Origin of the sequence: Acinetobacter sp. YH01019, assembly GCF_013420285.1 — a bacterium.
In the GTDB taxonomy this organism is placed as follows: domain Bacteria; phylum Pseudomonadota; class Gammaproteobacteria; order Pseudomonadales; family Moraxellaceae; genus Acinetobacter; species Acinetobacter gandensis.
In genome coordinates, this window is the sequence record NZ_VOYM01000015.1 from 1 (window position 1) to 57,186 (window position 57,186).

Below are 57,186 nucleotides of genomic sequence, written 5' to 3' on the forward strand. Positions count from 1 at the left end.
AATGTCAACGATGTATAACCGGGTGCCGAATGGCGCCTTAGCAGAGGCTTGAGCCGTGTGCTGGGAAACTCGCATGCACGGTTCTTAGGGGGTTGGACGTAGGTAACTGCGTCTGACTACCCGACAAAATAAGGACGACTTTAAATATTCAGCCGTCCTTGCGTAATTTTTTTATTTTTGCAGTTTACGATATTCTTTTGGACGCATAGGGCGGCTAGCCTTCCATAAACCCTTTTTTTGCTTACGCGCTTTGTCTTGTAAAGCCATCATGTGTTTTAAATGATTTTTATCGCGAATATATTCCTCATAAACCCATGCGGCGCCACGTTTTACCATTTCTTCATTCATACTTCTACGATAACGGTAAATCACACCAACACAGCGACCATAACGGTCTACATCCGTAATTTGTACACGTACAAATTTTTTATAAACCATAGATTTGATTAGCCGTGCTGATTCTTTACCATAAGCTTGAGAGGACTCAGGTGCATCAACATAAGCAAACCGTAGTTTAGTTTCAGAACGACGCAAATTCATTCGATAGCAGGTGAGTGTATCGCCATCACTAATACTAGATACGCGGCAAAGATAAGATTTGCCTTTTTTAAATGGTCTAAAAAAATCATTCAAAAAAACTGAGACTTTATAGACAATATAGAGGGTAATAAGGCAGAGAATTGCACCGAGTGCGAGTAACAAACTAGCAGGGAGATTAGACAACATAAAGCAGCAATATGTACAAATACATATTTTAAAAAATAAGTAAGTTATTTTAAAAGAAATTCAGTTTTTAAACTGTTGAATAAAACTACAAACAGTATTTCAAACCCTTATATAACAAGAGGTTGATCTTAAATTAGACAAATATTCATTGCATAAATCGAGTTTTAAAATTGTATAAATTTTTAATCAATAGCTCGCAAATAGCCTAAGCGAATAAAGTTCCTTTATCAAAATAGCCTAAGCAAAAATTTTAGAAAGTTCGCTTCGCAAAAAGGCATGTCTAGAATTATCTTCCAAGTCTATGTGCCAATACATCCCCATATTAATTTTAGGCAGATTTACAGGTACATCAAAAATTTTCAAACTATCTGCCACTTGTAAATGTGTCAGGATATTCTTTGGAATCGTTAAAATAGCGTTAGGTTGTTGAGTCAAAATTTGTAGCGCAGTTGAATAATGTTGGCAGCGTAAGAAGATTTGCCGTGAAAGTTTTTTACGCTTTAAATAAATATCTTCCACCAACACACCTGTACGACGTGAGGAAACACCAATGTGAGGGCATGAAAAGTAACACTGCTCATCCATTTGTGTATGTTGACTACATACCACAAACTCGTCTGTAACCAATTTTTGAAAAGCGACTTTGTCGCCAAAATTTTGTTCTAGATCAATAACAAAATCTATTTGCTGCGCAGCTAGGTCCGCGACTATCGTTTTACGGTCAAGTTTAAGACTTAAAAACTGAATGTCTAATTGGCTTTTTTGAAAATGGTGTACGAGTCTTGGAAAAATAATAGGTTCAATTTCATCATGCACTGCAATTTTTAATGTTTGTACCATGGTTGGGTCAAACTGTTGTTTTTGCATAGATATGCTTTGAATCGCAATCAAAGCATTTTTAATCACAGGATAAATTTGTTCGGCAAATGGCGTAGGTAACATTTTTGCACCTGCACGCACAAATAAATCATCCTGTAAATGTTGTCTTAAGCGTTGTAGTGCGTGACTTGCTGCTGATTGGGTAATACATAGAATTTGTGCAGCTTTAGAAATACTTCGTTGCTCATAAATAGCCACAAAAAGTGGATACAAATTGATATCGATTCGGTGAAATAGACTCATATCGATGATAGATTTTTTATGAATTGTATTCATATTTAAATATGGGATTAAATCATTTTGTTCATATTAGATTTCAGGTTATGGTGTTGTAAAGATCAAAGAACAGAATATTTTGAGGGATGATGCCATGTTTGAACTTTCAGCACGTGCACAAGACTATATTGAAAGAACTAAGAAATTCATTAAGGACGAAATTGAACCGATTGAAACGGAATTTTGGGCTGAAGTACATGAGCTGAATCAAGGTGGTGATTGGACGAAATGGCAGTGGCCAGCGCAACTAGAAGTACTTAAACAAAAAGCCAAAGAGTCAAATCTTTGGAATATGTTTTTACCTTGTGAAAAATTAGGACAAGGCTTATCTGTTCAGGAATATGCCCATATTGCCGAATTGTCTGGACGCAGTTTGTTAGCACCTACAGTATTTAACTGTAATGCACCTGATAGCGGCAATATGGAAGTTATTTGGCGCTATGGTACAGAAGAGCAAAAACAGCAATGGTTAGCGCCTCTGCTTGAAGGAAAAATTCGTTCTGTTTTTTGTATGACAGAGCCTGCTGTAGCTTCAAGTGATGCAACCAATATGGAAGCAACAGCAGTTGTAGAAGGCGATGAAATTGTTCTAAATGGCCGTAAATGGTGGTCATCAGGTTTAGGCGATCCAAACGCAAAAATTATTATTTTTATGGCACATACGCCAGACGAAAACAAAGACCGTCATCACCAGCATTCTATGGTTTTGGTACCAGTTGAAACGGCTGGAGTTAAAATCGAACGAATGTTGCCGGTATTTGGTGATTACGATGCGCCACATGGCCATGGTGAAATTAGCTTTAATAATGTCCGTGTACCCGTATCCAATTTTATTGGCGGTGCAGGTCAAGGTTTTGAAATTGCGCAAGGTCGCTTAGGGCCAGGCCGAATCCATCATTGTATGCGTTGCATTGGTGCTGCTGAAAAATCATTAGAAATCATGATTGATCGTGGTATGACCCGCACTGCATTTGGTAAAGAAATTTTAAAATTGGGTGGAAATTTGGAACGTGTTGCAGAAGCGCGTGTTGCGATTGACCAGGCCCGTTTATTGACCTTATATGCTGCTTATAAAATGGATACCATGGGCAATATGGCAGCTTTGACAGAAATTTCGGCCATTAAAGTCGTTGCACCAAGTGTATTAGAAAAAGTAGTCGATATGGCAATACAAATTCATGGTGGTGCAGGTGTATCCCGTGACACGCCATTGACAGGATTCTTTGCTCAAGCACGTTCACTACGCTTGGCAGATGGGCCAGATGAAGTGCACAAAGGTATGATAGCGAAGCTAGAGCTAGCAAAACGTGGTTACAGTTCACGCCGCAAAAAATAAAGTAAATGTGAGACATAGCATGGTTTGAATATACAAGCCATGTTATAAAAATAAAGCAATAACATAGCTGTAGGGCACCAAAAGCAACGCTTTATAGTAAAAGATATATACTAAGATTAGGGTTTAGGAAGAGCAGCATGTCAGTAATTGATGTAGGTGGTTCAGTTCGTGATGGTGAAGAACTTGATGTACGTGCCGTAGGAAATTGGCTGATAGAACACGGTGAAGAAATTTCTGGGCCTGTAGAAGTAACACAATATTCAGGCGGTGCTTCAAACTGGACGTATCGTTTAAAATATGAAAATGCTGATTTAATCTTGCGTCGCCCGCCAAAAGGAACTAAAGCCAAATCTGCACATGACATGGCACGTGAATATAACGTGCAAAAGGCATTGTCGGAGTTTTATCCCGTATTACCAGAAATGGTTGCACTCTGTCAGGATGAATCAATCATTGGTTGCGACTTCTATGTCATGAAACGAGTAGAAGGGATTATTCCACGTGCAAATTTACCGAAAGAGCTAAATTTCAATGAAACGCAAGTACGTGAATTGTGCATCAACGTCATTGATAAATTAATTGAGCTACATCAAGTCCCGTATGAAGGCACAAGTCTGGAAAAACTTGGCAAGGGTGAGGGTTATTGCCGTCGCCAAGTAGAGGGCTGGGATGTACGTTATGAAAAAGCGAAGACCATTAACGTGCCTTCATTTAAATATGTACGTAAATGGCTGAAAGATAATATTCCTGAAGACAGTAAAACTTGTGTGATTCATAACGATTGGCGTTTTGATAATGTCATCTTAAACCCTGAAAAACCAACTGAAGTTATTGGTGTATTGGATTGGGAAATGGCGACGTTGGGTGATCCACTCATGGATTTAGGTTCTGCATTGGCTTATTGGGTTGAAGATTTGGATAATGCGATATTTAAAGCGACACGCCGCCAACCAACAAATTTAAAAGGTATGTTCACGCGAAAAGAAGTGGTGGACTATTATTTAGAAAAAACAGGCATTCAAACGGATAACTGGGCATTTTATGAAGTGTTTGGCATCTTCCGTTTAGCTGTTATTGCACAACAAATTTATTACCGCTTCTATCATAAACAAACCAATAATCCAGCATTTAAAGACTTTTGGATTGTTATTCATGCCTTACATATTCGTGCACTCAAACTAATTGGCTTACAAAAAATCGAAGCCAATGAAGTGGCGCAAAAGTACATTGATAAAATGAAGGAAATTTTAGGGAAATGACCACCATTTATCTAATCCGACATGGGCAGGCTTCATTTGGTGCAGAAAGCTATGACAAGCTTTCTCCCAATGGTGAATTACAGGCGCAAGTTTTAGGACGTTATTTTGATGACATCCTAAAAGAAGCGCCTTATGTCGTAGCGGGATCTATGCAGCGCCATCAACAAACAGCGACTTTGGCCTTGACAGAATGTTTTCCTGAAGCTGATGTGGTGACGGACAATGCGTGGAATGAATTTAATCATCAGCAAGTCTTTGCTCAATATGAACCAAGGTTTAATGAGCCGCATTTACTCAAGCAAGATGTCGCAAAAGAAGCCAATCCACGTGCGTACTTAGCGAAAATCTTTGAAGGTGCAATTGAGCGTTGGACAGGTGGTGAATATCACCATGAATATGAAGAATCATGGCCAACTTTTAAAAACCGTGTTGAAACGGCTTTGCAAAACCTGTGTGATGAATTGGCAAAAACGAAACCGCGTTATGCAGTCGTATTTACCTCTGGTGGTGTGATTTCTGTCGCAGCAGGCAAAATTTTAGGTTTAAGCCCAGAAAAAACTTTTGCCTTAAATTGGGCGATTGCAAATACCAGCATGACTACGTTGCGTTTAGTTGGAAATGAACCACAACTACTCAGCTTAAATGAACATCACTTTATTAAAGCTGAAAATCCAAATTTACTTACATGGATATGAAGTAAATCCTTTGTCGTAAAAGAACAGAAAAGTTATAGGAATTTAAACATGGCAAAAACAGTATTAATTACCGGTGCAAGTTCAGGTATTGGCGCAGGCATGGCGCGTGAATTTGCACAAAAAGGCTATAACTTAGCAATTTGTGCACGTCGTTTAGAGCGTTTGGAAACTTTAAAGCAAGAACTTGAAAGCCAATATGGTGTTAAGGTCATTGCAAAGACTTTAGACGTGACCAATTACGAGCAAGTTTTTGAAGTGTTCCGTGCATTTAAAAATGATTTTGGCACTTTAGATCGCGTTATTGTGAATGCAGGTGTAGGGGAAGGTCGTCGTATTGGTAAAGGTAACTTTGAAATAAACCGTTCAACTGTAGAAACCAACTTTATTTCTGCATTGGCACAATGTGAAGCTGCTGTTGAAATATTTCGTGCACAAAATTCAGGCCATTTAGTGGTTATTTCATCTATGAGTGCTATGCGTGGCATGCCAAAACATTTAACTGCCTATGGAGCAAGTAAGGCAGGCGTTGCTGCATTGGCTGAAGGTATTCGTGCTGAATTAATTGATACACCTATTAAAGTGACCACAATTTTCCCTGGTTATATCCGTACTGAAATTAATGAAGGTGCTAAGAAACTTCCTTTCGAAGTCGATGAAAAGACAGGATCACGTTTACTTGCGGCTGAAATTGATAAAGAACCAGTAAAAGCCTATGTACCTAAATGGCCATGGTTGCCTCTTGGTCTTGCAATGAAAGTGCTGCCATTACGAATTGTCAATAAATTGGGTTAATAGATCAAGAAAGCTCTATCTTCGTGATTCAAATAAAAAGCTCCATTTGGGGCTTTTTAAAATTCATTTTCTACCATTCAACACAAATAGATTTATACATTGTAAATCGTGTATTCACACTACGAATTTTCTTTGCAGACACTAAATAATTTTAAACGCATAAAGGTTTTTATAAATTGAGTATTTACTCCATTCACCATGTATTAAATCTATGAAAATAAATGATTTGTAGATTAAATAAGCAGATGAGTCAGGAAATCTTAAATAGCGATTTCCTTTTTTTTAATTTGCTTTAATGTACAACTGTTCATGAATTATAGGTTTGTTCTATGTCTTTTTCTTCAGAAATGACTGATCAGCAGCGTATTGCAAAAGTAAGAACTGTTGTGACGCAAGCAGGAGAAGATTTACGTAAGCAGTATCCGATTTTAAAACATCAAAATTTTATCGGTGCAGCAATTTTAGTTTTTGCATTAGTGGGAATGGCTGCATGTTCTTGGGCTTATGCTATTGGTTTCTTACCAGCATGGGCATGCGTTATTTTGGTTGCTATTTTTGCCTCGCTGACTCATGAGCTTGAACACGACCTAATTCACTATATGTATTTTAAAAAAACACCTTGGGCGCATCATTTAATGTTGGCTTTGGTATGGTTAGCACGTCCAAATACAATTAGCCCATGGGCACGTCGCCGTTTACATTTAAATCATCACAAATTTTCCGGTTCAGAATACGATTTAGAAGAACGCGGAATTAGTAATGGTATGCCATGGGGCTTACGCCGCCTTTTGGTGATTAGTGACCAATTAATGTCTGTATATATTCGTCCTTTTCAAATGTTAAAAATGATGGCGCAATTTAAAGAAAAACAACCTGAAAATGAACGTAAAAAAGCAGTTATTGAACAACTGACAGGGTTTATTCCATTAAGTTTTATCTATTATGGTTTATGGTATGTGTTTGTCATTTATCATTTGGTCAATGGCGTTGCACCTTTACTTGGGCAGAGTATTAATTGGTCAGTAGCTTTAGTTAAGGCAATGCCAACGATAAACTTTTTGGCAGTAATATGGATTATTCCTAACTTTATTCGCTCATTCTGCTTACAGTTTATCAGTTCAAATATGCATTACTATGGTGACATTGATCCACGAGATGTCATTAAACAAACACAAGTCTTAAATCCTTGGTGGTTATTTCCATTTCAATTGTTTTGTTTTAACTTTGGTTCAACTCATGCAATTCATCATTTTGTTGTGAAAGAACCATTTTATGTCCGTCACTTAACATCTAGAACGGCGCATAAAGTAATGCGGGAAGTGGGTGTTCGTTTTAATGATATTGGTACGTTTAAACGTACCAATCGATGGAATTAAGCCAAGACGCATAGCCTATTTATAAAATGCTCTCATAGTGAGGGCATTTTTTATGCTTAATGAATATGTTTAATGAAAAAGCTTTCCTGCTTGTTGCAGTATTTCCTTACCTGATTTTTCAACAGTCAAAATCACTTCAGGTGTTTCGTCGGCACCCATAAAGATTCGATCGACTGAATAAATGTATGGGCCAGATTTGAAAATATATGTATGGTTTCCACTGCTGCCACTAAATTCAATTTTTCCTTTTTTGAGTACAAGCTCAGGCTTTGAACGCATCTTTTTATCCGCTTTCCATGATGCGTAACGAAATTGACCATTCGGCATTTCATCAATTCGAACTAAATAATCATCAGTTTTAAAACGAATTTCAGGAGACTTAAATTGCTTTAAGCTAAAGTACAACTCACTCTTTTGTTGTTGAATTAATTGTTTCAACAATTTTTTTTCAAGTTCAGTACTATAATTTAACGCAAAAATTTTACCGCCATTTAACCAGACTGTGCCATCGTCTAACATAATTCCGCGCCAACCGGCATTACTCCATTGAGCTGATTTCGAGTTGGCAATTTTATCGATAAGGGCTTGATCAAAAACTTGTTCAAAACGTGTCGACATTTCAGCCGAATTTTTGATTGTTGAAATCGGTTCGGGACGTTTAAGTGGATAATCAATTTGAGCAATAATTTGTGCGCGGTTATTTTTTTTGAATATTTGAATGACGTTATTCACTTGCTTTAGTTCAATCGGCGTTAAAGCTAGGACATCTGTACTCGCCACAAGCAGAACGGCACATAAAGAAAATGATTTTATCATTATGAAATACCAATATAACGGTCAATATTAGAGGCTCAACCTTGAAATCCGTTAAGCATCAAATAATTAACATAAACTCGAATGGATATACTGTCAAAAATTAATTAGTAGAAAGTTCAGCATTAAATGAACTAATTTACTTCGGCTAAAACAAATTAGTTCATTCATTTCTTTTATTTTCCTATAACGACTTAGAGAAGAAATGCTGTAAAGCATCTTGAATGGCTACCTGCCAAACAGCATAGGAATGACCACCGATATATGATTTATAGGTCACATCATGACCTTTTTGTTTTAAATCCTCTGCGACAACAGGTGAGGTCTCTAAAATGCTCAGCTCATTATTGTTGCGTGAGGTTTCATAACTGTTGGCAGTAATAAACCAATGTTGCGGACTATGTAGCTTTTTTTCACGAATAATTTTACTCATACCATTGGGTAGTTCTGAATTTTCAGCTTGCCACCAGAATGATCCCGACAATGGAACAACGTGACTAATCATATTAGGGTTTTCAAGGGCTAAGTATGCAGAACTTAATCCACCTAAACTTGAGCCAAGTAATACAGTCCTATTGGTGTTTACCGTTTGTGGTGCATTTTCTTTAATCCAGGGCATCAGCTCTTGATTAAAAAATGCAGAAAATTCTTTATTTGGTGTTAGTTCTTTGGGACGGATTTGCTCATTAGGAGGTGAGACAAAAATCGCTTGTATCGGTGGTAATTTACCTTGCTCAACCAATATATCTAATGCTTTTGGTACATTTAGAAGTTCATTATAATGTTGACCATCAAAGAAAATCGCTGTGATGTAATCTTGGTTTAGCTTAGCTTTGGATTGATAAATGCTAATCGTACGTACATTATTGAGTAGCTTACTTTCAAGTTGATGCTTTATTAGACTGGGTTGGGCAACGTCAGGATATTTTTTAGGATTAATAAATTTAGGCGCAAGTTTTAAAGCCACTAAGTTTTCATTGCGTAAACCCAAATTGTTATTTTTTGCCAAATAAGCATTATTATTGAAAGGATCTATTCGTTGAACTTGTATGACAGTACGACGTTGGCTGCGAGATTCTTTTAAATTAGGATTCAAATGAGGGCAGTAATTTGACAGATAGCCTTCAAGATTAGGTAAATCGACAGCAAAGCTATAACTACCAATATAACGATTATCGATAATTGACTCCTTAAACCAAACATCGCTCTTTGGCATCCGTGTTAACCATTCATGATCGTTACTCGGACCACCAATAAGACGAACATTATGTTTTGCACCTTTCCATAGAAAAATAATACGACTTTGTTGATCATTTAATGTTTCAATAATAGGCGTACCACTTTTATCAATTTTTGCCCAAAATTTATCTAAAATTTCTTTATTTTTACTTGGATTTATTTCAATTTGCTTTTGTAATTGCGTTAATAACTTACTCTCAGGGCTTATTGCTTCACATGGTGCAGCATATTCCAATTGCGTCTTTATAGGTGAGTGATTGAGTTCAGTTTGATCTACCACGACATTATTTTGATTTAAAGACGGTATTGGCAATGGTTTAGGTGTTTGTGCTATTGTGGCTGTACTCAATAAAGCTAAAGACGTTGTAAAAATAAAACAAGAAAGCGGAGATATTGGAAATTTTGACATTATAGATTTATGGCTAAGATATTTGTATAAATAATAATGATTCTTATTCTTGAATTCCAGCTAAATGTTTTGGATAATTGACTTGATCTGTTTATATATTAAGCTTTCTGGCATGCAAGCCAATACATAAGTTAAGAAATATCATTAATATAGACTTTAAATATTTTAGATCACAGCTATGTTTCTGAAAGCTTCCACCTTGTTACTTTTACCCGCTTTGATAGTTCAAGGCTATATCGTCAAGCAAAAAACGCCTCGTTTGCCTGAACCTGATGGCGAGCGCTGTGGTATATATGGGCAAGGTCGACCAACACTTTCCCTCTTAATCTTAGGTGATTCTGCTGCTGCAGGGGTTGGTGTGGTTGCACAAGCGGATGCCTTACTCGGTCAGCTATTAACCTTATTATCGCCTTACTTCATTATTGAATTTTGTCTAGAAGCAACAACAGGGCATACAACAAAACAAATATACCAGTCCCTTGAGCGCGTGGAATCGCGACAGTTTGATATTGTGATTAGTTCTGTTGGGGTAAATGATGTAACCAGTTTGCAGCAACCCAAAACATGGATCAAACAACAAAAAGAGTTATATCAAAAAATTCAGCAGTACTTTCAACCAAAACTCATCATTGCTTCGGGTGTTCCGCCAATGAATGAATTTCCTGCTTTACCATTTCCATTGTCTTGGTTATTTGGACAATATTCTGCACAAATGAATGAACTTTTAGCTAAATATATTGCTACACAAAAAAATATGCAGTTGATTCAATATGATCTAAATGAATACCGTGAAAAAAACTTAAGTATGGCGCGTGATGGTTTCCATCCCAGCAAAGAAATTTATCAGCTTTGGGCTGAAAAAATAGTCGCAATCATTAAAACGCATAGCAACATTTAGAAAATTTGTGTAATGCGAGTCACCTCATTTGAGTTAATAAAATATGTCAGAGCAAAAAGAGACATTGAGCCAAACACGTTTAAGTGAATTGGAACAGGACATGGGACAAAGAGAAGGCCAAATTGAAAGACATCCGCTTGAGCCATTTTTACCATCAAACGCAAAATTATTGATGCTAGGAAGTTTTCCACCACCGAAAACGCGTTGGAAAATGGATTTTTACTATCCAAACTTTCAAAATGACATGTGGAAAATTTTTGGCCTATGCTTTTTTAACGATAAATTCTTTTTTTTGGATGTTGAAAATAAAACGTTTAGAGAGCAACTGATTCGTGAATTTCTAAATGAAAAAGGCATTGCAATTTTTGACACCGCTTATGAAGTTATCCGCTTAAAAGGCAATGCTTCTGATAAATTTCTCAAAATTCATACGCCCACAGATCTAACTGTATTGCTCGATCAAATGCCAAAGTGTCATAGCATGATGACCACAGGTGACAAAGCTACAGATACTTTAATGCTGTCCATGCCTGAAGGGACTCAAAAACCTGAAATTGGACATTCAACACAAACTACATTTCATGGACGTGACATGCGTTTGTATCGAATGCCGTCATCCTCTAGAGCTTATCCGCTGGCTGTGGAAAAGAAAGCGCAAGCTTATGCGGTACTCTTTAAAGACTTGGCGATGCTCTGATTATTGAAACTTATACGGCGCATTAAACGCGCTTTAGCATATTTACACGACATAATTAAGCAAACAGCAATTGCACCTGAAAAGATATTTTGACTAAGCCTTTGATGCGCTAACCATCATATTCAACATAGTCCCACAAATTTAATCGCGCTTTAATGTCTTTACGAAGATTAGGAAGTAAAGCCAATAAGGTGCCATCAATCCACAGGCTCAAGGCTTGTGCTGAAATTTTTTGATTTGCCTCATCAACAATTTGAGCACCTTTTACCATAACTAAGGTTTCTTCATTGGCTGCGGTTTCAATACCTTTAAACAAGAGCTGAAGTTCATGCCCTGTGTCTTGTATCAGCCATTCAAGTTCAATTTGAATATTTTGGCTCGATTTTAAAACAGCTTGGCCTTCAAGGTTATCATTGTCATTGAGGCAATCGTGTTCGACACGAACTTTCGCTAAAAACCAATCTTGTCCACCTAATTCATTAAGGGTGGTAAATGGTGTCAAAATGTCACTTAAATTAAACTGACGACTCAAATCAAAAAATTGCATGAGAAAATGTTTGGGAGATATACAAAAAATAAAGCGTGAATGTTAAAGCATCGTAAACAGTGAGTAAAACCTTTGCAGTGATTGATCTTTATTTTGTATAAATAAGCAACCAATACTAATTAATCAAATTTTTAAAATGACAAATATAATTCAGGATGTACCCAGTCCTATTGATTTAAGGAATAAAAAAGATGCAGAACAGTGGGCAAATGAAGTTAATATTAAACGTCCCTGGTGTTATGCTTTTTTTGAATATTATGCTTGTTTAATTAATAAGCTTTCAGCCGGTCAAGTTTTACGTGTATTAGAACTCGGCTCTGGACCCGGCTATTTAGCTGAATACTTATTAGATCATTGTGCAAATATGCAATATACCGCTTTTGATTTTTCTAAAGCGATGCATAACCTATCAATAAAGAAGTTACTTACTAAAAGTAATATAGTGTTAAAAGATATAGAGCATTATTGTTTTTCAGACAATGAACAAGAAAGTCAAAAACATATTCAAATTGGAAATCATCAATGTACATTTATCCTTGGAGATTTTAAACAATCTAGCTGGACAGGTGTAATGGCGAATATGTTTGATGTCATCATTATTCATCAAGCTTTACATGAGCTAAGACATAAGCAACATGCAAGCCACTTCCATGCTGCTATCAAGCAAAATTTAATGCATGAAAAAAAGTATATATTTGGTATGTGATCATTTATATGCTGAACATGCTATGCAAAATAATCAGCTTTATATGTCGCAAAATGAACATATACAATCTTTAAAAACAGCGGGCTACAACTCAGTTAAAATAGCCTTAGAAAGGCAAGGTTTATGTCTTTTTTTTTCTGTTCAAAATTGAATAGAGAGATAATTTGTAATTTAAATGCAATTACATCATCCATTCAATTGGAAGGTATGAAACAGCTTTCATACTAAAACGTTGAAATTTTGTTGTTTCCGGATCATGTGTATAAGTAGTGATACTGCCATCTGATTTATGGTCTAACCAGTTGATTTGACCATTTTGATCTAATTTTAATTCGTAAGCTATTTGCGGTAAATAATGATCCAGTGACTTGGAAATTTCATCTTGTAATTTATCAGATTGAATCACTAAACCAACTTCGGTATTTAAATTTGCAGAACGTGGGTCAAAGTTGAATGAGCCGATAAATACCATGCCATCTATATCAAAAAATTTGGCGTGTAAACTAGAGGTATTTTTACCCTTGGCAGGAATAATATTACCTGTCATTACTTCATACCACGTGCGTCTTGTACGCTCGATATAGGGTTTAAACTCATATAGTTCGACACCACTTTTTAGCAAATCTTGACGATAATTTTTATAAAATGCATGAACCAAAGCCACGTCATTAGCCAAAAATGAATTCGTCAAAACTCTCACTTTGACATTTTTCTTTGGAAGACTAGTTAAATAGTCTGTACCTTTTTGTGTTGGAACAAAATAGGCCGAAACCAATTCTAAGCGTTCTTTGGGTTGACCCATTAATTTAAAAAATTGTGTATAGATCAGTTCTTCAGATTTAGCTTCACCACGTATCTTATTGGGTGTATCTGCTACAAAATGAGCTTTGGCCCAATTAATCGGTCTGAGTTTTAATTTATCAGCCAATTCTTGCTGCGCGTATTCAATGCGTTTTTCATCAGGATTAATATTTTGACCATCTTCAACGTATTTCAATTTAAGTCTTTCTAGGTCTTGCTTTTGGCCACTACCAATGAGCTGTTCTACAGAAAAACTTAGTTTATCATTCCAAAATTGATGAAAAGATGAATTTGCTTCTTGAACGACTTTACCTAAAAACAGGATATCTAGATCAGTAAATTGAAAACGTTCACTGGCGTCAAAATATTCGTTTCTGATATTTCGTCCACCGGTTACTGCGACAAAACCATCTGCAACAATTAATTTGTTATGCATGCGGTGATTGATATGTTTCAACCGAAAAGCGTAATCAATGACACGTAAATGTCGAAATTTATATGGATTGAATAATTTAATAGAAATATTGGGATGTAATGCGAGTACCTTTAGGGTGTCGTCAAGCTTTGTGCCATTTTGATCATCAATTAACAAGCGAACTTTAACGCCACGGTCAGCAGCTTGAAGTAATTCCCTTAGCATTAAATGCCCAATGGAATCGTTTTCCCAAATGTAATATTGAAGGTCGAGCGAGTGTTGTGCATTACGAATTAAGTGCAAGCGCGATGCAATGCTCAGGAATGCATCGTCTAATGCTAAATAAGCTGTTAAGCCTTGTTCAATCCGATCATTTTGAATTTGGCTTCCAATCCAATTTTTGGCATGTGGTTGAATGGTATTCTCTGGTTTAGCTTGATTAGGTGGCAAAGTGCATCCCGTCATTATGCTGAACGTAAGTCCCAAACCGAATACACCTTGAATTGCTCGTATCTGCATCATTATTTTAAGGTTATTAAATCATTATAAAATCATCATAACATCATGTTTTAAGGTTGTATCCATGCTTAAAAAGAGGTTACTGTAGCTCATCTGTTAATATCAGCTCTACAGGAAGTTTTAGACATGAAATCACGTGCAGCCGTAGCTTTTGGTCCAGGTCAGCCATTAGAAATTGTTGAAATTGACGTTGCACCGCCGCAAGCTGGTGAAGTATTGGTTAAAATTAGCCATACCGGTGTGTGCCATACCGATGCATTTACATTATCAGGTGATGATCCTGAAGGTGTTTTCCCAGCAGTATTGGGCCACGAAGGCGCAGGTGTTGTGGTTGAAGTAGGTGAAGGTGTAACTTCTGTGCAGCCGGGCGATCACGTTATTCCTTTGTACACTGCAGAATGTGGCGAATGTTTATTCTGTAAATCTGGTAAGACCAACCTGTGTGTCTCTGTTCGTGCGACACAAGGTAAAGGTTTAATGCCAGATGGTACGACACGTTTTTCTTATAATGGTCAACCAATTTACCATTATATGGGTTGTTCAACTTTCTCTGAATATACCGTTGTAGCCGAAGTTTCTTTAGCGAAAATTAACCCTGAAGCAAATCATGAACATGTCTGCTTATTAGGCTGCGGCGTAACGACAGGTTTAGGCGCAGTAAAAAATACAGCTAAGGTACAAGAAGGTGACTCAGTTGCCGTATTTGGCTTAGGTGGTATTGGCTTGGCTGTGGTTCAAGGTGCGAAAAAAGCTAAAGCCGGTCGTATTATTGCAGTAGATACCAATCCTGAAAAATTCAAGTTGGCTGAAGAGTTTGGTGCTACAGACTTTGTTAATCCAAAAGACCATGATCGTCCTGTACAAGAAGTTATTGTTGAAATGACAGGTTGGGGTGTAGATCATTCATTTGAATGTATTGGCAATACCAATGTTATGCGTTCTGCACTCGAATGTGCGCATCGTGGTTGGGGGCAATCTGTCATCATTGGCGTAGCGGGTGCAGGCCAGGAAATTTCGACTCGCCCATTCCAACTTGTAACAGGTCGTACATGGAAAGGAACTGCATTTGGTGGTGTGAAAGGTCGTTCACAATTGCCTGGTATGGTTGAAGAGGCAATGAATGGTGACATCAAACTAGAACCATTTGTAACTCATACTATGGGCCTAGACAAAATTAACGAAGCTTTTGACCTGATGCATGAAGGTAAATCGATTCGTTCTGTTGTACATTTCGAAGACTAAATTTTGAATAATTTGTTCTGTAAGAGTGTAAGTACAAATTAATCATCGGATATATGAAAAAAACTAGGCTGAGGCCTAGTTTTTTTATGTCATTGAAAAAATTGCAAAAGTAAAAATTTGGATTTGCATAAAGTGACATATTGTTAGACAAAAAATGATGAAAAATGCCAAATGATAATTTTTGTCCTCTATTCACATGGAGAACTTGGCTGTCAAAATTTAATGTAACCCTAAATTAATGAACAAATGTATATTAAAACATTGGGCAAGGTAAATATGACAACAAGGAACTATAAACCAGAATGGATCCGGGAAGATTTTATTGATTTTATCGCAGAAAAGTTTGATGCAATCTGGGCATATAAAAAAGTAAAAGCACAGTTAGTGACGCAGCGTCAAATAGGGCAAGAGTTTTATGAGCTGAGTTTTCAACCCAACCACAATTTCAATGCTCAACAGTATATTCCAGGCCAATGCGTTCTGGTTACCGTTGTACATGCTGGCGTACGTCACCAACGTAGTTACAGTATTGTGGAAATCAATCCTCAAGGTCATGTGGTTATAGCAGTCAAAAAGCAAGGTAAGGTTTCGAATGTATTAAGCCAACTTAGACAGGGCGACATCGTGGAATTATCACAGCCCCAAGGTGATTTTGCTTTGACTTCAACTCTTGATCAACCTGTTTTACTACTGGCATCTGGCAGTGGCATAACTTCTATTTTTGCTTTATTAAAGCAGTTGGCTTCACAAAACCGTATTGTCGATCTTATATATTTTAGCCGTGATGATGCTTATTACAGCCAAATCAAAGCTTTAATTGAAAAAAGTAAAAATTTAAATTTTCATGCAGTTAATACATTAAAGACCCCGATACATTTAAGCAAAGAACTACTACAGCATATGGTTCCTAACTATGTTGAGCGTGAGACTTATGCATGTGGTGCAAGTGCAATGATGCAAAGTATTCAGCAGATATTTGCGGAACAGGGTTTGCTCGATCAACTAAAAACTGAATTTTTCCAACTGCAAGTTGACGTAACTGTAGAGGCGCAGGCTGTGACCTTTAGCTTGGCACAACAAGACTTCATGGCTACAGGCAATTTATTAGAAAGTGCAGAACGTGCGGGACTTAAACCAGCACATGGTTGCCGTATGGGTATTTGTAATACTTGTTCGTGTACCAAACAGCAAGGTTCAGTTAAAAACTTGCTCACAGGTGAAATTGATCATGCCAACAATACACAAATTAAACTGTGTATTTCTCAGGCAATCAGTCCAGTACGTATTCAACTCTAAATCAATAACGAAGAATTAAAAGAAACAGGGGAAATACCATGAATCAGTCAGTGAAACATATAGATCACAGCGTGCATCAAAACAGCAAATCACGCTATCTATCACCTGAGCAAGTGGAAGAGTTTGGCGCAAAAGTAGAGCAAATACGCCGTGACATTATGGATAGTGTTGGTGAAAAAGACGCTGCCTATATTTATAAAATAAGAAACTTTGTACGTTATAGTGAAATTGCCTCACGTGGCATGTTGATGTTCGGGGGCTGGATTCCGCCTGTGTGGTTATTTGGGACTGGCTTACTCGGTGTGTCTAAAATTGTAGAAAATATGGAGCTGGGTCACAATGTAATGCATGGTCAGTTTGACTGGCTAAATGACCCAAGTTTAAGTGGCGCGAATTATGACTGGGATACCATTGCGACAGGTCAAGATTGGAAATACACCCACAACTATGTACATCACACTTACACCAATATCGTCGGTATGGATCATGATGTGGGCTATGGGCTTGTACGTGTCAGTGAAGCGCAAAAATGGGAGCCGCGTTTTCTATTTAATATTCCACTGGCAATACAATTGATGGTGTTTTTTGAATGGTACGTCGGTATACAGCGCTTACATTTAGAGGATGTCCTGATCTATAAGACCAAAACATGGAAGGAGGTCTGGAAAGATGCGACGGATGTACGTCAAAAAATTAAGCGCCAAGTCGTGAAAGATTATGTATTTTTTCCATTGATTGCAGGGCCGAATGCGATTCCTGTGTTTGCTGGCAATGCAGTAGCGAATGTCATTCGTAGCTTGTGGGCTTCAGCAGTCATATTTAATGGTCATTTCACTGAAGATGCTGAAAATTTTGAAATGGACAATATTGACAATGAAACTCGTGCAGAATGGTATTTACGTCAGATCCGTGGTTCAAGTAACTTTAGCGGAACACAATGGCTGCATATTCTAAGTGGTAACTTAAGCCATCAGATTGAACACCATTTGTTTCCGGATATGCCTGCAAATCGTTATGCTGAAGCTGCACCTAAGATTAAAGCACTCTGCGCGGAATACGGTATCCATTATAATGAGGCAAGTTTTATGAAACAGTTCGCAAGCGTTTGGGTAAAACTCGCTAAATGTTCGTTACCAAATGACAGGCGTTCGGAACTTAAAGAACGTTTACCCAAGCTTCAACAGAGCCTGAAAAATCAATTATTAAATAAAATAGGTTTATAGGCATCAAAGCATGAATGTATAAATTGCATCATTCATCTAAATTTATCTAAATAAGATAGATCTATTTTTAGTTAACCCGAGTGTGTTGTACATACTCGGTATTTTTATTCCTTACGCGTCTCATGAAGAATAGCGTAAGAGCTATTCTTTTGAATCTTCAATTTCAACATAGTTTTGAATTCCACAAGCCTGAACAAATTCAGCATCATGCGAAACCAAAATGACAGCACCTGAATAGTTTTTATAGCATTCGCCAATAGTTCTCTAGATTCAATATCTAAATGATTTTCTGGTTCATCTAAAAGCAATAACTCAATATTTTCGGCATAAAAACTTAAACCTAGTAAAGCTACTTTTAATCGCTCACCACCGCTTAAACATTGAATTGGAAGTTCTGATTTATCTCCCCGAATTCTGAGCTGACCGAGCTGATTTCGCCATTCTGTTGAAGAAATTTTAGGATTGAACTTTGCCAAATTGTCTAAAACACTCAATTCGGACTTTAGCTGACTAAAATTTTGATCTAAATAAAGTGTGCTGACACATAAATAAATATCTGAATTCAATTGTGCATCATATTGATTTAAAAAACTTAAAAATCTTGATTTACCAATTCCATTGCTGCCTCGTAAATGGATTTTTTCACCCGACATCAGTCCAAAATGAATAGGCTTATGTTTGGTTTGTGGCAGCTTGAAATTATTTACTCTTAAAATTTCACCTGATCTACTTGCATGATGATTTAAGTAAAATTGCTGATTTTTGAACTGCTCGAGCTGCTTTTGAGTGTTTAAAAGTCGCGATTTCTTTTCCTCTAGTTGCTTTTTTTGCTGAGTTTGAATGGTAGATAAGCTTTGGCCTGCCTGCTCTTTTTTAAAGTCGAGTAGCACTTTAGCTTGAGATTTTGAGCAACGAAGTTGTTGTCCTTGTTGCACTCTTTTTTGTGTTTTAACTTTTATTTCATGCTGTTGTCTTTTCAATTGTTTTAAATCAAGCTTTTGTTATAGAACATGGCGTTCAAGAGCCGAATTTTGTAGGTTAAGTTGTTGAGTATAATCAGTATAGCTGCCACAAAAGCTTGACATACCATGCTCATTGAGCGCGTAAATATGAGCTGCATGTTGTAGCAATGCTCTGTCATGAGTAACGATTAATGCACCTGAAGAATGTGCTTTTAAACAATCAATTAACCATAGACGTGATGCATAATCTAGATGATTACTGGGCTCATCAAGGAGTAAATAGTGATCAGTTTTCACAAAAAGGGCACACAGCGCTAATTTGGTCTTTTGACCTTCACTTAGGCATGAAATTGGGTAATCTAATTGTGTCGGAAGATTTGCTTTTAATAACTGTTGTTGCCACAGTAGCGGTAAATGCCATTGATGTTCAGTCATTTCAAAATCTTCAAAACGACCGATACCAGATTCAATACGCTGAAAAGCTTGGTATAACAGGTCTACACCTAAAGCATCGGCAATGGTATTGGCTTGAAGCCTTGAAAATTGAGATAGATAAGCATGCGGCATTTGCCATGAAACTTCTCCTTCATAGGGAATATCATGGACACTTTGAAAATGTAAAATTTGTAGAATTAAAGATTTACCTAAACCATTGCGCCCAATACAAGCGGATAACTGTTGTTTAGCTAGATTCAATTGAAGATTTTTGAATAATGTTTTTGATGAAAACTCTAAACTGAGCTTACTCACAATACATGCGGATCGCGTCATACGTGCATCTTGCGATAGCAAAAGTGTGCAAAAACAATAACTAATTTTTATAAAAAATAAGAAAATAACTCAAAATATTCAAAGTGTGATGAAGCTATTCGTCATGTGTTTGCACATCATAAAAATGGAAAAATTAATGATGAGAAAAACAGGACTTACTTCATTGGCAGATACTCGAATGGGACAGAAAGGGAAAGTCATAATTTGACTGACACATTTTCAAATTTTAGCGAAAGTTGTTTTTTTAATCAATTTTTTCAAATCAAATCGAGTGTTTTAAAGCTGTAAATATTGGAGATTGAATGTAATTAATTTTTAAAAAGCTATTGTCAAAGTAATGAATACAGCGTATTTTAAATTACAGACAAGCAACTTTTTTTGATGAAATCAAAATGATTAAGCAGCCAGTTTCTTCTAACGTATCGTATTATTTTTGGCAATTTAGATAATTGCCTGAATGCATTCGGGCAAAGAAATGGTTGCCCACCAAGTTTATACCTGATCGGCAACCCTGGTCAGGTTTTTTTATGTCTTGATTTTTATATATTTTTTGGAGAATTCACATGTACACATTAAACGTTTCATATTTTAGCAACTCTTATTGGTTTTACTTTAGTCAGTCTATGTCTAATGCCTTGCAATCCCTAAGTCCCACAACGCTCAGATAAAAGATCGGACTGTCATAGAAACAGTCCAAAGGAAATAATCAATGAATGCTTTAAATACTGCTTTACAACAAACTCAAGCGACTACAACTTCGTCAACAGAAACGATTTTAAGTTTGCCGCATCAGCTGAAAAAACAACTCCCATTATCAGCGAACTTAGCAGCACAGATTGAACAACATAGAACAACCATAGAAAATATATTAAATGGCGTTGATCCGCGTCTCATGGTTATAACTGGGCCATGCTCAATACACGATCCTATCGCAGCACTAGAATATGCTGAAAAATTAATTGAACTCCAAGCACAAGTTTCTGACCAGATTTTCCTCGTAATGCGTACATACATTGAAAAACCGCGTACCACTGTAGGCTGGAAAGGTTATATGTATGACCCAACTTTAGATGGCTCATCGAATATGCAACTTGGTTTAGAAAAGTCACGTGAGCTTTACCTACAAATTATAGAAAAAGGCTTGCCGATTGCTTCTGAAATTTTAAGTCCTATAGCGACAGCATACTTCGATGATTTGTTAGCATGGGGTGCAATTGGAGCACGTACGAGTGAATCACAAATTCACCGTGAAATTTCAAGTCATATGCCGTATAGCATTGGCTTCAAAAATGGTACAGATGGCTCAATCCAAATTGCACTCGACGCGATTCAATCGGCGTCAAATTCGCATCAATTCATGGGGATGAGCCAAAGTGGTTTACCATGTGTATTAAACTCTGTGGGTAATCCTAAAGCACATTTAATTCTACGTGGTTCAAACTCTGGCCCAAATTACCAATTGGCTGAAATCGAGAAAATTCGAGAAAAAGCCAAAGGCGAATTACCTGCATTAGTAATTGACTGTAGTCATGGTAATAGTCATAAAGATCCTTTGAAACAACCCGAAGTATTACGCACAATCGTTGCTCAAAGAGTAAAAACACATGTTCGTGGTGTAATGCTGGAAAGCCATTTGGTGGACGGAAATCAGAAAATTTCATGTGATATGACTTATGGACAGTCTGTAACTGATGGATGTTTAGGTTGGGATAAAACAACCACTCTAATTCAGCAAATTGCCAATGATTTACGTACTGTGAGCTTAAAGCGTAGTGCCTAAAGCTTTTAAAAGTTAATTATGAATTTATGCCCCAAAAACATGTGTACTTGGGGCAATATTTTAAATACGCATTGTACCCACGTAAATTTTAAGCAATGTAATAAGAAGAATAAAAAAGTGTGATAAATTTCTCATTAAAAATTAATTAAATTATTTAATTCAATGATTTAGGTTTGTATATTTTGTTTTTCTTATGCACAATAAACTGTGATTAAATTCAAAACAAATAATAATTCAGTTTTGAAGTTGAAGCATTAACTATGCGTTGGGGAGAAATATGTATACCGCTGAACTGCTTGAAGAAGCACGTCGTTTTATGTTCCATATGTTAACTAAAGTTGTTGAATATGGTGGCTCAGATTTATTTATTACAGCGGATTTTCCACCAAGTATTAAGCATCAAGGTTTAATGAAACCCTTTGGACAACAAGAATTAAATGCTGAAAAAACCAAGCTATTTGCTTATAGCTTAATGAATGAAAAGCAACGTAAAGCGTTCGAGACTGAACTTGAATGCAACTTTGCAATTAGTGTTCCGAATGTTTCACGTTTTCGTGTCAATGTATTTCAACAACAGCTTCACGTTGGGATGGTCATCCGTACCATTACTGCTGAAATTCCAAATTTTGAAAAGTTACAATTACCTGCTTCTTTAAAGCATGTCATTATGGAAAAACGTGGGCTTGTTTTAGTAGTTGGTGGAACTGGCTCAGGTAAATCAACCTCATTAGCAGCTATGATTGATTACCGAAATGAAAATTCAGCGGGTCATATTATCACGGTTGAAGATCCCGTTGAATACGTACATAAACATAAAAAGTCGATGATTACTCACCGTGAGGTTGGCGTGGATTGCCATTCTTGGCATAACGCACTGAAAAATACCTTACGTCAGGCTCCAGATGTTATTTTAATTGGTGAAATTCGTGATACCGAGACCATGGAACATGCGATTTCCTTTGCCGAAACCGGTCATCTCTGTTTAGGTACTTTACACTCAAACAATGCCAATCAAACTCTCGACCGTATTATTAACTTTTTCCCAGAAGAACGTCGAAATCAATTGTTGATGGACTTGTCTTGTAACATGAAAGCGATTATTTCACAGCGTTTAATTCGGACTGAAGATGGTAAAGGACGACGCGCTGCAGTTGAAATTATGCTGAATACGCCATTGGTGTCCGATCTCATTTTAAAAGGTGATTTTCATGAGTTAAAGCCAATTATGGCGAAGTCACGTGAACTGGGAATGCAAACATTTGACCAAGCTTTGTTTGACTTATATAACGATGGTGCAATTTCCTATGAAGAAGCATTACGAAATGCAGATTCGACCAACGAACTTCGTTTACAGATTAAATTGAAGAGTACACGTGCGACTAGTTCTGCCAATGCAGCTCAGGGATTTAGTATGGTGGAAGAGAAAAAAGAAGAAGCAGAAGCGAGTGAAAATACAGAAGCTTAATCTGAACAAAAAAAGACCTAAATTTTTAGGTCTTTTTTATTCTATAGAATATGCGGTCTATGCAGTAGCCGCTTTTTTAACAATCACCAAACGGTAATAAACCAAGCTCACAAGAATGAGAAGGGCACAAATGATGTACGCCAAGCTATAACCCGCATCACTAATCACCATGCCGAGTGCCAATGAACCAATCGCGATACCTAAATCGTAACAAGTGAAATATGTCGATGTTGCATGACCAATACGGTGTTTTGGTGAACGTTGAATAGATATTGTTTGTAAACATGGTTGGGCTGAACCAAAACCCATACCAATTAATACGGCAGCAAACATAAAGCCAGTGAGGCTTTCGATCTGACTCAGTACAAATAAGCCAGCAGCAAATAATAACAATGCGGGATAAATGACATAACTCGGGCCTTTACGGTCATAAATTTTACCAGTAAAGGGACGTAAGCTCATCATTGCTATGGCAAATACAGCAAAGAACAGCCCAGCATAGCTCAATAAGTGTTTCGATTCTGCAAATGTTGATATAAATGACATAATGCTGGCATAACAGAAAGACACCATCATTGCCATCAATGCAATAGGCAAGGCTTTAAATTCAATAAAATCATTTATGCTGAGCTTTTTCTTTTCTACTGAAGCAGTTGACAGAGGTTTATTGGCAAGTGGAATAAAGAAACAGAAGATATAGCCCAACACTACACAAGCCGTCAAAATAGCCGATACAGCAGCAAATGAAATATGTTGGATTAAACTCAAGCCGATTAATGGTCCAAGCACAATCCCTAAATTAATTGAGACCAAGAAATATCCCATGCCTTCACCTTTACGTTTGGCTGGAATAAAGTCATTTACAATAGGGATCGTTACCGTAGTTAAAATACTGAACCAAATTCCGTGTAGGAAGCGAATCGCCATGAGAAAATTCATGTTGTCTGCAAATAAATAAGCAAAACATAATAAACAAAACATAGTTTCAGACACATAAAGCGTTTTTTTCGCGCCAAATTTTTCGATAATTAAGGCACTAAATGGTCTGATTGCAATTGCTGATGCCATAAATAGAGTCATTGCAAGGCCAGCTTGTGACAAGCTACCACCTAAATCATTAACAATATAAATCGGTAAAATAGTGGTTTGTGCAAAATAAAAGATGAATAGAAACAAGTTGTTTGCTAAACATAATAGAAAGGATTTATTCCATAATGCTTCAGCATTGAAATCAGTCATGGGGCACCAGCGTATAGATACTTTAGACCTTATCTGTGCTTATGATTATAGGGATGCTAAGAGGTAGCTTATTTTTGAATTACACAAATGAAGGTGGGGTGAATATAATTTAACCATTATATATGAAAAGTCAACTAATGTAATAATTAGTTATCATATTTTATTTATATGATGAATAAAAAATAAAAAAATATCAAAATATGATTATCTGAAGTTATTTTAATAATAAAAAAATCAGTCGAAATGACTGATTTTTTAAAATTCAATTTGATACTTTGAACTTAAAGACCGGCTTCGTATTGCTCGCTTGAAAGTAAAGCCTCTACATCTGCAATATTGTCAGGTTTAATTTTGTAGATCCAGCCTTTGCTATAAGGTGCATCATTGACAAAATCCGGATCATCTTCAAGGTCAGGGTTTACTTCAACCACAACACCAGAAACCGGAGCATGAATATCAGATGCTGTCTTTACTGATTCAACCACACCAGATTGTTCACCCGCAGTAATGTGTTTACCTACTTCAGGTGCTTCTACATAGACTAAATCACCTAGGGCATCTTGTGCATGATCAGAAATACCAGTAACAACGAGGTCACCTTCAATTCGCACCCATTCATGTGTACTTGCGTACTTCAAATCTGAAGGATGATTCATTGATAACTCCTTAAATCCATTAAATTCATTTTTCGCATGAGTTATACATGCTTTTGATCCAAAACAAAAGACTTATAAGTACGGATCTTTACGCCAATTGCTTGGGCTTCGACCACTCCAACGTTTGAAGGCACGGCTAAAATTAGCAACATCACTATAGCCCAATTCATCTGCAATTTGTTCAAGGGTAAAGTCTGTACGAGACAATAGTGAGGTTGCATGCCGATAGCGAACTTCATCCACTAAAGTCGAAAATGATGTACCTTCAGCAGCCAGTTGTCTTTTCAGAGTTCGATCAGACATATGTAAACGTTCAGCAACACTTTCAATGCTTAGATAGTGTTGTTCAGAATTGGTTAATATATCTCGTACACGCATCGCAATACGATGACGCTCACCTAAGGCTGAAAGTTCGGCTTCACATTGGTTAATCGCAATTTGACTCGCAATAGGGTCAGCATGAACTAATTTATTCCCCAAATATTGTTTATCAAAACTGAGTAATAGATGAGGTTGATCAAATCTAAACTGGTGACGTGGATATTTTGCAATAAAACGTTCAAAACCTTCTGGCTGTGGGAAATCGAAGTCTATTTCACCGGCGGAATAATCAACACCGGTAATGGCTTTTCCCATACTGATCATGCCAAAAATCAACGCAATAGATATTTCGGTACGTAAGGGTTCTAAGGTGACATCAGTTTGTAATTGAATAGTCGCTTTACTGCCAAAGGTAGAAAAAAACAATTGCAAAAAGGGCATACGTAACTGTATAAATCGGTTTGCTAAAACCAAGGCATCCGTAATATCCCGTGCAGTCATAATGGCATAACCAATAAAACCATGTATGGAAATACGCATTTGATTCCCGAGGTGAAAGCCTAGAGTCGGTTCACCCGTAAGCTTTAATGCATGCTCAACTAACTGGTTGGCTATCGCTGTCGGAATGCGAAAATCAGGTTCAGCAAGTTGCTCACTATTGAGCCCAAACGGTTCAAATAATGTCTCTGCGGTGTAGCCCCAACGTGAGACAACATCTAAAAGGAGCAATCCATAAACGCCGGGTATACCCTGATCCTGACGGGAAGTAATTGTTTTCATAGCGTTCCGTTGCAATGCAGGTTTTTTCTTGTGTTCAAATCTATATTGGCATGAAATCAAGTTGCATCCTACAAAAATTGTTGGACAAACTTTGCTTAGCTTCTTTTATATCGATTGAATTTTAACTTGTAAAGTACTTGTAATTCACTGACTATTCCGCTTTGAAGGTCTTACTAAATACAACAATTTTTGTGGTCGACATAAACAGCACATCGCCATTTTGATTCAAAGCCTGCGTAACATAACTTACGATGCCGCGATCGTTTTTACTTTTCGATGGCGTAATTGCTACAATTTCTACTTCAGCATGTAATTTATCTCCAGGCCGTGTTGGTCGTGGCCAGCGGAGACTCGATTCGGAACCAATCAAACCATAAGCCACAGGGAAACATTCTGTCCAAAGACGCATGGTGACAGCTGCAGTATGCCAGCCACTTGCTGCCAAGCCTTTAAAAATAGGGTGTTTTTCAGCTTTTTCCTCATCTGTATGAAATTCTTGCGGATCATAAGCATTTGCAAATTGCTTAATCTCATCAATACCCATTTCATATTCACGACTGACGAAACGATCACCTACTTTTAAGTCTTCCAAGTACAGCATGTATTAATCTTCCTTTGCTTCAGGTTTATGTTGTTCTATTAAAAATCCGCCAGTCTGGCGTTGCCATAAATGTGCATAAATTCCATTTAATGCAACTAATTCTTCGTGTGTACCTTGTTCAGCAATTTTTCCCTCATCCAAAACAATAAGACGATCCATTTGTGCAATTGTCGATAAGCGATGGGCAATTGCAATCACGGTTTTGCCTTGCATCAAATCATCTAGACTAGATTGGATCGCCGCCTCAACTTCTGAATCTAAGGCACTGGTTGCTTCATCTAAAATTAAAATTGGTGCATCTTTAAGGAATACTCGCGCTATGGCAATACGTTGACGTTGACCACCTGAAAGTTTTACACCGCGTTCACCCACAAATGCGTCATAACCACGTTGACCACGTAAGTCGACTAATTGTGGAATGAACTCATCCGCCTTGGCTTTACGTACAGCCTCATACATTTCTTCATCCGTCGCATTTGGACGACCATATTTAATATTTTCCTCGACGGTACGATGTAAAAGAGAGGTATCTTGAGTGACTAGTGCAATACTTTTTCTCAAACTATCCTGTGTCACATCTTCTATATTTTGACCATCAATCGAAATACGACCTTGGTTAATAGTATAAAAATGCAGTAATAATTGTATTAATGTAGATTTACCTGCGCCAGAGCGACCCACAATACCAATCTTCTCACCAGGGCGAATGGTCAGGTTAAATTGATCAATAACGTTTTTATCGTTGTAGGCAAAATTCACATTTTCAAATTTTATTTCACCTTGAGGCACAACTAATTCTTTAGCGTCTGGTTTATCTTGAATATTAATACGGCGTCCCATGGTTTGCATGCCATCTTGAATTGTGCCGACATTTTCAAATAAAGCAGATGTTTGCCACATCATAAATTCTGAAATACTGCTCAGTTTTAAAATCATGGCGGTCGCTGCAGCAATTACGCCTAATTCAGCTTGGCCATTCATCCATAGCCAAATGGCAGTTCCCAATACTCCGCCATATAGAACAATCGTAAGCAAATTTGTAGTGATGTTATATTTTGCACCCAATCGCATTTGCTTGTAGACGGTGGTCATGAACTCTTTCATGGATGATTTAGCATACTGACTTTCTCGACCAGCATGAGCAAATAGTTTTACTGTTTGAATATTGGTATAGGCATCAGTTACACGACCTGTCATGACAGCGCGTGCATTGGCTTGTTCATTAGCAACTTTACTCAGCTGCGGAATAAAATAACTTGCAGAACCAATAAATAATGCCAACCACAACATTAAGGGAATAATTAAAAGGGGCGAAATAGCACCTAAAATAATCGTAATAGAGATCAAATATATAAGCACATAGGCAACCATATCGCCCAAGATGATCCAAAATTCACGTACGGCCAATGCGGTTTGCATGACTTTTGCAGAGAGTCGACCAGCAAAATCATTATGAAAAAAATCCAAACTTTGTTTTAACAGTAAATTGTGAAATCTCCAACGCAAACGCATTGGGAAGGTACTGTATAAAATTTGATGCTTAATAATGGTTTGTAGACATGAGAAAAAGATATTGGTCAGTAAAATACAGGCCAAAATGGTTAAATTGGTTTGATGCTGCTGTAAAAAAGTATCAGGCTGTGATTGGCTAAGCCAATTTACTAATTCACCGATTTTTGAATAAAGTAAGGCTTCAAAACTAGCTACACCAGCGGTACAGAGTACCAATATGAGTAAATAGCGTTTTACACCAGATGCTGCTTGCCAAACAAAGGGGAAAAATTTCGTAGGCAAGGGCTGATGCAAATTTTTTTCTGGATAGGCATCGACTAAATTTTCAAACCATTTAAACATGCAAACAACCTAGTATTTTAAGACAGCGAATCTTTGATCAATACCGATGAGTGTAATTGATTCGATTCAGTTAAACCATGTCGTTTTACTTGTTGTTTTATACAAGTTGTTCACTCTGATTCATAGTGTTGTAATGAACAACACAATTTCGGCCTTGGTGTTTGGCTTCATATAAAGCAATATCGGCATGTTTAATAAGTTGGTCTAATTTCGGATGTTTAGGATCCAATTTAGAAACCCCTACAGAAATTGTGAACGTTAATTCTTGATCATTGATATTTAAACATTGTTGTTCCATCTTATAGCGTAGACGTTCTGCAATTTTTAGCGCATCAGCTTGTACAGTATAGGGTAGTAGAACAATAAACTCCTCACCGCCAAAACGCGCTAACATATCATTATGTCGCATCTCTCGACGAGCGACTTCTGCAATACAGCATAGGACTTGATCACCAACGTCATGACCATAAGCGTCATTAATCTGTTTAAAATGATCGACGTCGAAAATTAGTAAACTGGTGCTGACCATATGCGGTGTCTCTCTAATTTTTCGATTGGCTGATTGCACAAAATGACGGCGGTTACTGATTTGAGTCAGTTCATCAGTGTGCGCTAACTTACGTAATGTATGATAATTCCAATCATCAAGCAGTGCGCGTAAGAATGTCTTACGTGAATTTAAAGTATTGTTCCAGCATATATAAATACTAAATAGTAAGATGGGAACATATACAAATAGGTAAATGATAAAGTCACTGAGGACATTAAGACGCCAGACGCCAAACAAAACTGCCGCAGTAATCATTGCAGAACTGAGTAAAGCCGGACGAAAATGTACCTGTATACTAAGGTTGCCTAAAACAATCAAAATAACGGCTGCATATTGATATGTATATACAGCTTCATTGCTGGAGTTGAGTAGAATTTCAAACCATAGTATAGCCGATAGACAGGTCGCATAAGGCAAAACCATATCGAGTAACTGAATACGCCGAATGTATTTAAATAAAAAAAAGTTAAGTCCAAACGCACCAATAATTGCAATGACTCGAATCACACCAGACAGTACTTCTACATCCGGCAAAACGTATCGATCTGCCCAAAAATAAATTAAAAACGCCAATTGAGCAAAATGATTTACTTGCTGTAAATATTTTTTTTGATTGTAGTATAAAAATTTATGGAAAGCGCTTTTAAATTGACTCGGTATACGTGCAATCGGATCGCGTAGAGCATTTTCAATGTGTTCACGGCTATGGACATCGCAGGCTTCTGATTTTATTAGGGTGTGCTTAACCGGTGATTGATTCATTGAATCAAACAAAATTTCTGATGGTGTTCTAACTGATTTATGAGAAGGGTTTGGGGTACCTTCCATGATCAAGTTCCTATTTTAGAAGCTTTTTTATGCGTTTGTTTACAAATAATATATAAAATACACCATTTTTGTATACAGTTTTAGCTGAAATATTTTTGATTTTTAGATGAATGTGAGAAATAGCGCATGAATCTAGACATTAAGAATATAAAACAAAATTGTTCAATCAATCATGAAAAATGAATATTCATTCAATTTGTTAAATTTTTTTGAAAACGAACAGCCTTAGATTAAGGCTGTTGACTCGATTCAGACCATTGGTTTATTTGTTTAAAATCCGAACCAGAAGGCGCTTGATACACACTTAAGCCGAATTCAGGAATAATCGCAATGAGGTGATCAAAAATATCCGATTGAATTGCTTCATAGTCCTTCCATGCAATAGTATTGCTAAAGGCATAAATTTCCAGCGGTAGACCTTGACTGGTACTTTGTAATTGGCGAACCAAGATGGTTTGGTGCTGAGCAATGCCTGAATGTTGTTTTAAGTAAAACTCAACATAGGCCCGAAAAGTCCCTAAGTTGGTTAAACGTCTTTGATTATATTGCGATTGATTTGAAAGTTGCTGATTGAAATGAGCCAACTCTTCGTGTTTTGTGTCTAGATATTGGTCGAGTAATAAAAAATCCTTGAGCTTATTTTGCTCGTCTTGTGTCATAAAATGCACTGAGCTTTGGTCAATATAAATTGAGCGTTTAATTCGACGCACCCCAGCTTGTGCCATACCACGCCAATTTTTAAAAGTATCTGTCACCAATTTATTGGTTGGAATTGTGGTGAAAGTCTTATCAAAGTTCTGTACCGTAATAGTATGTAATGACATATCAATGACATCGCCATCCGCATTTAAAGAAGGCATCTCAATCCAGTCACCTATACGCACCATGTCATAGGATGAAATTTGAACGGATGCCACCAAGGATAAAATTGTATTTTGAAAGACCAGCATTAATACCGCGGCCATAGCACCAAAACCAGCCAATAAAGTAAATACGTCCTTTTTCAAGAAAGTACCTAAAATCATCAAACCACATACGATATAAATGATTAATTTGACCAGTTGCAGATATCCTTTAATCGGCTTATTTCTAGACTTCGGATTTCGTTGGTAAATCAGGTTAAAAATATTGAGTAATTCTGAGATTGCTAGTGCAATGGTTAGAAAAATAAAGGCTTGGCAGGCCATTTGAATTACCGTTTCAACTTTATCCGACAAATGTGGAACGGTTGTGATGCCATTCAATATCACAATAGCGGGCACAATATTGGCAAAGCGTTTGATCACACTATGTTCTGACAAAATTTGGCTATGACTAAAGGTCATTTTTGAGACCAATTTACGAATACCACGTACAACAATTTGTTTGGCAATAAAGTTTGCAAGAATGGCAAAAATTAATACCAGTCCAAGCGAACTCAGCATTTCTAGCCATGGATATTGATCTGACCAATCTTGAATATTTTGTATAAACTGAAATTTTTCCAAAATAACCCTTCTTTAAATTTGAATAACGTTAAATGTGTAAACTGATTAATTGATAAGATTCTAATATTGAAGATTTTATATGCAAGTTTATACAATCAAATTTTACGGATTGGCCACATTTGTCATTCATATAATTACAACTAAGTGACCCAATCTAAGATCAATATTTGAAAATAGTTGTTTCAACAAATTTAAAGCCATATCGATGAATTAACAGTCAAAGTTTGAAATTCATTTCTATCAATTTATTTTAATATCATAAAAAAAGAGTGAATAAATAATAATCAATAATTTTCACTCAATTTTTTTATTTGGTTCTTTAGGGGGACACTATGGGGATTTATGTCGTAACAAGTTTAAAACGAGGCTCAGGAAAAACAACGATTGCGCAATATTTGAGTCAGGCTTTATCAATTTTAAATAAGACGATTCTATTGGATGCTGATCTAAGTTCTGCCAATTACGAGTGGGCAATGCAACAGAATAATCATCTCGGTTTTGAACATATCAATGTAGTAGAAAGTGATAGCAATACATTAGATTTACGTATTCAACATTTGAAAAACCACTATGCCAATATTGTTGTTGATATTCATGGACATGATTCCAATGCGCTAAGATCGGTATTAAAACATGCGAATAAAATAATTATTCCAACAGGTTTGACGGAGCAAGATACGCGGTTAGTCCAAGAGATGTTAGCTTTGGCTATTGCGATAAAGCAATTTAATACAGGATTACAGATTTATATTGTATTAAATAAAATACCGATTGGGACAGACGCTGAAGAGATTATTGAGGCAAAAAAACATCTACAAGATATCCCAAGTGCAAAATTTTTAAATACTGTAATTTATAATTTGGACGAATGGCCGTCTTATTTAAATAATGCTTTAGATGATCAATCATCTACAGACGTTCAAGTTTTATTGCAGGATTTTCTCACTGAAGTTTTAAATTAAACTCATCGTTCAATACACAATAAAAAGCTCCTATGAAAGGAGCTTTTTATTTGATTTAAAGAAAATTATCGCAAATTACCACATTAAATCATCAGGAATGACGTACGCTGCATACGGATCTTCTTCATCCGTTGTTTGTTCATTGTTTTCTGAATTATTAACAATGATAAAGCCTTCCATTTTCGTATTGATACGATCTGCAAGTGGTTTTGGTAAAAAAGCATAACTACTATTTTCACGTGCAATAACAAGACTACCAGCAACCAGCGCGTTGTAAATTTGCTGATTAATGTAGACTTTTTTGATTTTGCTATCATCAATGAATTGATACGTTGACTCACCATTGGTATCGCGAATTTTGTGCTGATTGATCATTTGCATGATGGCAGCTTTCAATTCTTTTTCTTGCAAAACTGCTTTACGACCTTGCTCTAAGGCATGATCTTTTGCCATTTTTTGCTGCTGATCTTGTTCGATTTTCGCTTTGATTTCAGCTTCATTGCTTTCACCTGTACGTTTTTCATGTACAGCTTGTTTAGACAGTTTTTTTGCCTTTTTATTATCGACCAGACCTGCTTTAAGCAATTGCGCCTGTAATGCATTTTTAACCATAATACGTTCCAACTAATCGTGTATATGTCGATAATGAAAATAGATGACCCAATACACCACACTCATGATTAAACTTAATGCGGCAGGGATAAGGAATGCGTTTAATTTTAAATAAGGATAAAGCCAGCTGGCAAGTAACCCGCCGACAATAAACCCAATTAAAATGAGTAAGTGCAAAATGACACGCTTAGATTCGACTTCTAAGCCACGTGCTTTATAGCCTAAAGCTAAACCTAGATCTGTCAGTACACCCGATAGATGTGTGGTGCGAATAATTGTGCCTTTATAGTGGCTGACCATTGCATTTTGTACACCCATTGCCACACATGCCCAAAGTAATGCATAACGTGGGAAAAATGGCAGGAGTAGCCAACACAGGACAATAAAAAAAGCCACCAAGCTTAGAGGCACACCATAACGGCGCGTTAAGCTGAAGTGACTATTTCCAAGTATCAGCCCACTATAAAATGAACCGATTACATAACACATTAAGACCAGTATTAAATACAAGATGGTGGCAGGCTGCCAATCGAGGATCGCCATAGCCAGCATACTGACATTACCAGTCATGTGTGAAACGGACTGGTGTAATACGGTCACCAGTCCGAGTACATTAATCATTCCCGCATTGACTGCAAGAAAAAAAGCCCCGAGTTGTATCCACAACGGTAAAGTTTGAAAAGGCATACTTTCGCCTTAAATATATCCAATATCAGGATATTATCTTAAACCACGATCAACTGCAGCAGTAAATAATACGTCAGTCGAAGAGTTTAATGCAGTTTCAGTCGAATCTTGTAGCACACTGATCACCATACCAATGGCAACAACTTGCATAGCGATATCGCTTGAAATACCGAACAAACCACATGCAACTGGAATTAATAGCAATGAACCACCAGCAACACCAGAAGCACCACAAGAGGACACAGTTGCGACCACAGATAAAATCAACATCGTTGTGAAATCAACAGAAATACCTAAAGTATTAACTGTAGCAAGTGTTAAAACAGTAATCGTAACTGACGCACCAGCCATGTTGATCGCAGCACCTAAAGGAATCGCAACACTTGCGGTAGATTCAGGTACACCTAGACGCTTCGCAAGGTCTAAGTTCACAGGAATGTTGGCAGCAGAGCTACGTGTAAAGAAGGCAGTGATACCACTTTCACGTAAACATTGGAATACCAATGGGAACGGATTTGAGCGTGTCATAAACGCCACCATCATTGGATTAATGACCAATGCTACAAAGAACATAGTGCCAATTAACACAGCCAATAGGTGAGCGTAGCTAACCAGTGTTTTCAGACCTGAATCTGCAAAGGTAACTGCAACCAAACCGAAAATACCAATTGGAGCAAAGTTAATTACTAAACGGATAACTTTATTGACCGCTTCAGCTGCATCAGATAAAAATGATTTCGTCGTGTCCGATGCGTGACGGAATGCGATACCTAAGGCAACAGCCCAAGCCAAAATACCAATGAAATTTGCTTCAGAAATAGCAGTGACAGGGTTTGCCACAAAACTTAATAATAAGTTTTTCAAAATTTCAGCAAGACTGCCTGGTGGAACAAGATTTTCTGCAGCAACATCAAGGATTAATGTACTTGGGAAAAAAATACTTGCAATCACTGCGCTGAGTGCAGCAAAGAACATGCCCAAAGCATACATCAACATAATTGGTTTAATGTATGCATTGCTGCTACCAACTTTGAAATTTGCAATGGATGACAGCACAAGTACAAATACGAGTATTGGTGCTACGGATTTCAATGCCTTAATGAATAAATCACCAAGCAAACTTAAATATGGTGCAACGCCAGGAGCAACAACAGCAACCAATACACCTAAAATAATGGCGATGATAATTCGGGTTACTAAACTCAAGCGTGTAAATGCTGAAAACATAGGGGAGCCTTGTCAGAATTACTATGACAAATTGATGAAAATTAGCCACATATTTTATACGAAAATGTGGAATGCTTAAAAAATAATTTTATTTAAAAATAAAACATTGTTTTATAAAGTCAATTTTTATATTTTAAATCAATTTTATAAATATGCTCATAACTTATAAATTAAAGTTGACTAAATAATAAGCATGAAAAAAGTTTAAATTTGGTATTCAGTATGAGATGCATCTAACTCCTGAATGGCTTGATAATGTGTGAGAAATGCTTGCCCACTCAAGTGTTTTAACAGTTTTGAATGCTGCAATTTGTCCATAACTGGGCCTTTAATTTCTGAAAAATGTAGTCGAATATTGAGTTTTGAAAGCTCGGCATTTAAATCTTCCAACATTTCTAAAGCACTTAAATCAATTGAACTGACGCTTGAGCAGTTAATGATGACATGCTCCAATTTTTCATTTTGACTCACTTCATTAATGAGGAAGCCTTTTAAGGTATTGGCATTTAAAAAAGTAAGGTTTTCATCAATACGCATAGATAAAATATGTGGTGCCGTATAGACATGATGACGCTGAATATTTCTAAAATGTTGTGTGCCTTCCACCAAACCAATGACTGCAATATGAGGACGGCTAATCCGCCACAGCATCAGGATGAATGTCGACACAATCCCGATAATCAAACCTGTCGAAATGTCGATACAAACCACGCCAAAAAAAGTCACCCACATCGCAATACCATCGGCTTTTGAATAGCGCCATGTATCTAAAAAAGGTTTAAAGTCAACTAATTTCCATATAGAAACAATAATGGTGGCAGCAAGGATCACTAAAGGTAAATCACGAAAAAATCCCGTGAAATATAAGCTGACTAAAATAATTAATAATGATGATAAAATACCGGCCATTGGCGTTTTTGCACCGGCATCGGCATTCACCACTGTTCGAGACAAACTACCCGTTACGGGAAATGCAGAACTCACCCCCGCGCTTAAATTGGCTAAACCAAGGGCAATTAATTCTTGATTACTATTTAAATTACTTCGTTGTTGTAACGCAGTCGCTTGAGCAATGGATAAGGATTCTACAAAGCTAATCATGGCGATCATGCTTGCGCCGGGTATGAGAGTTTTGACTAATTCCCAGTTCCAATGCGGAAAGCTTAGAGGAGGAAATCCAGATGGAATTTCTCCTACCGTTTTAATGCCTGCATCTTGTAAATTAAAATACATCACACTGGCAATGGAGATAACGACTAAAATCAGGGGCAGTGCTTTCGATAAAAATGCAGTTGAACCAAGACGTGACTGTATCGCCTGTGATGCCAAAATTTTAGGGGCGTACACTAAAAAAATGATCGCTAAAATACCAAAGAGCAACGAGTTGATATGGCTAAAACGCAAGTACTGCCATAATGAAATTATAAATTCAGCGATGTTATTGGCCTTTAATGGCACATTGACCAAAAACTTAAATTGACCTAATGCAATCAGTAAAGCTGAGGCAATAATAAAGCTCTTGATTACTGGGTGACTAATGAGCTGAATTAAAAAGCCAAAACGTAGTAGCCCCAATAGTAATGAAATTAGACCCACCATTAATGCCAGTAAGGTTGCAGCTTCAATATAAACAGGAGAACCGACTTCAAACAGAGGGTTCAAAGTCGCAAAGGTCATCATCGAAATAATGGCCACAGGCCCAATGGATAAAGTTGAGCTTCCACCAATGAAGGCATAGATAATCATCGGGAGGATGCTGGCATATAAACCCATAATCGGAGGTAAACCAGCAAGCATGGCATAGGCCATGCCTTGAGGAACTAACATGGCGATCACAATCAAGGAAGCCAATACATCAGATTTAAATTTGACAGGTGTGTAAGCTTTTAGCCATGCCCAAGCGGGTAGAAAATCAAGTACACGGTGGTTTAAATCTGACATATAAAATTCTAAATCACAATTTCGTATATATTATGCATAAAAAGTGCTAAGAAGTCTTTAGCTTGTTAAGTTTGTGTTGTTTAAATTTTACATATGGTTGTTGTATAGGTGAAAGATTAAGACAATCAATTGATATTGTTGATTTGAATTATTCGGAACTCTTTAGAATCTGAATGGATAAAATGCTATTCACTGTTTTAGTTTTTTATTGGTACAGGAACAGCATTTAGTAATTAAAGCGTTAAAATTTAATGCTTTAATGAAGGGTGACAATATAATTGATACAACGTATTTAATACTTCAACCAAATTGGCATCTTTAATTGAGTAATAAATTTGCTTACCATCACGACGCGTGGTCACCACATCACTTTTACGCAACATCATTAACTGCTGTGATAGGGTCGGCTGCTTAATATCGGTAATTTGTTCAATCTGAGACACATTTAATTCTTGCTGTGCCAGATGACATAAAATAAGTAAACGATCCGTATTGGCTAGCGACTTTAAAACGCCCACGACTAATTCGGCAGAATCACGCATTGAGGTGATTTCCAGATCGGTATTCATTGGGAAGGTCCATAGGATTAACAACAGTTCAAGTATACGGATATCGCTGTTTAATACATTGAATAAATAAAACAATTTCTATGGTTTTTAGTGAAAATAAGTATCAATAATATTTATATGTTATCTTTTAGTTCATCAATTAAGCTTATTGCTTGATTTTAGTGCAAATTAACAAAAAATACTCCTATATAGAGTACTTTAGCCTAAAAAGACATGCACAGTTGAAAAATGGTTGTATGATCTAAAGGTCGTTTAAAATACAAATACATCAGGGAATATACTCATGAGTACAGATTCATCATTTCCAGTGCCTAGCAATTTAGGTATCGCGGTTTATAGCAACAATGCAGAAGCTATTGGTAATACACCTTTAGTGCGCATTAACCGTGCCATTCAATCTGCAGCAACGGTTCTTGCAAAAGTTGAAAGTCGTAACCCTGCATTTTCAGTAAAATGTCGTGTAGGAGCCGCTTTAATTGCCGATGCAGAAGCTAAAGGTTTGCTTAAAGCAGGCATGCATATAGTTGAGCCAACGAGTGGTAATACAGGTATTGCATTAGCTTTTGTTGCTGCAGCGAAAGGTTATGATATTACTCTTACTATGCCTGCAAGCATGAGTATTGAACGCCGTAAAGTGCTGAAATCATTTGGTGCAAACCTAGTATTAACTGAACCTGCTAAAGGCATGAAAGGGGCGGTTGAGGAAGCGCAGCGCCTAGTTGCAGAGCATCCAGAAACATATTACTTGCCTCAACAATTTGAAAACCCAGCGAACCCTAAAATTCATGAACAAACCACAGGCCCAGAAATTTGGGATGCAACTGGCGGTAAAGTCGATATTTTAGTTTCAGGTGTAGGAACTGGTGGTACTATTTCAGGGATTTCAAGTTTCTTTGAAAAAGTGAAAAATCAGCCAATCTACTCTGTAGCTGTTGAACCAGCAGAATCACCAATTATTGCACAAGCGAAAAAAGGTGAAACTTTGACACCTGGACCACATAAAATCCAAGGAATTGGTGCAAACTTCATTCCGGGTAACTTAGACCTTGAGCTTGTAGATGAAGTCATGGGCATTGAAAGTACTGAAGCAATTGAGTGGGCGCGTAAAACGGCAACTCAAGAAGGTATTTTAGTCGGTATTTCAAGTGGTGCAGCAATGGCTGCTGCAGCAAAATTGGCTGCACGTCCTGAAAATGCAGGCAAAACGATTGTCGTGATCTTACCGGATGGCGGCGAACGCTATCTTTCTTCTGTGTTATTTGAAGATATTAGTGCTGACTAATTGAGTTAGAAAGATTTAAAAGCCCATTCAGTAGAATGGGCTTTTTATATTGCAAGGTAGATTTTGCTAGGCTGCATCATTGTCCTGATTATTTAACAGCGATGTTTTTTTCATATGTGTTTCGTCATTTAAAGTCAGGTCTGTATTTTTTATAAATGCCTTCATATTTAAAGGTGCATTTGGCTTTTTTGTTTCAGCTGCTTTATATCCAAACGTTGTTGCAATGTATTTAAAGAGAAAACCAAGAAGCACACAGACCGTGACAGCAGGAATCACAACTTGAGTGAGCCAAACATCAATGTGATCTAAACTCCAACTCAGTATTAGAAATAAAAAAGCAAACAAATAGGCGCAGTTGAAGCACAGGTTCGACAGTTTGTACATGCGAAAAATAGGAATATCGTTTTGGTTGTAACGAATTTCTATCTTACTGAAATATGAGACAATGTATAGAATTAATATAAGAAAAATAACTAAATGAATAGTCATTATTCAATTTTATTGATTATTCTTATGTAGGCATTGAAATTTTTTTCAATTACACACTGTCATGTCTGTCGGTATTAAAAAAGGAAAATGACGCATTAAAAAACCTTGACCTTGCCATAATAGTAATGTTTAAGCTATGCATAGAACAGATAAATATCATTAGGGTGTTGTCATGAATGATTCAACAGAAAATAAACTTTTTGAAGGCAAACTTGCCATAGAAGGAATGACCTGTGCTTCATGTGTGGCACGTGTAGAAAAAGCTTTAAAAAAAGTCGATGGTGTGAGCAATGCTGAAGTCAATTTAGCCACTGAAACAGCGCAAATTCAAAGTCAGCTACCACTAGATTATCCTGCTTTCATTCAAGCGGTGGAAAAAGCAGGCTTTGGTGTGGCGCAAAAACAAATTGAGTTAAATATTGAAGGCATGACCTGTGCTTCTTGTGTGTCGCGGGTAGAAAAAGCCTTAAAAAAAGTACCCGAAGTTATTGATGCCAAGGTCAATTTAGCCACCGAAAAAGCCACCGTAACTGCTTTAGAAACAGTACACACTACTGAGTTGGTCAAGTCCGTTGAAAAAGCAGGATTTCAAATTGCTCAGCCCAATATTGAATTGAATATTGAGGGTATGACCTGTGCATCCTGCGTAGCGCGTGTAGAAAAAGCACTAAAGGCAGTTGGTGGTGTAAGCCACGCTACAGTGAATTTAGCTAATGAAAAAGCCTTTATTCAAGCCCCTGCAAGTCAAACACAGCAACTGGTTGCTGCGGTAAAAAAAGCCGGTTATGAAGCAACATTGGTAACGGAGCAGCAACCATCGTTGGCTGAAAAGAAAGCCGATGAAGCTCGACTATTAAAGCGTGATTTGATTATTGCTTTGGTACTAGCTGTTCCTGTGTTTATTCTGGAAATGGGATCTCATATGATTCCGGCATTCCATCATTTTATTGCGCATAATTTGGGTACGCAAAATAGTTGGTACATTCAATTTGTCTTGACCACTTTAGTGTTGATATTTCCGGGGCGTCGTTTTTATCAACATGGCATTCCAGCCTTGACACGACTCGCACCCGACATGAACTCTTTGGTTGCTGTGGGTACGTTGGCTGCGTTTAGTTTTTCATGTGTCGCAACGTTTGCACCGCAATTATTACCGCAAGGCACCGTGCATGTTTACTTTGAAGCAGCTGCCGTAATTGTTGCTTTAATATTGCTGGGTCGCTTTATGGAAGCCAAAGCCAAAGGAAAAACTTCACAGGCCATTCAGTATTTAGTCGGTATGCAACCAAAAACGGCACGCGTTGAGCAATCGAGTAGTATTGTAGATATGCCTATTGCTGATGTACAAAGTGGTATGTTGATTGAAATTCGTCCAGGTGAACGTTGCCCTGTAGATGGTGAAGTAGTTGCTGGTAGCAGTTATATTGATGAATCCATGATCAGTGGTGAGCCTCTACCTGTAGCAAAACAAGTGGGTGATCAGGTTGTGGGTGGCACGATTAATCAAAATGGGCATCTGAAAATTAAAGCCACCGCAGTTGGACAAGATTCTGTCTTGGCGCAAATTATTCATATGGTGGAACAGGCACAAGGTTCAAAATTACCGATTCAGGCCTTAGTCGACAAAGTCACGTTATGGTTTGTTCCTGTGGTGATGTCACTTGCCTTGGTGACTTTCCTCATTTGGTACTTTGTTGGCCCTGAACCAAGTTTGACTTATGCATTAGTCAATGCAGTTGCGGTACTGATTATTGCGTGTCCATGTGCGATGGGTTTGGCAACACCAACCTCGATTATGGTTGGGACAGGTCGTGGTGCAGAGTTGGGTGTGCTGTTTCGTAAAGGTGAAGCCTTACAACAGCTTAAAAACACCCAAGTGGTTGCCGTGGATAAAACTGGAACTTTAACTGAAGGCAAGCCAACGCTGACTGATTTTGAGGTGACTACGGGTTTTAATAAGGATCAGGTGTTTCAGATGCTTGCATCCGTTGAAGCCAAGTCGGAACATCCTATTGCCTATGCCATTGTTCAAGCCGCGCAGGATATGAATATACAACTGCTTGAAGTAGAAAATTTTGACTCGGTGACAGGCGCAGGTATTCAAGCATTAGTGAATGGTCAACAACTCTTTATTGGTGCCGATCATTTGATGCAAAAAATGGGCTTAGATACTACGGTATTTGCAGCACAAGCTGAAATTATGGGTACAGAAGGTAAGACACCATTGTATGTGTCTATTGATCAACAACTTGCCGCGATTGTTGCGGTCGCTGATCCAATAAAAAGCTCGACCTATTCAGCAATTCAAGCTTTACATGATTTGGGCTTAAAAGTTGCGATGATTACCGGTGATAACCGACACACGGCTGCGGCTATTGCAAAGCAATTGAAAATTGATCATGTGATTGCAGAAGTGATGCCTGAGCAAAAGGTGCAATCTGTACAGCAACTACAGCAAGAACATGGAGTAGTGTGTTTTGTCGGAGATGGTATTAATGATGCACCTGCCTTGGCACAAGCCGATGTTGGGATGGCGATTGGAACAGGTACAGACGTGGCGATTGAAGCGGCTGATGTGGTGTTAATGTCGGGTAACTTACAAATGGTGCCAACAGCAATTGCACTGAGTACTGCGACCATGAATAACATTCGGCAAAATCTATTTTGGGCCTTTGTTTATAATGCCGCACTCATTCCTGTTGCCGCAGGTGTGTTGTATCCATTCTTTGGTGTTTTACTGTCACCAATGTTTGCCGCAGGTGCGATGGCATTATCATCAGTCTTTGTGGTTTCAAATGCGTTACGTTTAAAAGCCTTTCAAGGCCCTATATTTAAGGAGTCTTAAGATGAATATTGGACAAGCTGCAAAGTCGTCTGGGATTTCCGCCAAGATGATCCGCTATTATGAAAGTATTGGGCTACTCAATAATGCACAACGTACAGATGCGGGTTATCGGGTGTATAGCGAAGCTGATGTGAAAACCTTGAGCTTTTTACGTCATGCACGTGATTTGGGCTTTTCTTCCGAGCAAATGAAAGAGTTATTGGGGCTTTGGAAAAATACCGACCGTCAAAGTGCGGAAGTTAAGCAACTTGCTTTAAAGCATATTGAAACTTTAAATCAGAAAATTGCAGATCTACAAGCGATGGTACAAATTTTACAGAACTCTGTAGATGGCTGTGCCGGTAATGAGCAGGCAGAATGCAATATTTTGAATCAGATTGAAAAAGGTGTTGTTAATTGCTGTCAGCACAAATAGGTATAGCTACAAATACTTGCTTATCTATAAGCTAAATCCGCGCTTGACCTTACCATCATGGCAAGCTTTAAAGTGTATACATAAATGTTCAATCATGAGAAATGAAAGATCAGACGCGAACTTTCTAGTAATCAAACTTTTAAGTTAGGTCGATCGCATTTGAAAGAGGATATAAAGATGAAATTTCGTATTGAAAATATGACTTGCGGTGGTTGTGCACGTAGCGTGACAGCAACGATTAAGGAATTAGATGCCAATGCTAAGGTGAATATTGATGTGGCAAGCAAATTGGTTGAAGTCGAAACAACACTTACAGATGATCAAATTGTTGCAGCATTAACTGAAGATGGTTTTCCACCAGTTTCTGCATAATTTAATTAGGTGAATGTAAAAAGCCAAACATCATGTTTGGCTTTTTTATAGATGCTAACGAGTAACCTAACCCTTTGAGTTGTAAGCAGACTTTATACCGCAGAAATTTTGTCTGGGGTCATTAAGGCCTGGTTAATATACAGTTTGATTAAGCGTTCACGTGAACCAATCGATTTTTGATAATGTGTCGAATTCAGTAGAAGTGAAGCACCATAAGTCACAGTCCAGATATAAGATAAATAATCTCGAATGGACATTGCACTATCAAGTGATTTTAAATAATCACTGGTCATGTCTTTAATTACAATAATGCGTTCTTCACGTACACGATAAAGCTCTTCAAATAGTTCTTTGAGTTTACGTTCATTATTGGTTAGACGTTCTTCAATGACATGTAATAATATCGTTCGATTTGAATTCAACATATTATAAAGCATATATTGAGAAACATAAGTTTTAATATCGTGATTATATTTTTTTGAAATTTCTAATAATCTTTTTTCATTTAAAATAATTAGTTCTAAATATAATTGGTTTTTACTTTTAAAATGTTTATAGATGGTGCCTTTTGCAATATCCAGTTCACAGGCCAACTCACTTAAGGTGATGTCCTGATTATTATCCAATAGCAGGGTTTCTGCCATGGCTAAAATTTTTTCCTTGCGCAGGATAAAATTTTGTTGGCGTACTGAACTCATGTTGGTTGTTCCATAAACTTTTGAAGAGAGAACAGGTCTAGCATATGCCAGACCTGTGTTTTTTCACATTCCACTATGGTCTCGAATTTGACATAAATTGGCTTAAAAATAAACATATTAGTGATTTGTGTGAAAGATAAACAATTCATAGCAGCGTTTTAATGTCAATAAAACTGAACCCTAGAGGTCATTTTTTTTAAATAAAATTCCATTTTTTATTTTTTTAATTTATTGTCTTTTCGCTTTTACAACAAAAGCAGCATTTAATTGAACTGTAATGGTTGGTATTTTATTTATACAACTTGGATTAAACATGATTATGGGTAATCATTATGTTTGGTTTTAATTTTATTCAATATACGAGTTTAATATCTTCAACAAATTTATATATTTGTAATAGAAAAATGCTGCGATCAAATCCAGATGATAGAAATCATCTAGTCGGTAAAAACAGGACATCTGCAGACTAAAGCGGTGCCCAAATGAATAAACAGATTTTTAAGAATTTCCACACAAAATAATTTTTTTATTTAGTGCGGGAGCATGCAACTTTAAAAAAGTACTTTGTCAAAGTACATGACAAAGCCTGTAGAAAAGGAAAGTACAATGCCAATATACAATGCGCCGTTAAAGGACATGGACTTCATCTTAAATGATGTATTCAATGCGGATGAGTTCTGGCAGTCAAATGAAAATCTTGCTCATATTGATATGGCAACAGCAAATGCCATTCTTGAAGAAATGGCTAAATTTTCAAAAAATGTCATTCTTGATCTAAACCGTACTGCTGATGAAGAAGGTGGTGCACAGTTTAACAATGGTGTTGTGACGACTCCGACAGGTTTTAAAGATGCATTCAAACAATTCGCTGAAGGCGGTTGGGTGGGTTTAGGTGCTTCAGAAGAATGGGGCGGCCAAAACATGCCGAAAATGTTGACTGTTCTTGCTGATGAAATGATTTGGAGTACGAACCCATCATTCATGCTTTACCCACTACTGACTGTAGGTGCGGGTATGGCCATTAATGACCGTGCTTCCCAAGAGCAAAAAGAAACGTATTTACCAAAATTCTATACAGGTGAATGGTCAGGGACGATGTGTTTGACTGAACCGCATTCAGGTACTGATCTAGGGATTATTAAAACCAAAGCAGAGCCGAATGATGACGGATCATTCAATATTACAGGTACAAAAATCTTCATTACCAGTGGTGAACATGACCTGTGTGAAAATATTATTCATTTAGTATTGGCTAAAACACCGAATGCGCCTGCGGGTTCACGTGGTATTTCACTGTTTATTGTGCCTAAATTCCATGTGAATGCTGATGGTTCAGTGGGTGAACGCAATGCAGTTTCAGCAGGTTCGATTGAACACAAAATGGGTATCAAAGGATCAGCGACATGTGTGATGAACTTTGATGGCGCGAAAGGTTATATCGTCGGTAAAGAAAACGAAGGCCTTGCTGCAATGTTCGTTATGATGAACTACGAACGTTTATCCATGGGTATTCAAGGTATTGGTGCAGCAGAATTTGCTTATCAAAATGCAGCACAATATGCGACTGACCGCTTACAAGGTCGTTCTGCAACAGGTGCTCAATCTCCTGAAAAACCAGCAGACTCAATTTTGGTGCATGGTGATGTGCGTCGTATGTTATTAAACGTACGTGCCAACAATGAAGCTTCACGTGCATTTGCAGTCTACGTGGGTCAACAACTCGACATTACAAAATACTCGACAAATGAAGCTGCCGTGAAGAAAGCCAATGACCGTGTAGCATTGCTTACACCTATTGCCAAAGCGTACTTAACGGATACCGCTTTACAGGCGACTTTAGAAGCGCAAATGTGCTTTGGTGGTCATGGCTATATTCGTGAATGGGGTATGGAGCAATGTATCCGTGACCTACGTATTTCACAAATTTATGAAGGCACCAACGGTGTTCAAGCTATTGATTTAATTGGTCGTAAAACCACCAAGTGTAATGGTGCATTTATTGCAGAATACTTAACTGAAATCCGTGAATTTGCTGCAACTATGTCAGATTCAAAAGTGAAGTCTGCTGCACTACAAGTTTCTGATGAAGTAGAAGTATTAACTCAGTTTATTGTTGAACAGTCTAAAACAACACCTGACTTTACAAGTTCTGTAGCAGTAGATTATTTACACGCAGTTGGGCTACTCAGCTTCGTCTACATGTTTGCCCGTATCAGCAAAGCTGCGGCAGCAAAGACTGAAAGCTTCTACCAAAATAAATTGGTTCTTGCAGACTACTATGTCGAAAAAGTATTGCCAGATCTTGCAGCGCGTGCACAACGTATCAAGTCAGGTTCTGAGCTAGTAATGCAGCTTCCAGAAGAATACTTTACTGCTCAATCTTAAGACTATTACTTCAGCCTCATACCTTTAAATGTAGGCTAAGCACACTTTAAAGCATTAAGATGGAAACATCGTGGAGGCAGTCATGCCTCCAGGGTCAAAAAAGATTTAAAACAGGATGAAATAAGAAATGATTGTAATTTTAGATGGCGTTCGTACAGCGATGGGTGGTTTTCAGGGTTCACTTTCATCTTGTGCCGCTCCCGAATTAGGTGCAGCAGCAATTAAAGAAGTTGTTGCGCGCGCTGGCTTACAGCCAACAGATATTGACGAAGTTATTTTTGGTTGTGTACTTCCAGCGGGCTTGAAACAAGGCCCTGCACGTCAAGCAATGCGTTTGGCTGGCTTACCAGACTCAACAGGTGCAACCACCATTAACAAAATTTGTGGTTCAGGTATGAAAGCCGTGATGCAAGCTGCCGATGCGATTAAAGCAGGTTCAGCAGACATCGTTGTTGCTGGAGGTATGGAGTCGATGTCAAATGCGCCATACCTTTTAGAAAAAGCTCGTGCCGGTTACCGTATGGGGCATGGTAAAACAACCGATCACATGTTCCAAGAAGGTTTGGAAGATGCCGAAACAGGTTTATCGATGGGTATTCTTGCTCAAGAAATGGCGGATAAGAAAGGCTATACACGCGAACAGCAAGATGCTTTTGCCATTAACTCATTAAATAAAGCGGTGACTGCAATTAATGGTGGTTTCTTTAAAGATGAAATCGTGCCAGTTACAGTTAAATCACGTAAAGGTGAGGTGGTTGTTGATACAGATGAACAACCATTAAATGCCAAACCAGAAAAAATTCCGACGTTGCGCCCTGCGTTCAAAAAGGACGGCACCATTACTGCAGCGAATGCAAGTTCAATTTCTGATGGTGCTTCTGCATTGGTAGTGACTTCTGAAGAAATTGCAGCTGCACGTGGCTTAAACCCTGTTGCAAAAGTAGTGGCTTATGCTACGAATTCACAGCATCCATCTGAATTTACTATTGCGCCAGTTGGCGCAATTGAAAAAGTGTTGAAAAAAGCAGGTTGGGATGCCAAAGACGTCGATCTTTGGGAAGTGAATGAAGCATTTGCCATGGTAACGATGCTGGCAATTGATGGGTTTAACCTAGATGAAGCAAAAGTAAACGTAAATGGTGGTGCTTGTTCATTAGGTCACCCATTAGGTTCTTCAGGTTCGCGTATTATTGTGACGCTGATCCATGCCCTTAAACGCACAGGCGGTAAAAAAGGTATTGCAGCACTATGTATTGGTGGCGGTGAAGCAACTGCAATTGCGGTTGAACTTGCGTAATTGTCCTCAATTATCATTTTTAGATAACTAAGTTTTTAGATAAGCAATAACAAAGCCATTTCAGTTCGCTGGGATGGCGACCTATAGATGTTTATTTTGAGATGTTATTTTTGAGATTTTGATTATGAACGGTTTAGATCGCATTCGCTTACTCTCCCTTCGCGACAAAGTTATGTCTGCTGAACAAGCCATTGAATTAATTCAAGATGGTTCAGTTGTAGGTTTAAGTGGTTTTGGTGGCGCAGGTGAAGCCAAAACAGTACCGTTAGCATTAGCAGATCATGCAGTTTCGCATCCTTTACGCATTACCTTAGCAACAGGTGCAAGTTTAGGAAATAGTATTGACGGCCATTTAAATGCAGCACATGCGATTGAACGTCGATATCCATATCAAGCCGATCCAGGCCTGCGTAAAGCCATTAATGCTGGCGAAGTCATGTATATCGATCAACACTTGTCTGAAATGGCCGATAACATTCGTCATCATAATTTACCGCGTATTAATGTTGCAGTGATTGCAGCTACTGCCATTACTGAAGATGGTCAAATCATTCCAACAGGTTCATGTGGTAACTCAGCAAATTTCGTTGAAATGGCTGATCATGTGATTATTGAAATCGATAACACGATTAATCCTGTGCTTGAAGGCGTGCATGATATTTATGTTCCTAAAGCTCGTCCAAATCGTGGGCCGATTCCTTTAACCCAAGCGGGTGATCGTATTGGTACATTGGGTATCCACGTGAGTCCAGAAAAGATTTCAGCAATCGTATTGAATGATTTGCCTGATACCCAGTTTAAAATGGATGAACCTGATGTTGAAACACTTGCGATTGCACAGCATCTGATTACCTTCTTTGAAGGTGAGGTTGCAGCAGGGCGTTTACCTGAAAATCTTGGACCGCTTCAGTCAGGTGTTGGCTCAATTGCTAATGCTGTTTTTGCTGGATTTGAACACTCAAATTTCCATGACCTGGAAATGTACTCTGAAGTACTCCAAGACTGTACATTCCAATTGATTGATTCTGGCAAAATGAAATTTGCTTCAGGCTGTTCAATGACTTTATCTGAGCCTTGTGCACAGCATGTGATGAATAACTTCGATCAATACAAAGACAAAATCGTGTTGCGACCACAAGAGCTTTCAAATAATCCAGAGATTATCCGCCGTTTGGGGATTATAGCGATTAATACCGCGCTAGAGTTTGATATATACGGTAACGTCAATTCAACGCATGTAACCGGCACCAAAATGATGAACGGTATTGGTGGTTCTGGTGACTTTACTCGCCATGCGCATATTGCCATTTTCGTTACTAAATCGATGGCGAAAGGCGGTGCAATTTCATCGGTAGTGCCAATGGTGAGCCATACCGATCATACAGAACATGATGTGGATGTGCTTGTGACTGAGCAAGGATTAGCAGATTTACGTGGTTTATCTCCACGTGAGCGTGCACGTAAAGTCATAGAAATTTGTGCGCATCCTGAATATCGCGGAGCATTACTCAGTTATTTTGAACGTGCGTGTGAGCGTGGCGGTCAAACCCCGCATATTTTGCAAGAAGCCTTGTCTTGGCATGCAAAATTTGAAGAAACAGGCAGCATGAAATCAGCTTAAGTATTTAATTTTTTAAATAAAGAAGCCCGATTAATTCGGGCTTCTTTAGCTTGAGTTTCTTATTGTTAGCATCTAAAATTGAAAAAGCCATGCTAAAAGTTTAGCGCTGAAGATAATCAATTAATGTTGCAAAGTCTTGTACAAAATAATCCGCTTTGGCTTGAATTTGCGCTAGCTCATGTTGCGAGTATTGATCATAAATGGCGACGACTTCAATGCCTGCTTGATTCGCAGCTTCAATGCCAATGAGTGAATCTTCAATAATTAAACATTCGTCAGCTGTTAATCCAAAATGTTGAATGGCTTTTAAATAAACTTCGGGATGCGGTTTGATATTCTGTACATTTTCACGTGTCAGCATGAGCGAAAAATCTTGCTGAAAATCGATCTTAGAATGAATTTGGGTATTATTTTGTTGATAACGCTGCACATTATAAAGACTAGTCGTAGTGGTAAGCGCAGTTTTAATTTGTAACTGCTTTAAGTGGTGTAGTAGCACATCTGCTTGTGGTTTTAGCTCGACCACATGATCTAAAAAATGTCGTGAAATCGCATAGCGACGTTCTTTGACTTCAGCCTTGTCTAATTTAAAGTGATATTTTTCATTTAAAAAGCCGCAGTATTCTAAGTAGGGATCTGTATATTCTCTAAAAAATTTAAGCTGAATGTCGCGTTGGCGTTGTAGTTCAGTATGTTCGATATCTAGACTAGATAATTGTCGAATTAACGCAGCATCGACCTGATTCCAAATACCAACGGAGTCGATTAATGTGCCGTCCAAATCGAAACAAACCAACTTTTTATTTTTAAACATGATACATCCTAAATCAATCTGCATGCATTATGCGCAGATCGATGCGTATATTAAAGTAAATATCATCTATTACTGAGACACTATGGTTTTTCATCTACATTAAAAGTAATATTTCGATATTGGCATTTATAACAAGAACGCCGATGATGCAGGGACTGTATTAGAAATTTAAATGTAGGAAAATTGGATTCGTGTTTGAACTCGACTGTAAACTTTTAAGCATCTTTTTTCATGTTTATAAGTATAAAAATGTCTCGCAGGCAGCAGATCATCTGCAAATGAGCCAGCCCACGGTCAGTAATATTCTGAACAAAATCCGACAACATTATAACGACCCATTATTTTTGCGTATGGGCAATGAAATGGTGCCTACAGAGTTGTCTCGTCAGCTTTTTCCATTGGTGAGCGAAGCATTAAGTAAAGTTGAGGCAATTAATAACTTTACGATTGATTTTGACCAATCCATGTCGGATCAGCAATTTACTTTGGCAATGACTGACGTATCACATCTGGTTTTATTGCCTAAAATTAGTCAATACTTAAAAAAACATGCGCCACAAATTCGTTTAAATGTTCGTCCGATTACCACTGAAACCAGCTATCAAATGGCCAATGGTGAAATCGATCTGGCGCTTGGATTTTTACCGCATTTGGAAAGTGGTTTTTATCAGCAGAAATTGTTTGAACAATATTATGTGGTGATTGCAGCCAAAGATCATCCGCGTTTAACGGGGGATACAATTACCACAGAGCAATATATTAGTGAATCGCATATTGATATTGATGCAGGGATGGGACATTACCATATTGAAAATGAGCTGCTTAATTTAGATTTAAAACGTGACATTCTAATGCGTTTGCCAAGTTATCTGGGTGTGGGCTTGGTGGTACAAGATACAGATGCAATTGCGACCGTTCCTTATTACCTCAGTGAAGTTTTGCTATCACGTGGCAATTTAAAAATATTTAATGCGCCAATCGCATTTCCGACATATGGGGTAAAACAATATTGGCACATGTCGTGCCATCACAAAACCAGCCATCAGTGGTTGCGGCACATGTTCCATGAAATTTTAGTTAAATAATATAGAGAATATTTTCTAAACATCTGAGCTTAAATTCTTTGAACTGATTCGTAATGTTCCATTGATGGGAGTACATTTACCGCTTCTTATTGGATCTTACACAAACTATGGCGCTGAGCTGGATACTCTTTACTTTAATGGCTGCATTTATGCAGGCTTGGCGTAATGCATTTCAAAAACAGTTGAGTCATACAGTTGACGCTTATGGCGTAACATTGGCACGATTCATTTTTGCTTTTCCATTAGCAGGGCTTTATCTCTATTATTTATACAACCAGTATCCTGTTCAGCACATCGTTAGCTTTAATTCTAAATTTTATTTTTATGTATTAATTGCGGCATTAAGCCAAATTTTGGCAACCATATTGATGGTTCAGTTATTTAAACAAAAAAACTATGCGATTGGCGTTGGGCTAGCTAAAAGCGAAGCTATTTTAGCAGCCATAATTGGAGTGGCATTACTGGGTGAGCATTTAAGTTTATTGGCCTGGACAGGTGTTTTTCTCGGTGCTTTTGCCATATTTTTATTGAGCAAGGGCGGACTACAAAATAGTAAATTTTCGTGGAATACCTTAATCATTGGTACAGCAAGCGGTTTATGTTTTGCAATTACGTCGCTACTGGTTCGCCAAGCCAGTTTACAGTTAGATATGCTGCCATTTCTACATCGTGCTGCTTGGGTATTAGTGAGCATTACTGGTATTCAATGCAGTGTTTTACTACTTTTTTTAGGAATTTTTAAACGCGCAACTTTCATTGCAATGTTTCAGCGCATAGGTTTAATTACTAAAATTAGTTTTTGCAGTTTTGCTGCTTCACTCGGCTGGTTTACTGCCATGAGTGTACAGTCTGTTGCTTTGGTCACAACACTCGGACAAATTGAAATATTATTTAGCCTCCTTATTTCAGTCTATTTCTTTAAAGAAAAACTAGTCGCAAGCGATCACTGGGGACTGTTTTGGGTAGTTATTGCTGCGACCTTGGTTATTTGGGCTTAGTGCTCGTTTTTCAGGCTTTGACGTTTTCGTTAAGCGTTATATTGAAGCAAAATTCATAAAGTTAAACTGGCGAAAATTTGGCTAAAACAAAAATAATGATAAAAAGTCACTTTAAAAAATAATTCTGCACTTTCTATGTGCATAAGCACCTCTTGAGTGCTCATGACTAAATTATCTTCTTTTGGAAGTCTCTTAATTCCATTATTTATTAATCCGTATTGCATTTTTAGCCAAATGATTTACTTATTCCTTTGGCTCTATGTCTTGTGATATCAGTATTTTACTCATCTTTAGTAATACGAAATAAAAATACCGTAATACTAAACTGGCACAGCCTTTGCATCTATCTAACCCATCATAAAGTGATCTAGGGTTCCGATGCATGAATATTCATGTATGTCCGAGACCGAGAGTTCACGGCTTAAGTTTCAAACTCAAGCTACACGGAGGGATAAAAGCCCGGGAGATTGTCTTTAAACCTTTATGAGGTGAAGCAAATGGGCTCAAACATAACTGAATATCATAATAACCAAACGCTGTGGACTGAACGTTTACCAGGTGGACATCACTGGTCAGCACGTATTCAGCGTGGCGCAGTATTACAATTCAAATCCTTAGGTCAAAATGCCAATGTGGCGCTGTACTGCGTCAATAGTGAAGATAAACTCGAACGCTACAACATGCCAGACAGCTTAAAAGGGCAACATACGGCTTTCTTAAGCACAGGGCATATCCTTGCATCTGATCTTGGTCGCGCGATGATTTCGATTGTTAAAGATGACCATGGCTGGAATGATGCGTTCTGTGCGCCAAGCACCGCACAGCAAATCGAAAAACAATTTGGCACGCAAACATTTCAAGATGTGCGTAATGACATGTACCGTAACGGCAAAGACTCGTTACTGCTTGAAATGACCAAATTCGGCTTATCTGCCACAGACCTCAGCAGTACGTTAAATTTGTTTTCTAAAGTCCAACCAGATAACAATGGCAATCTCAGCTATGTGGCATCTGACAATACCGATCAAGTGATTGAATTACGCTTTGAAATGGATTGCTTGGTGTTTTTATCATCCGCACCGCATGCTTTAGACAATAGCACTGAATATGCACCTGCCGATGTTCAATTGTCTTTATATAAAGCACTTCCATTAGGCGACATTGATGTGTGTCGTGATTCATGTCCGCAAAATCAGCGTGCATTTCAAAACAATAATCGTTACTACGCACTCAGCGCTTAATTGGGGAGAATGATCATGACAGCTTTAGCCAATTTACAAAACAGCTTAGAAAAATCAGTTTTAAGCGAAGTTTGTCCTGCCGGTGAAGCATGGATGTGTGAAGTCAAAAAAGGCCAGTATTTCCGTATTGTTGACCTGGAAGGCAATCAAGCGGTAGATACCTTATTTATCTCTGCAAATAACCCTGAAGAGCGTTATAGCGCAACAGATACTTTAGCGATTAATCAACAAATCTATTTAGAAAAAGGCACAGCTTTATATACCAACTTTGGCAATAAAATTGCCACCATTCACGATGATAACTGTGGTCGCCACGATACGTTAGGTGGTGCTTGTTCATGTGAAAGCAACACCGTACGTTATGCACATGACAAATATCCAATGCACAGTTGCCGTAACAATTTCATGATTGCGCTGTCACAGCATCCAATTGCCAAAAAGCATGGCTTAAACGTGCGTCATATTGGTCCAAATATTAACTTCTTTATGAATGTGCCTGTGACCTCTGAGGGTCATCTGAAGTTTGATGATGGTATTTCTGCACCGGGTAAATATGTCGAAGTGAAAGCAGAAATGGGTTTGATCGTGTTGATCTCTAATTGCCCACAGCTGAATAACCCATGTAATGCCTATAACCCAACCAAAATTCAATTGATCATCCGTGAAGGCGAGGAATAAGCCATGTCTATAAAATATGGGTTTAATAAAGTTTTAATCGCCAACCGTGGTGCAATTGCGTGTCGTGTCATTCGTACCCTTAAAAAATTAGGCATCCAATCGGTTGCGGTCTATTCGGAAGCCGATCGTGATTCATTGCATGTGACTTTGGCGGATGAAGCAGTCTACATCGGTGAAGCCCCAGCGAGTCAAAGCTATTTAAATGTCGATAAAGTTTTAGAAGTTGCCAAACAAACCGGCGCACAAGCGATTCACCCGGGTTATGGTTTCTTATCTGAAAATGCTGATTATTACCATGTGAAAGGAGACAGCAGTTTTGTTTCTTGGACCAACCAAGGTTTTGTTACCAATGCGGATAAAGACATTATTGCCACCAATGAGTTTGATTCCATTAGCATAGGCTTAACACAACAGCTTTCGGCGCAATGGCGTGGCACTTTAGGCTATGGCTATATGAAAGCGGATAATAATGCTGACTATATCAACGCATTAGCCGATAAAACCAAAGCCAATAAGAACTTGTGGCAAGCATGGGCAAATGTATTCTACAGCCCAGTGAAGCCAATCAGTATAGGTTTAGAATACGTATATGGCGAGCGTGAAGCTTTTGGCGCCGCACCGAATGGCAGCACAAAGGGTGAAGATAACCGTGTTAACGCAGTCATGATGTATAACTTCTAATAAGTCTGTAGTAGTTTGTCAGTACGCTTTTAAATCTGTATTAGCTAGATATTGATTTATTTAAAAAAAAGCCAAGCCATCATCAGGTTTGGCTTTTTTAATGCCGATCATCTTTATTTTTATTCATTTATCAGTTGGTTCAATGATACGGTAACAGGAGCTATAGCATGCTGAATTTTTTATTTAACGATTTTGATACTAATCAGAAAAATATTTTTGACCAAAAATTATAGCTATACGATTTATTTTATTTAACAAATAGCCTAGATAAACATATTTAAAATAGGCTATCAGTAAAAATTATAAATTTTGAAATATTTTGATACATACATGCTGAGAAAACACACTACAATCCTTGCCGTTAATACAGTTTCACTTAGCAGACATAATCATGGATGTACCTCAATTTTCTCATAATCATAAAATGCCGCTTTCCGTTTTAAGCTTAATGGTACTGTCAGCCTTGGCACATCAAAAAAGTGATGCAGCGACTGCGGGATTATCTGAAAATGTCTTGCCAGAGATCACTGTGCATGTGGCTAAAATCTCTACATCGGCTCAAAAGAAAAAAGAATTAGAAAAATTGAGTGGGGCAACCAATTATATTGCCAAAGAATCACTACAAAGTGTCATTAAAAGCAATAATGCAGATTTGTTTGAAAATCAACCGGGGATATATGCAGCATCTTCAGGCAATGAAGGGGTCAAGTTGTCTATTCGTGGCTCTGGCATTAACCGTGCACCGGGCGCCCATGCTTCGGGACTGTATGTGACTTTAGACGATATTCCATTTACCGGGCCTGGTGGTACGCCGTATGAATTGCTCGAACCACTTTGGGTTGACCATGTTGAGGTATTACGTGGTGCCAATGGTTTAGAGCGTGGGGGTTTAAGTCTGGGTGGCACGATTAATTATGCAACGCCTATCGGTAAAGACGCGGCAAAACTGCAACTGCATCATGAAATGGGCAGTCGTGGTTATCAAAAAAGTGCCATAAGCTCAGGTCAGCAGATTGGAGATTTGGATTATTTTATTTCTCTAACCTATGGTGAAAATAACGGTTATCAAGATCATTCTTCAAGTCAGAGTAAGGGCATTGCAACCAATGTCGGTTATCAAGTGAATGACAATGTTGATACCCGATTTTATCTGCGTTATCGAGAAACCGATCATCAAACACCGGGACGTCTTACTCAAAAGCAAATTCAAGACGATCCAACTCAAGCAGTGGCCAGTAATATTGATTTAAATAACCATCGTCCGCAGCCGGGAAGTTTATGGCTGGCAAATAAAACCAATGTAAACTTGGAAAATGGCGATCTGTTGCAATTGGCTTTGGCCTATCACCATTATCCAATGGATTTACAGGAAGGCTATTACAATACTGATGTCGATTATGATGATGTCAGTACTTTAATCAATTATAAGTTTCAGCGTGAATTCTGGGCAAAGGAGAGCCAAAACACGATTGGCTTTCGGACGACCACTCATTTACCAGCAGGCACAGTCATCGAACGTCAGCGCGTAAATATTGGAAATTATCCTACGGGAACAGAAACACGCCATTACACCTATCAAGGCGGGGATTATGTACTACATGCTAGTAATGCCTTGGCACTCAACTCACAACTTTGGTTAGATAGCCGCTTAGCCTTGGCCTATACCCATCGTGAAAGTGAAGTCACTTGGCCGGTTCAAAGTGAAAAAGAAAATAATCGCGAGTGGAATCTTTTACCGTCACTTGGTGTGCGTTATCAATACACGCTAGACACGCAATTGTTTGCAAATATCAGTCGTAGTTTAGAAGCGCCGCATCCTTGGTCGTTAATTTGGGGATCGAATCATTATTTTGTAGATCAAGGACCAGCAACGGGACGACAAAGCGCACCGACTCATTTAAATACGCAAACAGCTAATACAATTGAGCTGGGAGGACGGGGGCAAAGCTTAGTTGGCGCATGGAATGTGGCTTATTACTATGCAAAAGTTAAAAATGAACTTTTAGCGGTGGAAATTGCTACAGATCCAAAACAGATTATTGCTGAAAGCAATGCATCCGATACGGTTCATCAAGGTGTAGAAATTGGCTTAGACAGTCCATTATGGCAAAACGACGCATTGGGCAAGCTTAATCTGAAGCAATCGTATACCTATAACGATTTTCACTATAAAAATGATGCAGTGTTTCATAAGAATGAATTAGCCGGTATTCCAAAACATATTTACCAAGCAGAACTACGTTATCAACATCCATTAGGTTTCTATGCAGGGCTAAACACCATATATGCCTCTAAAGCACCGACAGATTATACCAATAGTTTTTATGTAGATAGTTGGCAAACGTGGGGCGCAACACTCGGTTATATACAACCTGAAAAGTCATATTTGGCCTGGTTGGATTTTAGAAATATCAGCGACAAAAAGTATGCATCGACCATTACACCGGGATATAACGATAATGGAAATGATCCTGCTCGTATGACACCGGGAGATGGTTTTGGCGTATATGCAGGACTTACTTATAATTTTTATTAATCTTGATGATTGAATTTTTTCTATACCATCACTCTAAGCTAAAGGGAGAACTAGATTCTCCCTTTAGCTTATAAATGACTTTTTCAAGTGCTTTAAATCTTTAACTGTGATGCCCAAGTCGCTTCAATTCAATAAATTATTCAATGAAGCTTGTTAAATAAAATATCCGAATAAAGATAAAAGATTATTGGTGGTGTTTTAAAAAGTATGCTGACATTAAATGAAGCCATTATTGATGTAAAAGAAGGTTAAGTCGAAGGCTTTAAAATGGTTTTCAAGCTTTTTGGAGAAATTACAACTTCTTCTAAAACCA

46 protein-coding genes, 5 pseudogenes and 1 riboswitch are annotated in these 57,186 nt (G+C 37.8%); of the genes and pseudogenes, 28 read left to right on the forward strand and 23 right to left on the reverse strand.

From position 1 onward, the window contains the following. Positions 1-171: 171 nt before the first annotated feature. Complete coding sequence (locus FTT84_RS05690; protein ID WP_067766486.1) at positions 172-726, reverse strand: thermonuclease family protein; 555 nt, start codon at positions 724-726, stop codon at positions 172-174. 237 nt (positions 727-963) lie between these two features. Then, positions 964-1,881, reverse strand: a complete 918-nt coding sequence (locus FTT84_RS05695) for a LysR family transcriptional regulator (RefSeq protein WP_180080415.1) — start codon at positions 1,879-1,881, stop codon at positions 964-966. 94 nt (positions 1,882-1,975) lie between these two features. Between FTT84_RS05695 and FTT84_RS05700 the strand changes: the two genes are divergently transcribed. The 5 genes from FTT84_RS05700 (at position 1,976) to FTT84_RS05720 (ending at position 7,339) form a co-directional block, all read left to right on the forward strand. Continuing rightward, the gene (locus FTT84_RS05700; protein WP_180080412.1) at positions 1,976-3,217 is read left to right on the forward strand and encodes an acyl-CoA dehydrogenase family protein; all 1,242 of its coding nucleotides are present in this window, start codon (positions 1,976-1,978) and stop codon (positions 3,215-3,217) included. 137 nt (positions 3,218-3,354) lie between these two features. Further along, positions 3,355-4,476 carry a phosphotransferase family protein gene (locus tag FTT84_RS05705; RefSeq protein WP_180080410.1) on the forward strand — a complete coding sequence of 374 codons (1,122 nt, stop codon included), beginning with the start codon at positions 3,355-3,357 and terminating at the stop codon, positions 4,474-4,476. Further along, positions 4,473-5,171 carry a histidine phosphatase family protein gene (locus tag FTT84_RS05710; RefSeq protein WP_180058500.1) on the forward strand — a complete coding sequence of 233 codons (699 nt, stop codon included), beginning with the start codon at positions 4,473-4,475 and terminating at the stop codon, positions 5,169-5,171. The genes FTT84_RS05705 and FTT84_RS05710 overlap by 4 nt, the downstream gene beginning before the upstream one ends. Before the next feature lie 48 nt (positions 5,172-5,219). Continuing rightward, positions 5,220-5,963: an SDR family oxidoreductase gene (locus FTT84_RS05715; protein ID WP_180080408.1), complete on the forward strand. Its 744-nt coding sequence runs from the start codon at positions 5,220-5,222 to the stop codon at positions 5,961-5,963. 329 nt (positions 5,964-6,292) lie between these two features. Next, entirely contained in the window at positions 6,293-7,339 is a 1,047-nt protein-coding gene (locus FTT84_RS05720; RefSeq protein WP_180080406.1) for a fatty acid desaturase, read from the forward strand. Between the two features lie 69 nt (positions 7,340-7,408). Here FTT84_RS05720 and FTT84_RS05725 read toward each other — a convergent pair whose 3' ends face one another. Further along, positions 7,409-8,155, reverse strand: coding sequence for a hypothetical protein (locus FTT84_RS05725; protein WP_180080404.1), 747 nt, complete (start codon positions 8,153-8,155; stop codon positions 7,409-7,411). A 181-nt stretch (positions 8,156-8,336) separates the two neighbouring features. Continuing rightward, entirely contained in the window at positions 8,337-9,740 is a 1,404-nt protein-coding gene (locus tag FTT84_RS05730) for an alpha/beta hydrolase-fold protein (RefSeq protein ID WP_257232821.1), read from the reverse strand. A 238-nt stretch (positions 9,741-9,978) separates the two neighbouring features. On the opposite strand from FTT84_RS05730, the gene FTT84_RS05735 reads away from it, so the two are divergent. Both FTT84_RS05735 and FTT84_RS05740 read left to right on the forward strand, forming a co-directional pair. Beyond that, a complete protein-coding gene (locus FTT84_RS05735) occupies positions 9,979-10,698 on the forward strand; it encodes an SGNH/GDSL hydrolase family protein (RefSeq protein ID WP_180080400.1) in 720 nt (239 codons plus the stop codon). A 100-nt stretch (positions 10,699-10,798) separates the two neighbouring features. Further along, the gene (locus tag FTT84_RS05740) at positions 10,799-11,395 is read left to right on the forward strand and encodes a uracil-DNA glycosylase family protein (RefSeq protein ID WP_180080425.1); all 597 of its coding nucleotides are present in this window, start codon (positions 10,799-10,801) and stop codon (positions 11,393-11,395) included. A gap of 109 nt (positions 11,396-11,504) precedes the next feature. On the opposite strand, the gene FTT84_RS05745 is transcribed toward FTT84_RS05740, so the two are convergent. Continuing rightward, on the reverse strand, positions 11,505-11,942 hold the full coding sequence (locus FTT84_RS05745; RefSeq protein WP_067766512.1) for a hypothetical protein: 438 nt from the start codon (positions 11,940-11,942) through the stop codon (positions 11,505-11,507). A gap of 136 nt (positions 11,943-12,078) precedes the next feature. Here FTT84_RS05745 and FTT84_RS05750 point away from each other — a divergent pair. Continuing rightward, a pseudogene (locus tag FTT84_RS05750) lies at positions 12,079-12,799 on the forward strand (class I SAM-dependent methyltransferase). 30 nt (positions 12,800-12,829) lie between these two features. Here FTT84_RS05750 and FTT84_RS05755 read toward each other — a convergent pair. Further along, positions 12,830-14,329 (reverse strand): phospholipase D family protein, encoded by a 1,500-nt coding sequence (locus FTT84_RS05755; RefSeq protein ID WP_373684994.1) that lies wholly within the window; start codon positions 14,327-14,329, stop codon positions 12,830-12,832. A 180-nt stretch (positions 14,330-14,509) separates the two neighbouring features. On the opposite strand from FTT84_RS05755, the gene FTT84_RS05760 reads away from it, so the two are divergent. The 3 genes from FTT84_RS05760 to FTT84_RS05770 all read left to right on the forward strand — a co-directional run bounded on the left by FTT84_RS05760 (position 14,510) and on the right by FTT84_RS05770 (position 18,144). Beyond that, positions 14,510-15,625: an S-(hydroxymethyl)glutathione dehydrogenase/class III alcohol dehydrogenase gene (locus FTT84_RS05760; protein WP_180080398.1), complete on the forward strand. Its 1,116-nt coding sequence runs from the start codon at positions 14,510-14,512 to the stop codon at positions 15,623-15,625. Positions 15,626-15,901: 276 nt separating this feature from the next. Continuing rightward, positions 15,902-16,921, forward strand: coding sequence for a flavin reductase family protein (locus tag FTT84_RS05765; protein ID WP_180080396.1), 1,020 nt, complete (start codon positions 15,902-15,904; stop codon positions 16,919-16,921). Positions 16,922-16,959: 38 nt separating this feature from the next. Continuing rightward, positions 16,960-18,144, forward strand: a complete 1,185-nt coding sequence (locus tag FTT84_RS05770; protein ID WP_180080394.1) for an acyl-CoA desaturase — start codon at positions 16,960-16,962, stop codon at positions 18,142-18,144. Between the two features lie 141 nt (positions 18,145-18,285). On the opposite strand, the pseudogene FTT84_RS05775 reads toward FTT84_RS05770, so the two are convergent. Then, positions 18,286-19,877, reverse strand: a pseudogene (locus FTT84_RS05775) (ATP-binding cassette domain-containing protein). A 709-nt stretch (positions 19,878-20,586) separates the two neighbouring features. On the opposite strand from FTT84_RS05775, the gene FTT84_RS05780 reads away from it, so the two are divergent. Both FTT84_RS05780 and FTT84_RS05785 read left to right on the forward strand, forming a co-directional pair. Next, positions 20,587-21,657 (forward strand): 3-deoxy-7-phosphoheptulonate synthase, encoded by a 1,071-nt coding sequence (locus FTT84_RS05780; RefSeq protein WP_180080392.1) that lies wholly within the window; start codon positions 20,587-20,589, stop codon positions 21,655-21,657. A gap of 277 nt (positions 21,658-21,934) precedes the next feature. Beyond that, complete coding sequence (locus FTT84_RS05785) at positions 21,935-23,122, forward strand: PilT/PilU family type 4a pilus ATPase (RefSeq protein ID WP_180080390.1); 1,188 nt, start codon at positions 21,935-21,937, stop codon at positions 23,120-23,122. A 57-nt stretch (positions 23,123-23,179) separates the two neighbouring features. Here the strand turns inward: FTT84_RS05785 and FTT84_RS05790 are convergent, their stop codons facing one another. From FTT84_RS05790 to FTT84_RS05820, 7 genes are all read right to left on the reverse strand, one after another. Then, the gene (locus FTT84_RS05790; protein WP_180080387.1) at positions 23,180-24,361 is read right to left on the reverse strand and encodes an MFS transporter; all 1,182 of its coding nucleotides are present in this window, start codon (positions 24,359-24,361) and stop codon (positions 23,180-23,182) included. Between the two features lie 281 nt (positions 24,362-24,642). Then, positions 24,643-25,017, reverse strand: coding sequence for a glycine cleavage system protein GcvH (gcvH, locus tag FTT84_RS05795; RefSeq protein ID WP_067766536.1), 375 nt, complete (start codon positions 25,015-25,017; stop codon positions 24,643-24,645). A 72-nt stretch (positions 25,018-25,089) separates the two neighbouring features. Continuing rightward, a complete protein-coding gene (locus FTT84_RS05800; protein ID WP_180080384.1) occupies positions 25,090-26,118 on the reverse strand; it encodes an AraC family transcriptional regulator in 1,029 nt (342 codons plus the stop codon). Between the two features lie 151 nt (positions 26,119-26,269). Next, on the reverse strand, positions 26,270-26,719 hold the full coding sequence (locus FTT84_RS05805; protein ID WP_067766541.1) for a MaoC family dehydratase: 450 nt from the start codon (positions 26,717-26,719) through the stop codon (positions 26,270-26,272). A gap of 3 nt (positions 26,720-26,722) precedes the next feature. Continuing rightward, positions 26,723-28,573, reverse strand: a complete 1,851-nt coding sequence (locus tag FTT84_RS05810; RefSeq protein ID WP_067766544.1) for an ABC transporter ATP-binding protein — start codon at positions 28,571-28,573, stop codon at positions 26,723-26,725. Between the two features lie 97 nt (positions 28,574-28,670). Then, positions 28,671-29,951 (reverse strand): GGDEF domain-containing protein, encoded by a 1,281-nt coding sequence (locus FTT84_RS05815; RefSeq protein WP_257223364.1) that lies wholly within the window; start codon positions 29,949-29,951, stop codon positions 28,671-28,673. A 230-nt stretch (positions 29,952-30,181) separates the two neighbouring features. Beyond that, complete coding sequence (locus tag FTT84_RS05820) at positions 30,182-31,438, reverse strand: mechanosensitive ion channel family protein (RefSeq protein WP_067766550.1); 1,257 nt, start codon at positions 31,436-31,438, stop codon at positions 30,182-30,184. A 332-nt stretch (positions 31,439-31,770) separates the two neighbouring features. On the opposite strand from FTT84_RS05820, the gene FTT84_RS05825 reads away from it, so the two are divergent. Next, complete coding sequence (locus FTT84_RS05825; RefSeq protein WP_180080381.1) at positions 31,771-32,400, forward strand: hypothetical protein; 630 nt, start codon at positions 31,771-31,773, stop codon at positions 32,398-32,400. A gap of 75 nt (positions 32,401-32,475) precedes the next feature. Here the strand turns inward: FTT84_RS05825 and FTT84_RS05830 are convergent, their stop codons facing one another. The 5 genes from FTT84_RS05830 to FTT84_RS05850 all read right to left on the reverse strand — a co-directional run bounded on the left by FTT84_RS05830 (position 32,476) and on the right by FTT84_RS05850 (position 37,436). After that, on the reverse strand, positions 32,476-33,012 hold the full coding sequence (locus tag FTT84_RS05830) for a DUF2058 domain-containing protein (protein ID WP_180080379.1): 537 nt from the start codon (positions 33,010-33,012) through the stop codon (positions 32,476-32,478). A 12-nt stretch (positions 33,013-33,024) separates the two neighbouring features. Next, on the reverse strand, positions 33,025-33,699 hold the full coding sequence (locus tag FTT84_RS05835) for a YoaK family protein (protein WP_180080376.1): 675 nt from the start codon (positions 33,697-33,699) through the stop codon (positions 33,025-33,027). Between the two features lie 33 nt (positions 33,700-33,732). Continuing rightward, complete coding sequence (gene sstT / locus FTT84_RS05840; RefSeq protein WP_067766561.1) at positions 33,733-34,926, reverse strand: serine/threonine transporter SstT; 1,194 nt, start codon at positions 34,924-34,926, stop codon at positions 33,733-33,735. A gap of 204 nt (positions 34,927-35,130) precedes the next feature. Continuing rightward, positions 35,131-36,867, reverse strand: a complete 1,737-nt coding sequence (locus FTT84_RS05845) for a SulP family inorganic anion transporter (RefSeq protein ID WP_067766564.1) — start codon at positions 36,865-36,867, stop codon at positions 35,131-35,133. Between the two features lie 248 nt (positions 36,868-37,115). Further along, positions 37,116-37,436 carry a helix-turn-helix transcriptional regulator gene (locus FTT84_RS05850; protein ID WP_067766567.1) on the reverse strand — a complete coding sequence of 107 codons (321 nt, stop codon included), beginning with the start codon at positions 37,434-37,436 and terminating at the stop codon, positions 37,116-37,118. Positions 37,437-37,719: 283 nt separating this feature from the next. Between FTT84_RS05850 and cysK the strand changes: the two genes are divergently transcribed. After that, positions 37,720-38,718 carry a cysteine synthase A gene (cysK, locus tag FTT84_RS05855; RefSeq protein WP_067766571.1) on the forward strand — a complete coding sequence of 333 codons (999 nt, stop codon included), beginning with the start codon at positions 37,720-37,722 and terminating at the stop codon, positions 38,716-38,718. Positions 38,719-38,784: 66 nt separating this feature from the next. Here the strand turns inward: cysK and FTT84_RS05860 are convergent, their stop codons facing one another. Continuing rightward, complete coding sequence (locus FTT84_RS05860) at positions 38,785-38,994, reverse strand: hypothetical protein (protein WP_180080373.1); 210 nt, start codon at positions 38,992-38,994, stop codon at positions 38,785-38,787. 385 nt (positions 38,995-39,379) lie between these two features. Between FTT84_RS05860 and FTT84_RS05865 the strand changes: the two genes are divergently transcribed. The 3 genes from FTT84_RS05865 (at position 39,380) to FTT84_RS05875 (ending at position 42,839) form a co-directional block, all read left to right on the forward strand. Next, a complete protein-coding gene (locus FTT84_RS05865) occupies positions 39,380-42,052 on the forward strand; it encodes a heavy metal translocating P-type ATPase (RefSeq protein ID WP_180058625.1) in 2,673 nt (890 codons plus the stop codon). Position 42,053: 1 nt separating this feature from the next. Further along, positions 42,054-42,467: a Cu(I)-responsive transcriptional regulator gene (gene cueR, locus FTT84_RS05870; RefSeq protein ID WP_067766580.1), complete on the forward strand. Its 414-nt coding sequence runs from the start codon at positions 42,054-42,056 to the stop codon at positions 42,465-42,467. A 177-nt stretch (positions 42,468-42,644) separates the two neighbouring features. Beyond that, a complete protein-coding gene (locus tag FTT84_RS05875) occupies positions 42,645-42,839 on the forward strand; it encodes a heavy-metal-associated domain-containing protein (protein ID WP_180080369.1) in 195 nt (64 codons plus the stop codon). Positions 42,840-42,931: 92 nt separating this feature from the next. On the opposite strand, the gene FTT84_RS05880 is transcribed toward FTT84_RS05875, so the two are convergent. Beyond that, entirely contained in the window at positions 42,932-43,537 is a 606-nt protein-coding gene (locus FTT84_RS05880) for a TetR/AcrR family transcriptional regulator (RefSeq protein ID WP_067766586.1), read from the reverse strand. Between the two features lie 606 nt (positions 43,538-44,143). Here FTT84_RS05880 and FTT84_RS05885 point away from each other — a divergent pair. From FTT84_RS05885 to FTT84_RS05895, 3 genes are all read left to right on the forward strand, one after another. After that, positions 44,144-45,922, forward strand: coding sequence for an acyl-CoA dehydrogenase C-terminal domain-containing protein (locus tag FTT84_RS05885; RefSeq protein ID WP_067766589.1), 1,779 nt, complete (start codon positions 44,144-44,146; stop codon positions 45,920-45,922). A 127-nt stretch (positions 45,923-46,049) separates the two neighbouring features. Further along, entirely contained in the window at positions 46,050-47,219 is a 1,170-nt protein-coding gene (locus FTT84_RS05890; RefSeq protein WP_180080366.1) for a thiolase family protein, read from the forward strand. Between the two features lie 124 nt (positions 47,220-47,343). After that, entirely contained in the window at positions 47,344-48,840 is a 1,497-nt protein-coding gene (locus FTT84_RS05895; protein ID WP_180080363.1) for a succinate CoA transferase, read from the forward strand. 100 nt (positions 48,841-48,940) lie between these two features. Here FTT84_RS05895 and FTT84_RS05900 read toward each other — a convergent pair whose 3' ends face one another. Next, on the reverse strand, positions 48,941-49,654 hold the full coding sequence (locus tag FTT84_RS05900; RefSeq protein WP_180080360.1) for an HAD family phosphatase: 714 nt from the start codon (positions 49,652-49,654) through the stop codon (positions 48,941-48,943). Positions 49,655-49,845: 191 nt separating this feature from the next. Here FTT84_RS05900 and FTT84_RS05905 point away from each other — a divergent pair, with 191 nt between their 5' ends. From FTT84_RS05905 to FTT84_RS05935, 7 genes and pseudogenes are all read left to right on the forward strand, one after another. Next, positions 49,846-50,739 carry a LysR substrate-binding domain-containing protein gene (locus FTT84_RS05905; protein ID WP_067766597.1) on the forward strand — a complete coding sequence of 298 codons (894 nt, stop codon included), beginning with the start codon at positions 49,846-49,848 and terminating at the stop codon, positions 50,737-50,739. A 107-nt stretch (positions 50,740-50,846) separates the two neighbouring features. Further along, the gene (locus FTT84_RS05910; RefSeq protein WP_180080357.1) at positions 50,847-51,737 is read left to right on the forward strand and encodes a DMT family transporter; all 891 of its coding nucleotides are present in this window, start codon (positions 50,847-50,849) and stop codon (positions 51,735-51,737) included. A 356-nt stretch (positions 51,738-52,093) separates the two neighbouring features. Then, positions 52,094-52,205, forward strand: a riboswitch (guanidine-I (ykkC/yxkD leader). A gap of 29 nt (positions 52,206-52,234) precedes the next feature. Further along, on the forward strand, positions 52,235-52,978 hold the full coding sequence (locus FTT84_RS05915; RefSeq protein WP_180080354.1) for an urea amidolyase associated protein UAAP1: 744 nt from the start codon (positions 52,235-52,237) through the stop codon (positions 52,976-52,978). 15 nt (positions 52,979-52,993) lie between these two features. Next, positions 52,994-53,656 (forward strand): urea amidolyase associated protein UAAP2, encoded by a 663-nt coding sequence (locus FTT84_RS05920; protein WP_180080351.1) that lies wholly within the window; start codon positions 52,994-52,996, stop codon positions 53,654-53,656. Between the two features lie 3 nt (positions 53,657-53,659). Continuing rightward, positions 53,660-53,990: pseudogene (locus FTT84_RS05925) on the forward strand (biotin carboxylase N-terminal domain-containing protein); the annotation flags it as partial. A gap of 8 nt (positions 53,991-53,998) precedes the next feature. Further along, positions 53,999-54,337: pseudogene (locus tag FTT84_RS05930) on the forward strand (DcaP family trimeric outer membrane transporter); the annotation flags it as partial. Between the two features lie 391 nt (positions 54,338-54,728). Next, positions 54,729-56,873 carry a TonB-dependent receptor domain-containing protein gene (locus FTT84_RS05935; RefSeq protein WP_257223363.1) on the forward strand — a complete coding sequence of 715 codons (2,145 nt, stop codon included), beginning with the start codon at positions 54,729-54,731 and terminating at the stop codon, positions 56,871-56,873. Between the two features lie 216 nt (positions 56,874-57,089). On the opposite strand, the pseudogene FTT84_RS05940 reads toward FTT84_RS05935, so the two are convergent. After that, positions 57,090-57,186, reverse strand: a pseudogene (locus FTT84_RS05940) (IS1 family transposase); the annotation flags it as partial.

Coding starts and splice junctions, on each gene's coding strand:
- FTT84_RS05910 (WP_180080357.1), top strand. CDS start 50,847: ATGGCGCTGAGCTGGATACTCTTTACTTTAATGGCTGCATTTATGCAG.
- FTT84_RS05915 (WP_180080354.1), top strand. CDS start 52,235: ATGGGCTCAAACATAACTGAATATCATAATAACCAAACGCTGTGGACT.
- FTT84_RS05710 (WP_180058500.1), top strand. CDS start 4,473: ATGACCACCATTTATCTAATCCGACATGGGCAGGCTTCATTTGGTGCA.
- FTT84_RS05765 (WP_180080396.1), top strand. CDS start 15,902: ATGACAACAAGGAACTATAAACCAGAATGGATCCGGGAAGATTTTATT.
- FTT84_RS05740 (WP_180080425.1), top strand. CDS start 10,799: ATGGGACAAAGAGAAGGCCAAATTGAAAGACATCCGCTTGAGCCATTT.
- FTT84_RS05720 (WP_180080406.1), top strand. CDS start 6,293: ATGTCTTTTTCTTCAGAAATGACTGATCAGCAGCGTATTGCAAAAGTA.
- FTT84_RS05810 (WP_067766544.1), bottom strand. CDS start 28,573: ATGTTTAAATGGTTTGAAAATTTAGTCGATGCCTATCCAGAAAAAAAT.
- FTT84_RS05850 (WP_067766567.1), bottom strand. CDS start 37,436: ATGAATACCGATCTGGAAATCACCTCAATGCGTGATTCTGCCGAATTA.
- sstT (WP_067766561.1), bottom strand. CDS start 34,926: ATGTTTTCAGCATTTACACGCTTGAGTTTAGTAACCCGAATTATCATC.
- FTT84_RS05885 (WP_067766589.1), top strand. CDS start 44,144: ATGCCAATATACAATGCGCCGTTAAAGGACATGGACTTCATCTTAAAT.
- FTT84_RS05865 (WP_180058625.1), top strand. CDS start 39,380: ATGAATGATTCAACAGAAAATAAACTTTTTGAAGGCAAACTTGCCATA.
- FTT84_RS05875 (WP_180080369.1), top strand. CDS start 42,645: ATGAAATTTCGTATTGAAAATATGACTTGCGGTGGTTGTGCACGTAGC.
- FTT84_RS05790 (WP_180080387.1), bottom strand. CDS start 24,361: ATGACTGATTTCAATGCTGAAGCATTATGGAATAAATCCTTTCTATTA.
- FTT84_RS05725 (WP_180080404.1), bottom strand. CDS start 8,155: ATGATAAAATCATTTTCTTTATGTGCCGTTCTGCTTGTGGCGAGTACA.
- FTT84_RS05935 (WP_257223363.1), top strand. CDS start 54,729: ATGGATGTACCTCAATTTTCTCATAATCATAAAATGCCGCTTTCCGTT.
- FTT84_RS05900 (WP_180080360.1), bottom strand. CDS start 49,654: ATGTTTAAAAATAAAAAGTTGGTTTGTTTCGATTTGGACGGCACATTA.
- FTT84_RS05845 (WP_067766564.1), bottom strand. CDS start 36,867: ATGTCAGATTTAAACCACCGTGTACTTGATTTTCTACCCGCTTGGGCA.
- FTT84_RS05735 (WP_180080400.1), top strand. CDS start 9,979: ATGTTTCTGAAAGCTTCCACCTTGTTACTTTTACCCGCTTTGATAGTT.
- cueR (WP_067766580.1), top strand. CDS start 42,054: ATGAATATTGGACAAGCTGCAAAGTCGTCTGGGATTTCCGCCAAGATG.
- FTT84_RS05770 (WP_180080394.1), top strand. CDS start 16,960: ATGAATCAGTCAGTGAAACATATAGATCACAGCGTGCATCAAAACAGC.
- FTT84_RS05745 (WP_067766512.1), bottom strand. CDS start 11,942: ATGCAATTTTTTGATTTGAGTCGTCAGTTTAATTTAAGTGACATTTTG.
- FTT84_RS05700 (WP_180080412.1), top strand. CDS start 1,976: ATGTTTGAACTTTCAGCACGTGCACAAGACTATATTGAAAGAACTAAG.
- FTT84_RS05785 (WP_180080390.1), top strand. CDS start 21,935: ATGTATACCGCTGAACTGCTTGAAGAAGCACGTCGTTTTATGTTCCAT.
- FTT84_RS05800 (WP_180080384.1), bottom strand. CDS start 26,118: ATGAAAACAATTACTTCCCGTCAGGATCAGGGTATACCCGGCGTTTAT.
- gcvH (WP_067766536.1), bottom strand. CDS start 25,017: ATGAATCATCCTTCAGATTTGAAGTACGCAAGTACACATGAATGGGTG.
- FTT84_RS05715 (WP_180080408.1), top strand. CDS start 5,220: ATGGCAAAAACAGTATTAATTACCGGTGCAAGTTCAGGTATTGGCGCA.
- FTT84_RS05815 (WP_257223364.1), bottom strand. CDS start 29,951: ATGGAAGGTACCCCAAACCCTTCTCATAAATCAGTTAGAACACCATCA.
- FTT84_RS05805 (WP_067766541.1), bottom strand. CDS start 26,719: ATGCTGTACTTGGAAGACTTAAAAGTAGGTGATCGTTTCGTCAGTCGT.
- FTT84_RS05755 (WP_373684994.1), bottom strand. CDS start 14,329: ATGACGGGATGCACTTTGCCACCTAATCAAGCTAAACCAGAGAATACC.
- FTT84_RS05920 (WP_180080351.1), top strand. CDS start 52,994: ATGACAGCTTTAGCCAATTTACAAAACAGCTTAGAAAAATCAGTTTTA.
- FTT84_RS05830 (WP_180080379.1), bottom strand. CDS start 33,012: ATGGTTAAAAATGCATTACAGGCGCAATTGCTTAAAGCAGGTCTGGTC.
- FTT84_RS05705 (WP_180080410.1), top strand. CDS start 3,355: ATGTCAGTAATTGATGTAGGTGGTTCAGTTCGTGATGGTGAAGAACTT.
- FTT84_RS05880 (WP_067766586.1), bottom strand. CDS start 43,537: ATGAGTTCAGTACGCCAACAAAATTTTATCCTGCGCAAGGAAAAAATT.
- cysK (WP_067766571.1), top strand. CDS start 37,720: ATGAGTACAGATTCATCATTTCCAGTGCCTAGCAATTTAGGTATCGCG.
- FTT84_RS05825 (WP_180080381.1), top strand. CDS start 31,771: ATGGGGATTTATGTCGTAACAAGTTTAAAACGAGGCTCAGGAAAAACA.
- FTT84_RS05890 (WP_180080366.1), top strand. CDS start 46,050: ATGATTGTAATTTTAGATGGCGTTCGTACAGCGATGGGTGGTTTTCAG.
- FTT84_RS05780 (WP_180080392.1), top strand. CDS start 20,587: ATGAATGCTTTAAATACTGCTTTACAACAAACTCAAGCGACTACAACT.
- FTT84_RS05835 (WP_180080376.1), bottom strand. CDS start 33,699: ATGCCTTTTCAAACTTTACCGTTGTGGATACAACTCGGGGCTTTTTTT.
- FTT84_RS05895 (WP_180080363.1), top strand. CDS start 47,344: ATGAACGGTTTAGATCGCATTCGCTTACTCTCCCTTCGCGACAAAGTT.
- FTT84_RS05695 (WP_180080415.1), bottom strand. CDS start 1,881: ATGAATACAATTCATAAAAAATCTATCATCGATATGAGTCTATTTCAC.
- FTT84_RS05690 (WP_067766486.1), bottom strand. CDS start 726: ATGTTGTCTAATCTCCCTGCTAGTTTGTTACTCGCACTCGGTGCAATT.
- FTT84_RS05760 (WP_180080398.1), top strand. CDS start 14,510: ATGAAATCACGTGCAGCCGTAGCTTTTGGTCCAGGTCAGCCATTAGAA.